This is a genomic window from Streptomyces sp. NPDC001617 (genome assembly GCF_053596855.1).
Map to the genome: position 1 here is coordinate 1 of NZ_JBSFHA010000060.1, position 56,420 is coordinate 56,420.

The window sequence follows — 56,420 nt, forward strand, 5'->3', positions numbered from 1 at the left end:
CCCGGCTCGCCGCCGGCGACTCCACCGGGCACGTGACGCTGTGGGACGGCCCGCCGGACCTGCAGGGCCGTCTGGAGATCCTCAAGGTCCACCAGAAGGGCAAGCCGGTCGCCCCGGACGTCGACCTCGCGGCCGTCGCCCGGCGTACCCCTGGCTTCACCGGTGCGGACCTGAGCAACGTCCTCAATGAGGCCGCGCTGCTCACCGCCCGCAGCGACAAGAAGCTGATCGACAACTTCATGCTGGACGAGGCGATCGACCGCGTGGTCGCGGGCCCGCAGAAGCGGACCCGGATCATGTCGGACAAGGAGAAGAAGATCACCGCGTACCACGAGGGCGGTCACGCCCTGGTCGCGGCGGCTTCCCCGAACTCCGACCCGGTCCACAAGATCACGATTCTTTCGCGCGGCCGTGCCCTCGGTTACACGATGGTGCTCCCGGACGAGGACAAGTACTCGACCACCCGCAACGAGATGCTCGACCAGCTGGCGTACATGCTGGGCGGTCGCGCGGCCGAGGAACTGGTCTTCCACGACCCGACCACGGGCGCCGCGAACGACATCGAGAAGGCCACCGCCACAGCCCGCGCGATGGTCACCCAGTACGGCATGACCGAGCGTCTGGGCGCCATCAAGTTCGGCGGCGACAACACCGAGCCGTTCCTCGGGCGTGAGATGTCTCACCAGCGCGACTACTCGGAAGAGGTCGCCGCGCTGGTGGACGAGGAAGTCAAGAAGCTCATCGAGAACGCGCACAACGAGGCCTGGGAGATCCTGGTCGAGAACCGCGACGTCCTCGACAACCTCGTCCTGCAGCTGCTGGAGCGGGAGACGCTGGGCAAGGAGGAGATCGCCGAGATCTTCGCCCCGATCGTCAAGCGTCCGCCTCGGCCCGCCTGGACCGGCTCCTCCCGCCGTACGCCGTCCACCCGTCCGCCGGTGCTCTCCCCGAAGGAGCTCGCACTGACGAACGGCGCCAACGGCGCGACCCCGGCGATCTCCACCGTCAAGTCGACGGCGACGGAGCACGCCCCGGTGGCCGAGCCCGCTCCGGAGGACCGTTCCGAGAGCTGACGTCACTTCCAGCCATCGAGACTGGAATGGATGCACGCGCCCCCCAGGTTCTAGCCTGGGGGGCGCGGCATTTATGCATGCCTGTATGTGACACCAGAGGAACGAGGTACGAGATGACCGACCCTGTGACGCTGGACGGCGAGGGCAAGATCGGCGAGTTCGACGAGAAGCGTGCCGAGAACGCCATCCGCGAACTGCTGATCGCGGTCGGCGAGGACCCCGACCGGGAGGGCCTCAGGGAGACGCCGACGCGGGTGGCGCGGGCGTACAAGGAGATCTTCGCGGGCCTGTGGCAGAAGCCCGAGGACGTGCTGACGACGACGTTCGACCTGGGTCACGACGAGATGGTGCTCGTGAAGGACATCGAGGTGCTCAGCTCCTGCGAGCATCACCTCGTGCCGTTTGTCGGAGTTGCCCATGTCGGTTACATTCCGTCCACCGATGGCAAGATCACGGGCCTCTCGAAGCTGGCCCGGCTCGTGGATGTCTACGCCCGCCGGCCGCAGGTACAGGAACGACTCACCACACAGATCGCCGACTCGCTGATGGCGATACTGGAGCCGCGTGGCGTGATCGTCGTCGTCGAGTGCGAGCACATGTGCATGTCGATGCGAGGTGTCCGCAAGCCGGGGGCCAAGACCATAACCTCGGCCGTCCGTGGCCAGCTGCGTGACCCCGCCACCCGTAACGAGGCGATGAGCCTGATCATGGCGCGCTGACGGCCCTACGCCGCCGAGGCCGCCCCGTTGTTGTGCTCGTCGTCCTCCGGGAGCTTGCAGACGCGCTCCAGGAAGATGGCCGCCGCTATCACCGCGATGCCCGCGACGACCGAGAAGCCGGCGTAGATGGCCTGGTCACGGCGGGCCGGGATGTCCAGGAGCTCCAGCAGGAAGGCGCCCGCGCCGCCGTACATGCCGGCGACCAGGGCGGCCACCAGGGCGCTGGCCTGGCCGAAGACGACCGCGCGGGCCGCCATCAGGGGGTCGACGCCCTTGGCCTCGGGGCGGCGCTCGCGCTGGGCCTTGAGGCGGGCGCGGATCGAGAGCGCCGTGGCCGTGAGGACCACCGCGATCAGGGCGAGCACGATGGGGGCGGCCAGGGGGACGCTGGGGAGGGTCCCGATCGAGTTCCAGAGGCGGGCGCCCGCCCAGGACAGGACTCCGGCCACGACGAAGACTCCGGCCAGCACCCTGATGCGCAGCTCTCTCACGGTGTCCCTTCAACTCCCCCGGGTCCCGGGCTCGTCCCGCGGACCGCGATCGGCCACCGTCCGCGGACGGTGATCGACCCGACCTCTGTCGTCCTGACCTTAACGACTACTCGGGCAGGTGGAGTTCCAGGTCCTTGCGCGGTTCCACGCCGTGGCGGGTGACGGAGCCGAGCAGGTCGGCGACCGGGCCGCGGCCGGGCAGCTGTGCGTCGGGGTCGACGTCGTGCCAGGGGACGAGGACGAACGCGCGTTCATGGGCGCGCGGATGTGGGAGGGTGAGCTGCGGGTCGTCGGAGAGGACGCCGTCGTACGCCACGATGTCGACGTCGAGGGTGCGGGCGCCCCAGCGCTCGTCCCGTACACGGTGGAAGGCCTCCTCGACCGCGTGGGCCCGCTCCAGGAGCGAGGACGGCGGGAGGGTGGTCTTCAGCAGCACGACCGCGTTGAAGTACGAGGGCTGGCTGCCGGGCTCGACGCCCCACGGCTCCGTCTCGTACACCGGCGACACGGCCTTGATGCGGACGCCCGGGGTGTCCTCGAGGGCGTCGATGGCGCCCTGGAGGGTCTCCAGGCGGTTGCCGAGGTTCGCGCCGAGGGAGATCACGGCCCGTTTCGGGTTGTGGAGGGTGGTGTCGGCGGCGTCCACCTGCCGCACCACGGAGGCGGGTACCGGCTGTACGGTCGGGTCGCTGTGACCCTCGGTGAAGGACGCGGTCATACTCGGCTCCGGGTGATGGTGACGGTCACGTCGTCGAAGGGGACCGTGATCGGTGCGTCCGGCTTGTGGACGCAGACCTCGACCTCCTGAACCATGTCGTGCTTCAGACAGGCCTGGGCGATGCGCTCGGCGAGCGTCTCGATGAGGTTGACGGGCTCGCCCTCGACGACGGCCACGACCTCCTCCGCCACGATGCCGTAGTGCACGGTCTTCGCCAGGTCGTCGTCGGCCGCGGCCGGCCGGGTGTCCAGGCCGAGGACGAGGTCCACGATGAAGGTCTGACCCTCCTCGCGCTCCTTGGGGAACACCCCGTGGTGCCCGCGGGCCTTGAGGCCGCGCAGCGCGACACGATCCACGCGAATCACTCCTGCAATCGTCGGTAACAGCCGGTCCTGCCGTGTGCGGGCGGCACACCGGCCTCGAACGAATCTACCTGCGGGCACTGACAGGGCCCGGCCACGGGGGCGCGGGCCCGTGCCGGGGCCAGGAGGTTTCATCGTGTGTTTCCCCTGGGGAACCCGGCGGCTCACGGGTTGGTAGCCGCCCCTACCCGGGCCGCCGTGATTCCAACCACTTCTTGGTCCCAGTGGGGGCCGATAAGTGCCTGAAGGTGTCCTCGGAGGGGCGCCTACCCCGTCAGGAGGGGGTGTCCTCGTCCTCGGCCTCGTCGTTTTCGGCCAGAACGGGGGAGGCGTGGTGGGACCACATCTTCCAGCCGTCGGGTGTGCGCCGGAACACGTTCGTGGCGACCACCAGTTGGCCTACGAGCGGACCGAGCTCCTCCCCGCCCTCGGGGGCGGGGCCGCCGCTGAGGATGTTCTCGGTGCAGGTGACAAGCGCGGTGTCGCCGGTCACGGAGACGTGCACGTCGGTGAGGAAGAACTGGATGTAGTCGGTGTTCGCCATGATCAGCGCGTACGACCGCAGGACCTCGCCGCGCCCGGTGAGCACCGGCCAGCCGGGGTGCACGCAGGAGACCACGCCGACGTCGGCCGGGTCGTGGTACTCCTCGTCGACGCCCAGGTCGGAGGGCGTGAGCCAGAGCGAGGACAGCACGTCGAAGTCGCCCCGCTCCAAGGCTTCGTAGAAGGCGGTGTTGGCGGCTTCCACCTGCTCGACGTCGGTGTGGGGGGCGCTCACCGGGCTCCTTCTGCGCCGGGCGTGGGCTCTGATGCGCCCGCCGGGTGGGTGGTGTCCGCGCCGGGAGCGCGCTGTGTGGAGTGCGCCGGGCTCGGAGTGTCTGCGCCCGGCGTGTGACCTGCGGCTTGCGCTCCGCGTGCGGTGTGGGCGCCCGGCGCGTTTCCTGCGGTGCGCGCCCCTTCCACGGCGCGTGCGACCCGTACCGCGTCGCGTGTCGCGCGCACCTCGTGCACGCGCACCGCCCATGCGCCGGCGTGCGCGGCGAGTGCGGAGACGGCGGCCGTGGCGGCGTCGCGCTCGCGCGCGGGCGGCGGCGCGCCCTCCGGGCCGGCGAGGACGCTGCCCAGGAACCGCTTGCGGGAGGCGGCGACGAGCAGGGGGTGGCCGAGGGTGAGCAGGCGGTCGAGGTGGGCGAGCAGGACCAGGTCGTGCTCGGCGTCCTTGGAGAAGCCGAGACCCGGGTCGACGACGATGCGGTCGGGGGCGATGCCGCCGGCGAGGACGGCCTCCACGCGCGCGTGCAATTCGTCGACGACCTCGGCGACGACGTCGTCGTACACGCCCTTGACGTTGCCGCCCTCCAGGAAGCCGCGCCAGTGCATGACGACGAAGGGGGCGCCCGTCTCGGCCACCGCCGGGATCATCGCCGGGTCGGCGAGGCCGCCGCTGACGTCGTTGACGAGGGCGGCGCCGGCGGCGAGGGACTGGGCGGCGACGGAGGCGCGCATGGTGTCGACGGAGACGGTGACGCCCTCGGAGGCGAGACCGCGGACGACGGGGATGACGCGCTTGAGCTCCTCGGCCTCGTCCACGCGCGTGGCGCCCGGGCGGGTGGACTCGCCGCCGACGTCGACCAGGTCCGCGCCCTCGGCGACCAGCTCCAGACCGTGTTTGACGGCGGCCGTGGTGTCGAAGAAGCGGCCGCCGTCGGAGAAGGAATCGGGAGTGACGTTCACGACTCCCATGACCGCGCACCGGTCCCATTCCGGAAGACCCGTGACGCGCCCGCGTCCGCTCTGCTTGCTCATACGTTCAGCGTAGGCCCCGGGCCATGCCGGGAAACGCCACGGCCCGGACGGAAGCCCCCCGGGCTGGAGGGGCGGGGCTTCCGTCCGGACCTGTGTTCGGCGATGTGGGTCACGCCGCGCGTACGTCGCGCTCCGCGATGGCGTGCGTGCACACGCGCTGGGCGGACCGGCGGCGGCGCAGGAAGCGCGGGAGCGGCAGGGCGAGGTTGACGAAGCCCTCCGCCTGCATGGCGGCGAAACCGATGCGCGGCAGGTCCGCGGAGGCGCGGTAGACGACGAAGCGGGGCTCCCAGCGCGGGCAGAACTTCGCGTTGAACTTGTACAGGGACTCGATCTGGAACCAGCGGGAGAGGAAGACCAGCAGCCCGCGCCAGGCGCGCAGCACCGGGCCCGCGCCGATCTTCTCGCCACGCGCGAGTGCCGAGCGGAACATCGCGAAGTTGAGCGAGACACGGGTGATGCCGAGCTTCGGGGCCGCCTGGAGGGCGGCGACGATGAGGAGTTCGTTCATGCCGGGGTCGGCCGAGCGGTCGCGGCGCATCAGGTCCAGGGAGGCGCCGTCGGTGCCCCAGGGGACGAAATGCAGGATCGCCTTCAGGTCGCCGAACTCGCCGGGCTGGTCGTCCGCCTTGTGGGCGGTGGCGATCAGGCAGTCGCCGTCGGAGGGGTCGCCGATCCGGCCCAGAGCCATGGAGAAGCCGCGCTCGGTGTCGGTGCCGCGCCAGTCCTCGGCGGCCTGCCGGATCCGCTCCAGCTCGGTCTCCCCGAGGTCACGTACACGTCGTACCCGGGTTTCGTAACCGGCGCGTTCGATGCGCTTGACCATCTGGCGCACGTTGCGCATCGCGCGCCCGGCCAGGGAGAAATCCGCTACGTCGACCACCGCCTCGTCGCCCAGTTCCAGGGCGTCGAGGCCGGTCTCGCGGGTCCACACCTCGCCGCCCGTCTCCGAGCAGCCCATCACGGCGGGCGTCCAGGAGTGCGCCTTCGCCTCGTCCATGAAGCGTTCGATCGCGCCCGGCCAGGCCTCCACGTCGCCGATGGGGTCGCCGCTGGCGAGCATCACGCCGGACACCACGCGGTACGTCACCGCGGCCTTGCCGCTGGGCGAGAAGACGACGGCCTTGTCGCGGCGCAGCGCGAAGTGGCCGAGGGAGTCCCGTCCGCCGTGCTTCTCGAGCAGGGCACGCAGGTGTTCCTCGTCGTCCGGCGTGAGGCGTGCGGCGGGGTGCTCGGGCCGGAAGGCGAGGTAGATCGACGTGACGGCCGTGAGCAGGCCCAGGGCGCCCAGCGAGAAGCCGACGGTCCAGGAGGTGTCGCCCTGGTAGTCGACCGGGCCCTCGAAGCCGAACAGGCCGTACAGCACGTGCGTAATGCGATCGGCCAGGCTCGGGTCGCCGATCATGCGGTTCGGGTGGACGCTGACGATGATCAACCCGAGGACGAGGGAACCGGCGCCCATGAGGACGAAGTTCGCGAGCGCACGCCACCGGCTGCGCGGGTCGGGCAGTGACTTGAACTGGTCGCGGTGGCGCAGGAGCGGTGCCAGCAGTGCCAGCGAGATCACCATTCCGATGACGGAGTGGCGGTACACGAACTGCGCCACGGCGCCCGCCGGCAGCAGCGCGACCGCGGCTCGCCACGCGCGCCGCTTGCCCCGCTTCAGGCCGTGCGCGAGCAGCAGCAACAGCACGCCGGCGCTGAGCGAGAGCGCGGCCGCGAACGGGCCGAACGCTCCGGGCAGCACCTCGGCCAGCGTGTGCATACGGCTGTGCCTGAAGCGCGGGAAGACGCCCGCGGCGACGTCCAGAACGCCCACCAGGTAGCAGGCCCTGGCGACGAGGACGGGGACGACCTCGGGGCGCGGACCTCGCAGTACGCGCCGAGCGTTGCGTGCTCGGGACGGAACCCCGCCCGACATTTCCTCATCTGTCCTGACAGACATCGCATCCCGTTGTTCTGCGAGAGACCTTGAACCCGGGCCCGATTCGGGCATCCGGCGACATTGCGCCCTCTAGGACGGTGTCTCGAGGAGGAAGGTTCCAGACCCTCCTCAAAGCCGGTTCAAAGGCCGAGGAAAGTCCCGGACAAGCCCTTGCGAAGGTGTGGGGAAGCCGGGTGGAAACCGCAGGCAGGAAGCAGGATATGGGTCTTACGAGCAACAAAGTGCTGATGTTGGCAGTCGCGTTCGCGGTGCTGCTGTTCGTCGGCACGGTGTGGCTGTGGCCGCGTCTGGCGCGGCGGAACTGGCGCGCCGTCGGCGGGCGCGTGGGACTGCTGCTCGGCACCCAGCTGGCCCTGTTCGCGTCCGTGGGCCTCGCCGCCAACCAGGCCTTCGGGTTCTACGCCAGCTGGGCGGACCTCTTCGGCCAGGAGAAGGACCAGGGTGTGGTCGTCAACCACACGGCGCTCGGCGGTTCGGGGGGACCGCTCCAGGTCATCGACACGGCACGCGTGCGTGGCGCGGGCGGTGCCCCGCCGCAGACCGGCGGAGAGGTCCAGAAGGTCGACATCGTCGGCCGTACGACCCACATCGCCACGCCCGCGTACGTGTATCTGCCGCCGGAGTACTTCCAGCCGCAGTACCGCACGCGCACGTTCCCCGCCGCCGTCGTCCTGACCGGATATCCGGGCACCGCCCAGGCGCTCGTCGACAAGTTGCACTATCCGAGCACCGCGCAGGCCCTCGCCAAGGACGGCCGTATGCAGCCGATGATCCTGGTGATGCTGCGGCCGACGGTGGCGCCGCCGCGGGACACGGAGTGCGTGGACATCCCGGGCGGCCCGCAGACGGAGACGTTTTTCGCGAAGGATCTGCCGAACGCCGTACTCGCGCACTACAGGGTGGGCAAAAAGCCGGGCAGCTGGGGCATCGTCGGCGACTCCACGGGCGGCTACTGCGCGCTGAAACTCGCGATGCACCATCCCGCTTCGTACGCGGCCGGCGCGGGCCTGTCGCCGTACTACAAGGCGCCGACCGACCCCACGACGGGTGATCTCTTCCAGGGTGAGCAGGCGCTGCGCAATCGGACGAACCTCTGGTGGTGCCTCAAGCACCTGCCGGCGCCGAACACTTCACTGCTCGTCACCAGCAGCCGTATCGGGGAAACCAACTACAAGGACACGCTGAAGTTCATAGAGCGTGTGCAGGCCACCCGGCTGACAAGGATCTCGTCGATCATCCTCGACAGCGGCGGCCACAACTTCAACACCTGGCGACGCGAGATTCCGGCGACGCTGCAGTGGCTCAGCGGGCGGTTGAGCGATCGTTAATGATCTTGTATGGACTCGGTGAATTCGGCGGGCCGCATTTCCTGGTGCGCTGTGAACGTTTCGTTATGGCTGTGTTTTTGCGGGGCGGGGCGCCAACGGTCGCCTACGCGCGGTAAGTTTCTGGCCATGCCACGTGGACGTCACCGCCATTCCCCACCTCTGCACAGGCTGCTGCCGCCGTCGGCGATAGCCGGCGTCTCCCTTGTCTGCGCCTTCGGCCCCTGGGTGTTCTCCTCCCCGGCCGTGCTCCGTGTCGTCGCCGCGTTCGCCGCCGCGACGGCGGTCGTCGGCGCCGCCGTGATGCGCCGTTGGGACGCGCAGGCCGGCAAGCAGGTGGCCGACCTCACGCGCGCGCGTGCGAGCGACGAGTGGCGGCACGAGGAGCGGGTCGCCGAGTTGGAGACCGACCTCGAGGAGTCCCGCGAGCTGCGCACCAAGCTGGAGCAGCGGCTGCGGGCCAAGCGCACGGAACTGGCGGGGCTGCGCAACGAGCACGCGGCACTGCTGCGGCGGTACGCGACAGCGGAGACCGAGCGCGCGAGCGCCCTGGAGGGCCGCCGTCTGCTCGAGATAGAGGCCGGGTCGCCGACGCGCGCGTTGCCGCCGGTTCCGGCGGAGTCCGAGGAGACGGACGCCGGGGCGGAGACCGAGGCTGTGGCTGCCTCGGTGGAGGCCGCGGAGGCGGCCGCCGAGGGCGCCGACGAGAAGGCGGAGCTGCCCGCGATCTTCTCCCCGGAGGGCTCCAAGCTGTTCCTGCGGGCCAAGGCGGCGCTGAAGAAGTTCGACGAGGACGGTGACGGTTCTTCGACCGACGACGGCGACGTGATGAGCGACGCCGACGTCACCGATGACACCGAGGTGACGGACGCGGGTGCCGCCGAGAACGAGCGAGACGCGGACGGCACCGACCCCGAGGACGACGGTCCCTCGAAGGGCGACTCCCCGAAGGGTGACGGTCCCTCCAAAGGCGAGCCGGTACGGGTGAAGGCCGGTTCCGACGCCGTGACGGCCGAGCCGGTCGCGACCGGCGCCGTCGCCGCGGAGCCCGCCGCCGGGGCGGCAGAGGTCGGCACCCTTGCCGAGGCCGGCTCCGGTGACACGGAGGCCGCGACGCAGGAGGACGAGGCGGAGGGGCAGCCCGAGGCGGTCGACGAGCATGAGCGCGCGGCCGCCACGACTTCGGCCCACCTGCCCGTCCTGTCCGGGCCGTCCGCCCAGCCGGTCCAGCAGCCCTCCGGGCACTTCGTCGAGCCGACCGCGGTGGCCGTCGTACCGGCCGCGCCCGTGCGGCGTCCGGCCGTCGAGGGCGGATTCGACTTCTTCGGCACCAAGAAGGACCCCTCGCCGGCCGACCTGGAGGCCGTGCAGAACGAGGACCTCGCCGATGTCGTCGGCCAGGAGGCCCTCGCCCTTCACAAGGCCGAGACCGAGGCGGAGTTCAAGCCGGCCGACGAGGAGTCCCGCGGTGTCGGCCAGGTGATCGACCTGACGGCCCACGACGAGACGGAACAGATCGACCTGCAGGGGCTGCGGAGCGCGGTTTCCTGACGGCGGGCCGATCGACGGCCGGGCCTAGGCCATCCACCGGTCCGGCAGCGCGTCCCGCCGCCCCGTCCGCGAGCGCTCCGCCTGCGCCCGCAGCAGCTCCGCCGCCTCCTGAGCGTCCCTCAGGCGGGCCGTGACGGTCTTGTTGGCCCCCGTGTCCACATGCACGTCGGCAACCCGCCACAGCCGCTCCCACGGCCCCTGAGCCAGCCGCACGCTCTGCACCTTGGCATGCGGCACGAGCGACAGACGGCGCCGCAGCAGCCCGTGCCGGGCGGCGAACACCGTGTCGGTGACGGCGAGTCCGTACCCGCGCCACCACACCGGCACGCACCGCCCGGCCCGCCGGGGCGGCCGCGACAGCGAGGCGGCCGACGGCACCGTCACCCCGGGCAGCACGCGCGCGATGACGGACTCCGCGACCTCGCGCGGAGCGACCGGTACGAGCACCGAGTTGGACGATCCGGCCACGTCCAGCTCCACCCGCACCCAACCGCGCCGCCGCCACAGCAACGGCTCCACGATCCGCACGGTCTGCACGCGGCCGGGCGGCACCGTCTCGTGCGTACGGTCCAGCAGCCCGTGGTCGATGCGCAGCCCGTCCGGCGACTCGCCCACCGTCCAGTCGTACTCGCCGACGAACCGTCCCACACTGCTCGCACCCGCCGCGCCCAGCAGGGGCACGCCGGTCGCGAGGACCGTCCACACGCTGTGGGTGGCGAACCACAGGACGGGCGGTACGACGAGGGCGGCGGCGAGGGCGCCCCAGGTGGCGCCGGTCAGCACGAGGGAGATCGCAAGGTGGAGCGGGGGCGTGCGAAGGAGCTCGCGCGCCGGAGCCTCACCGACTTCGTGCGCCGTCTCGGGCGCGAACCCGGCGGCGCGCGCCAGTAGTTCCGCGCGCAGCGCACGCGCCTCGCGCTCCCCCAGGAAGGCGAGCTCGTCCTTCTTGTCGGTGCCTATGACGTCGAGTTTGAGCTTGGCGACGCCCGCCACGCGCGCGAGGAGCGGCTGGGTGACGTCGACGGCCTGGAGGCGCTCCAGCCGGATGTGCGCGGTGCGGCGGAACAACAGGCCGGTACGGATGCGCAATTCGGTGTCCGTCACCGCGAAGTGCGTGTACCACCAGCTGAGAAAGCCGTACAGGGCGGCGACCGGGACGAGCACGGCGAGCGCGATCAGGAGGGTGGTGGCCGTCAGCCGCGCCAGCTGGTGCTGCGCCTGGTCCGGGTCGTGCACGGCCCACCCGATGAGCACGGCGACCGGCGCCCACGCCCGCCGGAGGGGTGTGACGGGGTGCAGCCGCCGCTCGGTGACGGGTTCCTTCTCGCGCACGGCGTCGTCGACGCCCGGCGTCGTCACAGGCCCGCCGATCGGGCCTCGCCGAGCTCGGTGAGCCGGTCGCGCAGACGTTCCGCCTCGGCCGGTTCCAGGCCAGGGATGGTCGCGTCGGTCGCGGCGGCGGCCGTGTGCAGCTGCACGCTGGCCAGCCCGAAGTGCCGCTCGACGGGCCCCGAGGTCACCTCGACCAGCTGCATGCGCCCGTACGGCACGACGGTCTCCTCGCGCCACAGCACACCCCGGCTGATCAGCAGGTCGTCGGCGCGCTCGGCGTACCGCCAGGACCGCCAGTTGCGGCCCAGCAGCACCCAGCCCCAGGCCATGAGCGCCAGCGGCAGCAGCGCGAACGCCGCCCACACCGGGCCGGCGAGCAGGCCGAGCAGCAGCCCCAGGGCGAGGGCGATCAGGCCCAGCCACACCACCAGCAACAGGCGTCGCATGCGCAACAGTCCGGGCGGCAGTCCGCGCCACACGGGCTCCGCCGTCTCGTCCCCCCGCGTGCCCGCGTCCCGCGGGCTCCCCGTTTCCATACGGCCAGCGTACGTAGGAGAGACTGTGTCCATGACTCCTACGACGGAGACCATGGTCGGTATCGGCGGCGCCGCGGAGAGCACCGACATGGTGCTCAACATCGGGCCGCAGCACCCGTCCACGCACGGCGTACTCAGGCTGCGCCTGGTGCTGGACGGCGAGCGCATCACGCGCGCGGAGCCGGTGATCGGGTACATGCACCGCGGCGCGGAGAAGCTCTTCGAGGCGCGCGACTATCGCCAGATCATCATGCTCGCCAACCGCCACGACTGGCTGTCGGCCTTCTCGAACGAGCTGGGCGTGGTCCTCGCCGTGGAGCGCATGCTCGGCATGGAGGTGCCCACGCGCGCGGTGTGGACCCGCACGCTGCTCGCGGAGCTCAACCGGGTGCTCAACCACCTGATGTTCCTGGGCTCCTATCCGCTGGAGCTCGGCGGGATCACGCCGGTCTTCTACGCGTTCCGGGAGCGCGAGGTCCTCCAGAACGTCATGGAGGAGGTCTCCGGCGGCCGTATGCACTACATGTTCAACCGCGTCGGCGGCCTCAAGGAGGACCTGCCGGCCGGCTGGGCCGCCCGCGCGCGTGCCGCCGTCGCCGCCGTGCGCTCGCGCATGGACCGGTTCGACGACCTGGTCCTCGGCAACGAGATCTTCCGGGGCCGCACGCGGGGCGTGGGCGCGCTCGCGCCGGAGGCCGTGCACGCCTATGGCGTCAGCGGGCCGATCGCGCGGGCCTCGGGCGTCGACTTCGACCTGCGCCGCGACGAGCCGTACCTGGCCTACGGCGAGCTGCAGGACACCCTGAAGGTCGTCACCCGGCAGGAGGGCGACTGCCTGGCCCGCTTCGAGGTCCTCCTGGAGCAGACCCATGTCGCCCTCGACCTCGCCGACGCCTGCCTCGACCGGCTCGCCGAGCTGCCGCCCGGGCCGATCAACCAGCGGCTCCCGAAGGTCCTGAAGGCACCCGAGGGCCACACCTACGCCTGGACCGAGAACCCCCTCGGGATCAACGGCTACTACCTCGTCAGCAAGGGCGAGAAGACCCCGTACCGGCTGAAGCTGCGCTCTGCCTCGTACAACAACATCCAGGCCCTCGCCGAGCTGCTGCCGGGGACGCTGGTCGCGGACATGGTGGCGATCCTGGGGTCGCTGTTCTTCGTGGTGGGGGACATCGACAAGTAGGGCGGAGGGTCAGTCGATGAGTCCGTCCGGAATTCCCACCGGTTGCAGCAGCCAGCCGAAGTCGCCGAGGCCGCCGGGGGCGGTGAGTTCGGCGGCTTCGCCGGCGCTCGCGAGGGCGCGTACGTAGGCAGCGGGGTGTGTGGAGGCCAGTGCGAGCGGGGGGCGCGCGCCGGTGATGCCCAGGGCCTGCAAGGCGTCGCGCTGGCGCAACAGGCGCGCACTCGTGCCGGTGAGCGCCGTGGAACGCGCCGCGCACGCGTCCAGCGCGACGTGCGCCGTGATATCGCACGACCCGTCCGGCACGGGCGCCGTCTCACGCCCCGCGCGGAAGCCGGTGAGCGTCCCGAACGGGGGGCGCGCGTCCAGGGTGTGCGCGTAGTCGACGGCGACGGCAAGCCCTCGGTCGAGCACCGAGACCGAGCCGGCCCACGCCTCGTCCCTGGGCAGCCCGATCTCGGCCCGCACCCCCTCGGTACGGCTCTCACCACCCGGCCCCTCCAGCCCACCCACCGGCCACCACCGCGCGACCCACTCCGCCTCCGCGCCCCCGATCGCCTCCCCGAGCCGCTCGACACCGTCCCGTCGTACGAGCACCCGGCGGGCCACGCCCTCGGCGTCCACTTCGGCGATGTCCAGGGGCACGTTGTCCAGCCATTCGTTGGCGAACAGCAGCCCGGTGATGCCGCTCGGCGGCTCCGGCAGCCACTCGATCCGGTCGTCCAGGTCGGCAGGCCGGTCGGCGAGTTCGACGGCGTACGCACGCACGCGTGCGGTCACCTCGGCGGGCAGCGCGGCCAGTACACCGGTGATCAGCTCCCCCCGCCCCGCCGCCATGTCCACGAAGTCGAGTCGGGCGGGGTGGTCCAGGGCCTCGTCGACGCGGCACAGGAGGCGGGCCACGGCCCCGGCGAACAGCGGGGACGCGTGTACGGACGTACGGAAGTGGGCGGCCGGGCCGTCGGGGCGGCGGTAGAAGCCGTGCGGTCCGTACAGGGCCGTCTCTGTCGCCGCCCGCCAGCCCTGCCAGTCGCCGCCCGTCGTCTCTCCCGTCACCGGCCCAGGCTAAGCGCACGGGAGAACACACTCTCCACCTTGCGGAGTATGCGCACCCCGCCCGGATCGATCCTCCGGTTGACCCCTGCACGCATCGCGCTTCCCTACGCTGGGTTACGTGCAGCGCCTCTATGACTTCCTCCGCAGAAACCCGACAGGGGTCGACACCTTCTGGGCCGTCTTCCTGTTCGGGATCTCGCTGGTGAGTGGAACGGCCAGTTCGGCGGTCCGGGGCACCGACTCACCGGCGCTGATCGTTCCGATCACGTTTCTGCTGTGCCTGGTGATCGCGCTGCGCCGGCGCATGCCGGAGAAGATGCTGCTGCTGGCGGCCGGGCTCGGTCTGACGCAGCTGGTGCTGAACGTCCAGACGATGGCCGCCGACTTCGCCATGCTGGTGATCGTCTACACGGTGGCCGCGACGGGCGCCCGATGGGCCTCCCGGCTCGCGCTGGCCATGGGGCTGTGCGCGGCGCCGCTGGCTCAGATGCGCTGGCCGCAGGACGGGAGCGCGCTGGGCAACGCCGCGAAGGCGATCTTCCTGACCGTGCCGTTCGCGCTCGCCTGGGTGCTCGGCGACTCCATCCGCACCCGGCGCGCGTACTTCGCGCAGCTGGAGGAGCGCGCCGCCCGTCTGGAGAAGGAGCGCGAGGCACAGGCCAAGGTCGCGGTCGCCGCCGAACGCGCCCGGATCGCACGCGAGTTGCACGACGTCGTCGCACACAACGTGTCGGTGATGGTGGTGCAGGCCGACGGCGCTGCCTACGTCCTCGACACCGCTCCCGACCAGGCGAAGAAGGCCCTGGAGACCATCTCCTCCACCGGCCGCCAGGCCCTCGCCGAGATGCGCCGCCTGCTGGGCGTGCTCCGTACCGGCGAGCACAAGGAAGCCGGCGAATACGTCCCGCAGCCCGACGTCGAGCAGATCGACGAGCTGATCGAGCAGTGCCGCACCTCCGGCCTGCCCGTCGACTTCAAGGTCGAGGGCACCCCGCGCCCGCTGCCCAGCGGCGTCGAGCTGACGGCGTACCGCATCGTGCAGGAGGCGCTGACGAACACCCGCAAGCACGGCGGGCCCAACACGGGCGCGAGCGTGCGGCTGGTGTACTTCGACGACGGGCTCGGGCTGCTCGTCGAGGACGACGGCAAGGGCGCCCCGCACGAGCTGTACGAGGAGGGCGGCGCCGACGGCCAGGGGCACGGCCTGATCGGGATGCGCGAGCGGGTCGGTATGGTCGGCGGCACCCTGGACGCGGGCCCGCGCCCGGGCGGCGGATTCCGCATCAGCGCCCTGCTGCCGCTGAAACCCGCACACTGAACCGACGCACGTCCCTCGTTGACACCTGTAACGACCCTTGTAACGACCCTGCCGACGCAAACGGAAGAGACGGAAGAGGCTCCGATGACGATCCGCGTGATGCTCGTCGACGACCAGGTGCTGCTGCGCACCGGATTCCGGATGGTGCTCGCCGCACAGCCGGACATGGAGGTCGTCGCGGAGGCCGGGGACGGCGTGGAGGCCCTTCAGGTGCTGCGTGCCACCGAGGTCGACGTCGTCCTGATGGACGTCCGTATGCCGAAGCTGGACGGGGTGGAGACGACCCGCCGCATCTGCCAGGAGCCCAATCCGCCGAAGGTGCTGATCCTGACCACCTTCGACCTCGACGAGTACGCCTTCTCGGGGCTGAAGGCGGGCGCCTCCGGCTTCATGCTCAAGGACGTGCCGCCGGGCGAGCTCCTGCACGCCATCCGTGCCGTGCACAGCGGCGACGCGGTGGTCGCGCCGTCGACCACGCGCCGGCTCCTGGACCGGTTCGCGCCGATGCTGCCGAGCGCCGGCAAGGAGCCCCAGCACAAGGAGCTGGAGCGGCTCACCGACCGGGAGCGCGAGGTCATGGTGCTGGTGGCGCAGGGACTGTCGAACGGCGAGATCGCGGCCCGGCTCGTGCTGTCCGAGGCGACGGTGAAGACCCATGTCGGCCGCATCCTGACCAAGTTGGGGCTGCGTGACCGGGTGCAGGTGGTGGTCCTGGCGTACGAGACCGGGCTGGTCCGCGCGGGTGGGCACGGCTGATCCACACGCGCGTGACTCCCGCGTAATCGCCGCCCACTAGGGTCTGCGCATGCTCCTGTGGATCAACGGCCCTTTCGGGGGCGGCAAGACACAGACCGCGCACGAGATCCAGCGGCGGCTGCGCGGCAGCGTCGTCTGCGATCCCGAACACGCCGGCTTCGGTCTGCGCCGGATGCTGCCGCCCGAACTGCGCGGGAACTTCCAGGACCTGGCCTCCTGGCGGCAGGGCGTGGTGGAGGTCCTCGACCTCGCCCTCACCAAGCACGACGGGGTCGTGATCGCGCCCATGACCGTCACGGACTCCGGTTACTTCGAGGAGACCGTGGGCCGACTGCGCGAACTCGGCCACGACGTACGCCACTTCACCCTCCTCGCCCAGCGCGAGACCGTCCTGAAGCGGCTGCGTGAGCGCGGCTTCGGACACCTCCTTCAGTACGTCGCCGGAAAGAACGCCGGTCTGGGGCGCGAGACCTGGGCCGTGCAGCAGCTCGACCACTGTCTGGAGCGGCTGCAGGAGCCCGAGTTCGCCGAGCACCTGTGGACCGACCACTCGACCGTCCCGAAGACGGCCGACCGCATCGCCGTGCTCGCTGGGCTGACGCTGCGGCCGAACAACGAGGGCGCGCTGCGGACCCGGCTGCGGCAGGCACGGGTCGGCATCCGGCACATCCGGTTCGACTGAGCCGGTGTGATCATGGTGCACCCCGCCACTGACCACACCGCAGTGGATCGACGCCGCCCGTCAATCGACGTGAGGGGCGCGACCGCCGGCAGTTCCCTGCGGCCGCGCTCTAGCTGCTGAGCTCTTCGTTCAGCCGTACGACGAACTCCGCGACCGCCGCCCTCACGTCGTCGGCGGTCCACTCCAGGCCCGCGGCGCGTACGTACACCTCGGTGACGGCGAGGCCCGGGCCCTTGGCGTCCCAGGGGTCCGCGAACAGGGAGGTGCCCGTCTCCTCGGACGCCCGGATCGCCGCCTCGGCGACCACGTCGGGGTCGTACGGCAGCCAGACCTGGAACTCGTTGGTGTGCGGCACCTCGGGGTGGACGCGCATCCACGGCACCCCGGCCGCGGCGAACCCCTCACGCAGCGCGGCGGCGACCACGCGCGCGTGGTGTACGTACTCGGGCAGCCGGGGCAGTTCGCGCTCCAGGCCGGCGAGGGCCGACAGGACGGTCGGGAACTGCTGGAAGATCTGACCGCCGTAGCGGTGCCGCCAGGTCCTCGCCTCGTCGATCAGCGTCTTCGGGCCGGCGAGCGCGGCGCCGCCGTAGCCGTCGAGGGACTTGTAGAACGACACGTAGACGCTGTCCGCCAGGCCGGCGATCTCGTCCAGGGGGCGGTCGAAGTGGACGGTGGACTCCCACAGGCGCGCTCCGTCGAAGTGCACCACCGCGTCGCGCTCGTGCGCCGCCTCCACCACCTCGGTGAGTTCCTCCCAGGAGGGCAGCACGAAACCGGCGTCCCTGAGGGGCAGTTCGAGCATCAGCGCCCCGAAGGGCTCGTCGAAGTGGCGTATTTCGTCGGCGGTCGGCAGCCGGGGCTCGCTCGTCACACGGACCGGGCGCAGGCCGCTGACCTGGCTGAAGGCGTGCCGTTCGTGCACCTCGGGATGGGCGAGCGCGTGCAGGGCGACGGTCGGGTTGCCGGTGCGGCCCGCCCAGCAGCGCAGCGCCACCTGCTGGGCCATCGTGCCCGAGGGGAAGAACGCGGCGGCCTCCTTGCCGAGCAGCCCGGCGACCTTCTCCTCCAGGGCCTCGACGATGCCGTTGCCGTAGATGTCGGCGGGCTCGTCCAGGTCGTACAGGTCCTGTGCGCCCTCCAGCAGCGCCAGGCGCTCGCGGAGCGTGCCCAGGAAGCCGGGGCGTGCGAGGGCACGCTTCGCGCCCCGGTACGCGCTGATGCGCCGCACACGGCGGCGCTTGATCCGTTCCTCCTCGGACATCTCCTCGTCCGTCTGCCCGGCCTGGTCCGTCGCGTCGTCCGTCGCATCGCTCATGGTCCGGATCATGCCTGGCCCCCCGACGTACGGGCACCCGGATTTCCACGGGGCAGTCCCGTGTGCGGACGGTGTGCGAAACCCCACAGCCTGTGGACGACCGAACGCCCCTCGAACCGATAGCGTTAACATGACGAGAAATCGTCCGGTACCCGGAGCGGACTGGAACGGGAAGGCCGCCGTCGCGTGAGTACAAGCCAACTGCCAGACCCCAAGGACCGCCCCGCGCGTCTCACCGTCGGCGTCGTCGGCGCCGGTCGCGTGGGCCCCGCACTCGCCGCGTCCCTCCAGCTCGCCGGGCACCGCCCGGTGGCCGTCTCCGGGGTCTCCGACGCCTCCAAGAGGCGCGCCGCCCAGTTGCTCCCGGACGTGCCGCTCGTCCCGCCCGCCGAGGTGCTGGAGCGTGCCGACCTGGTCCTGCTGACCGTCCCGGACGACACACTGCCCGGGCTGGTGGAAGGGCTCGCGGAGACCGGGGCCGTCCGGCCGGGTCAGCTGCTCGTGCACACGTCCGGGCGGTACGGCGCGAAGGTCCTGGACCCCGCCCTGCGCGCGGGCGCGCTGCCGCTGGCCCTGCACCCCGCGATGACCTTCACGGGCACGCCCGTGGACGTCCAGCGCCTGGCCGGCTGCTCCTTCGGGGTCACCGCCCCCGACGAGCTGCGGCTGGCCGCCGAGGCCCTCGTCATCGAGATGGGCGGCGAGCCGGAGTGGGTCGCCGAGGAGATGCGCCCGCTGTACCACGCGGCGCTCGCGCTGGGCGCGAACCATCTGGTCACGCTGGTCGCGCAGTCCATGGAGCTGCTGCGCGCGGCCGGTGTCGAGGCGCCCGACCGGATGCTCGGCCCGCTGCTCGGCGCCGCCCTGGACAACGCCCTGCGCTCCGGAGACGCGGCCCTGACCGGCCCGGTAGCGCGCGGGGACGCCGGTACGGTCGCCGCACACGTCGCCGAGCTGCGCAGGCACGCACCGCAGACCGTCGCCGGGTATCTGGCGATGGCCCGCGCGACCGCCGACCGGGCGCTCGCCCACGGGCTGCTCAAGCCGGAGCTGGCCGAGGACCTCCTCGGGGTGCTCGCCGACGGGAGCGACGGCGCCGAGGGAGACGCCCGATGACCACCGTCCTGCTGCGCACCGCCGACGAACTGCACGCACGCACGCGTACCGGCCGCCGTGCCGTGGTGATGACCATGGGTGCCCTGCACGAGGGCCACGCCACCCTGATCCGCAGCGCGCGCGAGATCGCGGGCCCGGAGGGCGAGGTCGTCGTCACGGTCTTCGTGAACCCCCTGCAGTTCGGCGAGGGCGAGGATCTCGACCGCTATCCGCGCACCCTGGACGCCGACACCAAGCTCGCCGAGCTGTCCGGCGCGGACGCCGTGTTCGCACCCTCCGTGGACGAGGTCTACCCCGGCGGCGAGCCTCAGGTCCGCATCAGCGCGGGCCCCATGGGGGAGCGTCTGGAGGGCGCCTCGCGCCCCGGCCACTTCGACGGCATGCTCACCGTCGTCGCCAAGCTGCTGCACCTCACCCGCCCCGACGTCGCCCTCTACGGCCAGAAGGACGCCCAGCAGCTCGCCCTGATCCGGCGCATGGTGCGGGACCTGAACTTCGGCATGGACATCGTCGGCGTGCCCACCGTGCGCGAGGAGGACGGGCTCGCGCTCTCCAGCCGCAACCGCTACCTCTCGCCGACGGAGCGGCGCACGGCGCTCTCGCTCTCCGCCGCGCTGTTCGCGGGCCGTGACCGGCACGCGGCCCAGGAGGCGCTGCGCGCACGGGCGCGCGAAGTGCCCGCCACACAGGCGCGCGCCGAAGCCCTCAGTGCCATAGGGGAGTCCCGCGCGGCCGCCGACGCGCACGCCGTCGCGAAGGCGATCCCGGGCGCCCCCTCGGCCGTCCGCGCCGCCGCCCGCCTGGTCCTCGACGACGCCACCCGCCTGTCGCCGCCGCTGGTGCTCGACTACCTGGCCCTCGTCGACCCGTCCGACTTCACGGAGATCGAGGACGACTTCACCGGCGAGGCCGTCCTCGCCGTGGCCGCCCGGGTCGGGACGACCCGGCTGATCGACAACCTTCCTCTCACCTTCGGAGCCGCCTCGTGACCAGCACAGGCATACGACTGCACGCGCCCACGCCGGGCTGGGCCATCTCCGCGGACGTGGTGGTCGTCGGCTCCGGAGTGGCCGGCCTGACCGCGGCCCTGCGCTGCGAGGCCGCCGGCCTGAAGACGGTCGTCGTCACCAAGGCCCGCCTCGACGACGGCTCCACCCGCTGGGCGCAGGGCGGCATCGCCGCGGCCCTCGGCGAGGGCGACACCCCCGAACAGCACCTGGACGACACCCTGGTGGCCGGCGCGGGCCTGTGCGACGAGGAGGCCGTACGGATCCTCGTCACCGAGGGCCCCGGCGCCGTGCGCCGGCTCATCGCGACCGGCGCGCACTTCGACGAGTCCGAAGAGGGCGCCCTGGAGCTCGCCCGCGAGGGCGGCCACCACCGCCGCCGGATCGCGCACGCGGGCGGCGACGCGACCGGTGCGGAGATCTCCCGCGCGCTCGTCGAGGCGGTCCGCGCGCGGGGGCTGCGCACGATCGAGAACGCGCTCGTACTGGACCTGCTGACGGACGCGGACGGCCGTACGGCGGGCGTGAGCCTGCATGTGATGGGCGAGGGCCAGCACGACGGCGTGGGCGCGGTGCACGCCCCCGCGGTCGTCCTCGCGACCGGCGGCATGGGCCAGGTGTTCTCCGCGACCACCAACCCGTCCGTGTCGACGGGCGACGGCGTCGCGCTCGCCCTGCGCGCGGGCGCCGAGGTGAGCGACCTGGAGTTCGTGCAGTTCCACCCGACCGTGCTGTTCCTCGGCCCGGACGCCGAGGGCCAGCAGCCGCTCGTCTCCGAGGCGGTACGCGGCGAGGGCGCCCACCTGGTCGACGCCGACGGCGTGCGCTTCATGGTCGGGCAGCACGAGCTCGCCGAGCTCGCGCCCCGGGACATCGTCGCCAAGGGCATCATGCGGCGGATGCAGGAGCACGACGCCGAGCACATGTTCCTCGACGCCCGGCACTTCGGCGCCGACATGTGGGAGCACCGCTTCCCGACGATCCTCGCCGCCTGCCGCGCGAACGGCATCGACCCGGTCACCGAGCCCATCCCGATAGCGCCGGCCGCCCACTACGCCTCCGGAGGCGTGCGCACCGACTCCCAGGGCCGCACGACCGTCCCGGGCCTGTACGCGTGCGGCGAGGTCGCCTGCACCGGTGTGCACGGCGCCAACCGGCTCGCCTCCAACTCGCTCCTCGAAGGCCTGGTCTACGCCGAGCGCATCGCCGCCGACATCACGGCGACCCACGCCGGGAACGGCCTCCACGCGCGTGTGCCCGAACCGTTCGAGCACCCCGAGACACCGGCCCACCCGCTCCTCGCTCCGGAGGCCCGCTTCGCGATCCAGCGGATCATGACCGACGGCGCGGGCGTCCTGCGCTCGGCGGACTCCCTGGAGAAGGCCGCCGACCAGCTCCAGCGGCTGCACACGGAGGCCCGCGACGCCCTCGCCGAGAACGGCAAGACGGCCGAGCCCGGCGTCGACACCTGGGAGGCCACCAACCTCCTGTGCGTGGCCCGCGTCCTGGTCTCCGCCGCCCGTCTGCGCGAGGAGACCCGCGGCTGCCACTGGCGCGAGGACCACGCCGAGCGCGACGACGCGGCATGGCGCCGCCACATCGTCGTACGGCTGAATCCGGACCGCACACTCGCCGTACACACCACCGATACCCCAGACTTCCCCCCGACCCGGCAGACTCGGCAGCCCCAGCAGCGCCCTCAGGAGCAGTGACAGAAGTGAGCACCCCCGAACTCCCCCTCGCGTCGAACGGCGGCTGCGGCGACGGCTGCGCCTGTGGCGCCGACGGCGACGCCGCACACATGGAGTGCGGGCTCGACCCCGCGCTCGCCGAGCTCCTGGCCGACGCCGGACTCGACCCCGTCGAGGTCGAGGACATCGCCAACGTCGCCATCCAGGAGGACCTGGACGGCGGCGTGGACGTCACGACCGTCTCGACCATCCCCGAGGACGCCGTCGCCACCGCCGACTTCACCGCGCGCGAGGGGGGCGTCGTGGCGGGGCTCAGGGTCGCCGAAGCGGTGCTGTCCGTGGTCTGCGAGGACGAGTTCGAGGTCGAGCGGCACGTCGAGGACGGCGACCGGGTGGAGGCCGGGCAGAAGCTGCTGTCGGTCACCACGCGCACGCGTGACCTGCTCACCGCCGAGCGCAGCGCGCTCAACCTGCTGTGCCGGCTGTCCGGCATCGCGACCGCCACGCGCGAGTGGGCGGACGTGCTGGACGGCACGAAGGCACGTGTGCGGGACACCCGCAAGACGACCCCGGGGCTGCGCTCCCTGGAGAAGTACGCGGTTCGCTGCGGCGGTGGTGTCAACCACCGGATGTCGCTGTCGGACGCGGCGCTCGTCAAGGACAACCACGTCGTCGCCGCGGGCGGGGTCGGGCAGGCCTTCAGGGCCGTGCGGGAGGCCTTCCCGGAGGTGCCGATCGAGGTCGAGGTGGACACCCTGCACCAGCTGCGCGAGGTCGTGGACGCCGGTGCCGACCTGATCCTGCTGGACAACTTCACGCCCGGCGAGTGCGAGGAGGCGGTGGCCCTCGTGCACGGGCGGGCCGCGCTGGAGGCGTCGGGGCGGCTCACCCTGGAGAACGCGAAGGCGTACGCGGACACCGGGGTGGACTACCTCGCCGTGGGCGCGCTGACCCACTCCTCGCCGATCCTGGACATCGGGCTCGACCTGCGAGCGGCGGAGTAGGTACCGGCCATGCTGTTGACGATCGACGTGGGGAACACCCACACCGTCCTGGGGCTCTTCGACGGCGAGGACATCGTCGAGCACTGGCGCATCTCCACGGACGCGCGCCGCACGGCGGACGAGCTGGCGGTCCTGCTGCAGGGCCTGATGGGCATGCACCCGCTGCTCGGTGACGAGCTGGGCGACGGCATCGACGGCATCGCCATCTGCGCGACCGTGCCGTCCGTGCTGCACGAGCTGCGTGAGGTGACGCGGCGGTACTACGGGGACGTGCCCGCCGTGCTCGTCGAGCCGGGTGTGAAGACCGGTGTGCCGATCCTGACCGACAACCCCAAGGAGGTCGGCGCGGACCGGATCATCAACGCGGTCGCCGCGGTCGAGCTCTACGGCGGTCCCGCGATCGTCGTGGACTTCGGTACGGCGACGACGTTCGACGCGGTCTCCGCGCGCGGGGAGTACGTCGGCGGGGTCATCGCCCCGGGTATCGAGATCTCCGTCGAGGCGCTCGGCGTCCGGGGCGCGCAGCTGCGGAAGATCGAGGTGGTGCGGCCGCGGAGCGTGATCGGCAAGAACACGGTCGAGGCGATGCAGGCCGGCATCATCTACGGGTTCGCCGGGCAGGTCGACGGGGTCGTGAGCCGGATGGCGCGCGAGCTCGCGGAGGACCCGGAGGACGTGACGGTGATAGCGACCGGCGGGTTGGCGCCGATGGTGCTGGGGGAGTCCTCGGTGATCGACGAGCACGAGCCGTGGCTGACACTGATCGGGCTGCGGTTGGTGTACGAGCGGAACGTGTCGCGGATGTGAGGGCGGACGGGGTGCACGCCTGTGGGGGCTCCGCCTCCGGACCCCGTCGTGAGGGCAACCGGGTGGCTCCGTTGCGCCACACCCGCCCTCCTATGTCGAGTTTGTCTGATTAGCGCGTATCGTCGCCACATGCCCACGCCTTACGGATCCCGCGGCGGCATGGCGTTCGGCGTGGAGGAGCTGCGTGTGCTCCGCCGTGCTCTCGCCCTCGCCCTCCACCCCAGCCCCGCCTCGGCCGAGGACGTCCAGGAGTGTCTCCGCCTCGCCGAGTCCCTAGACGAGGCGATGCGCGAGGGTGCCCGGCTGCGTGCCTTCCTGGTGGCCGACCTCGCCCGCTATCGCGCCGCCCTGCCCGGAACCGCCGTCGGCTATCTCGCACTGCTCGAGGAGGCGCTGGGGGCCGCCTACCGGCCGGACCCCGACGATCTCGCCGCGCTCCGGGCCCTGCGTGGCAACCCGGTCGCCGCCGCGCTCCTCGACCGCTGCCAGGTGCTCGCGGAGCAGGACGTACGCGCCCGTCTCGCGCGCGGCACGGCCCGTACGGCCTCTTCGTCCGTCCCCGCCTCCCGCAACCGCCTCACGGCCCTACCGGGGGGCCTCTCGGGCGCCCTGGGGCGCACCGGCAGTGGTGTGAGCACGGACCTGTCCGGCGACGCGGACCAGGACCCCGCCCGCAAGCCCGAGAAGAGCCCCGCGGAAAAGCCGGCACCGCCCAAGCCGGCCCCTGCCCCTGCCGCCCCGAAGCCGACCCGCCCCATCCCCACCCCGGGCGAGGTCTTCCCCCGCCGCAAGCCGACCCCGCCACCCGCGCAGAACCCGCCCCACCAACTCGCGGCGGGCTGAGACCGGTCCCGCCGCCGACCGGGACTGTGCCCGTGGCTACCCTGGACGTATGGACTATGTCTCCGCGCTCGTGCCCCCGGTCGTCATGGCCGTGTTCTTCATCGGTCTGATCAGGGTGATCGTGAAGACCCAGGGTGGGGCCAACAAGGCCAAGGAGGACGCCGCCGTCGACGCCGCCATCGCGCGCGCGGAGGCGGCTCGGCAGGGCGCGGCGAAGACCGACTGAGCGGCGCGCCCCCGGCGGCGTCCGCACCGGCGTACGGCTGATCCTTTCCGGGCCGTACGCCCTTTTTGTCCCTGTTTGCCGGTGTAAGTGCACGTCCGGCACGCGAATGCCGAGATCTCCCACTATTGTGCTGAGCTGTGCCTCGCCCATTGGGAGAACTCGAAGACGCGGTCATGACGCGGGTGTGGAAGTGGAACCGCCCGGTGACCGTTCGAGAAGTCCTGGAAGACCTTCAGCAGGAACGGTCCATCGCCTACACCACGGTGATGACCGTTTTGGACAATCTCCATCAGAAGGGCTGGGTGCGCCGCGAGGCGGAAGGCCGGGCCTATCGATATGAGGCCGTGTCCACACGGGCCGCGTACGCTGCCGCGCTGATGAACGACGCCTGGTCCCAGAGCGACAACCCCGCCGCCGCTCTCGTCGCGTTCTTCGGGATGATGAGCGAGGAACAGCGACTGGCACTGCGGGACGCCGTACGCATCGTCCAAGGACCGGAAACACCCGAACCCCCGGATGGCGGCGAGGAGAACCCCGGTTCCACGCCCGGTGGCGGTGGGCGATAGCGTCCGCTCATGTCAGCAGAGAGCCCTGAAGGCCTCGAAGGTCCTGAAGTCAGCGCTAAAGCCATCACCGTCCGCCGGGCCCGTACCGGCGATGTCCCGGCCGTGCGCCGTCTCCTTGACACGTACGTCCGTGGACGCATCCTGCTCGACAAAGCGACGGTCACCCTTTACGAGGACATCCAGGAGTTCTGGGTCGCCGAACGGGACGACAACGCCGAGGTCGTCGGCTGCGGTGCCCTGCACGTGATGTGGGAAGACCTTGCGGAAGTGCGCACTCTCGCGGTGAAGCCCGGCCTGAAGGGTGCCGGTGTCGGCCACCAGTTGCTGGAGAAGTTGCTGCACACCGCGCGCTGGCTGGGTGTTCGTCGCGTTTTCTGCCTCACCTTCGAAGTGGACTTCTTCGGCAAGCACGGCTTCGTCGAGATCGGTGAGACACCTGTCGACACCGATGTCTACGCGGAGCTACTGCGTTCCTATGACGAAGGCGTGGCGGAGTTCCTCGGTCTCGAACGGGTGAAACCGAACACCTTGGGCAACAGCCGGATGCTTCTGCATCTGTGATCACCGAACAGCACGGCGTATTCCGCGCTCACCCGTGCCCAGGTTCCCTATGTCCGAAACGCGCATGTTTCCGGGCCGTGGGCCGGGCGCAGGTCTCACTCCGAGTCTCTCCGAAGGTTTGTGTTTTTCCCGCAAAAGCGGTTTGCTTTCCGACGTACTGCAGTACTGCATATAACAGGGGACGGCGAAACGGCGGACGCCGCAGACCCCCGGCCCTCAAGTTTTGGATGAAAGGAAATCCGGTGGCACAGAAGGTTCAGGTCCTTCTTGTCGACGACATCGACGGCGGCGAGGCGGACGAGACCGTCACGTTCGCGTTGGACGGCAAGACGTACGAGATCGATCTCACGACCGCCAATGCGGACAAGCTCCGTGGCCTTCTCGAGCCTTACGTGAAGGGCGGTCGTCGTACCGGAGGCCGCGCTTCGGGCGGGCGCGGAAAGGTCCGTGCCGCTGCCGGCGGCAGCCAGGACACCGCACAGATCCGCGCGTGGGCCAAGGAGAACGGTTACGAGGTCAATGACCGCGGCCGTGTTCCGGCGTCGATCCGCGAGGCCTACGAGAAGGCCAACGCCTGATCGCCGGCCCTTGGGAAGTCGGCCCTTGGAAAGGCTGTTGGCTCGGCGCACGCGCGCCGCAGCCGCAACCGGTGGCACTGCGTTGCCACCGTGTGAACGAGTCGTACGAGATCGGGGGCGCCTCCATCGCCCCCCACGGCCGACAGTGTCGGCAGCGAGGCCTCGACCTCGCGCCCCGGCTCGGGGGGCCGCAGCCATACGGCGGCCCCCTGCAGGGTGCCCCCGAGGTCCGGGAGCGGCAGCGGTCGAGCGTCGGCCGGGCCCGGCGGTCGTAGGCCCCGAGCCGTCTCCTCAGGGGGCAGCGGCGCGTCCATGACGCCGCCCTCGCCGATCGCGCCCAGATCGAGCGCCAGTACCCCCCACTCCAGCCAGTCCAGCAGCCCCGGCAGCTCCTCCGCGCTGCCCGCCGCCACCAGCAGCCGCATCCGCTCGCCCTGGAGGGCCACCGGAGAGTGCGGGGCGAGACGGCGCAGGCCCGCACGGCCCGCCTCGGCCGGAACGTCCAGGACGTCGAAACGTTCGCCCACCCGCAGCCGTACTCCCGTGTGGGGCCCCTGTGGTTCCTCGGGCACCGTCGGCCAGCACAGTTCGTTCTCGTACCACCGGCGGAGCCGATCGCCGGGCCGGTCGTCCGGATCGAGCGGGCGGCGCGGGAGAGGAACCGTGGTGAGGTCCGTGGGCAGAGGAGGGAGGGTTACCGGGTGGTGGCTGCCAACCATGCCAAGTGCAACCGCCGGAAGAAGCCCCGAGTTACGCTGGGTGTTCCGGCAAGCGCGCAGAGTGCTGGAAATGGGGGCGTGCGGGGGTGCGGGGAGGCGCAAGGTTGTTCGCCCATAGCGGAGCGAACCGGTGCGCGCGGCATGGAGTGTCAGTCCCAGCGGGTAAGACATCCCTAGTGGGAGGGGGCGACACGCAGGACAGGGCGTCTCACGTTCGCCATCGGCGTACTGATGGTGGGGGTAACTGTCTGGCCTGCGGGAACATCGTCTCGCACCATCGGGTTGGAGCATATGTCGGCGTTCGGGGTCAGGAGGCCAAGGACGGTGTCGGCAGTTGGAATGAGCGGTCCCCGCTTGCGGGACTAAGCTGCGGAAGGACAGGGAGGGGAAGTTCCCCCCACTGCCTGACCGCTCTGAGGAGCGATTAACGATGTTCGAGAGGTTCACCGACCGCGCGCGGCGGGTTGTCGTCCTGGCTCAGGAAGAAGCCCGGATGCTCAACCACAACTACATCGGCACCGAGCACATCCTCCTGGGCCTGATCCACGAGGGTGAGGGTGTCGCCGCCAAGGCCCTTGAGAGCCTCGGGATTTCGCTCGAGGCGGTCCGCCAGCAGGTGGAGGAGATCATCGGCCAGGGCCAGCAGGCCCCGTCCGGGCACATCCCCTTCACCCCCCGTGCCAAGAAGGTCCTGGAGCTGTCGCTCCGCGAGGCCCTTCAGCTGGGCCACAACTACATCGGCACGGAGCACATCCTGCTCGGCCTGATCCGTGAGGGCGAGGGCGTCGCCGCCCAGGTCCTGGTCAAGCTGGGCGCTGATCTCAACCGGGTGCGGCAGCAGGTCATCCAGCTGCTCTCCGGTTACCAGGGCAAGGAGACCGCCGCCGCCGGCGGGCCTGCCGAGGGCACCCCCTCGACGTCCCTGGTCCTCGACCAGTTCGGCCGGAACCTCACCCAGGCCGCTCGTGAGTCCAAGCTCGACCCGGTCATCGGGCGCGAGAAGGAGATCGAGCGGGTCATGCAGGTGCTGTCCCGCCGTACCAAGAACAACCCGGTCCTGATCGGTGAGCCCGGCGTCGGCAAGACCGCCGTCGTCGAGGGCCTCGCCCAGGCCATCGTCAAGGGCGAGGTGCCCGAGACCCTCAAGGACAAGCACCTCTACACCCTCGACCTCGGCGCGCTGGTCGCCGGCTCCCGCTACCGCGGTGACTTCGAGGAGCGCCTGAAGAAGGTCCTCAAGGAGATCCGCACCCGCGGCGACATCATCCTGTTCATCGACGAGCTGCACACGCTGGTCGGTGCGGGTGCCGCCGAGGGCGCCATCGACGCGGCTTCGATCCTGAAGCCGATGCTGGCGCGTGGTGAGCTGCAGACCATCGGTGCGACCACGCTGGACGAGTACCGCAAGCACCTCGAGAAGGACGCGGCCCTCGAGCGCCGTTTCCAGCCGATCCAGGTGGCGGAGCCTTCCCTCCCCCACACGATCGAGATCCTCAAGGGCCTGCGCGACCGCTACGAGGCGCATCACCGCGTCTCCATCACGGACGAGGCGCTGGTCCAGGCCGCCACCCTGGCCGACCGGTACATCTCGGACCGCTTCCTCCCGGACAAGGCGATCGACCTGATCGACGAGGCCGGCTCCCGGATGCGCATCCGCCGCATGACCGCGCCGCCGGACCTCCGCGAGTTCGACGAGAAGATCGCGGGCGTGCGTCGCGACAAGGAGTCGGCCATCGACTCCCAGGACTTCGAGAAGGCGGCTTCTCTCCGCGACAAGGAGAAGCAGCTGCTGGCGGCGAAGGCCAAGCGCGAGAAGGAGTGGAAGGCCGGCGACATGGACGTCGTCGCCGAGGTCGACGGCGAGCTGATCGCCGAGGTCCTCGCGACCGCCACCGGCATCCCGGTCTTCAAGCTGACCGAGGAGGAGTCCTCGCGGCTGCTGCGCATGGAGGACGAGCTCCACAAGCGGGTCATCGGCCAGAAGGACGCCGTCAAGGCGCTGTCGAAGGCGATCCGTCGTACGCGCGCGGGCCTCAAGGACCCGAAGCGTCCCGGTGGTTCGTTCATCTTCGCCGGCCCGTCCGGTGTCGGTAAGACCGAGCTGTCCAAGGCGCTCGCCGAGTTCCTCTTCGGTGACGAGGACGCGCTGATCTCCCTCGACATGTCGGAGTTCAGCGAGAAGCACACGGTCTCGCGTCTCTTCGGTTCGCCCCCCGGATACGTGGGGTACGAAGAGGGCGGCCAGCTGACCGAGAAGGTGCGGCGCAAGCCGTTCTCGGTGGTTCTTTTCGACGAGGTCGAAAAGGCTCACCCGGACATCTTCAACAGCCTTCTGCAGATCCTGGAGGACGGTCGTCTGACCGACTCCCAGGGCCGGGTCGTGGACTTCAAGAACACGGTCATCATCATGACGACCAACCTCGGCACCCGGGACATCTCCAAGGGCTTCAACCTGGGCTTCGCGGCCTCGGGTGACACGAAGTCCAACTACGAGCGCATGAAGAACAAGGTCTCGGACGAGCTCAAGCAGCACTTCCGCCCCGAGTTCCTCAACCGCGTCGACGACGTGGTCGTCTTCCCGCAGCTGACCCAGCAGGACATCCTGGCGATCGTCGACCTCATGGTCGGCAAGGTGGACGAGCGCCTCAAGGACCGGGACATGGGCATCGAGCTCTCCCAGTCCGCCAAGGAGCTGCTGTCGAAGAAGGGTTACGACCCCGTGCTGGGCGCGCGTCCGCTGCGCCGCACCATCCAGCGCGAGATCGAGGACACCCTCTCGGAGAAGATCCTCTTCGGCGAGCTGCGTCCGGGTCACATCGTGGTCGTCGACACGGAGGGCGAGGGCGAGACGAAGACCTTCACCTTCCGTGGCGAGGAGAAGTCGGCACTGCCGGACGTTCCGCCGATCGAGCAGGCGGCCGGTGGGGCTGGGCCGAATCTGAGCAAGGAGGCGTAGCCCTTCTGGGGTGAGCCGAGGAAGGGGCCGGTGCCTTTGGGCGCCGGCCTCTTCGCGTGTTCGGAAGAACGTGCGTGTTCAGAAGAAGTAGGGCCGGGCGGGCGGGACCGTGACCTCGGCGTCGGGGAACAGAGCCGCATAGGGGGCCGCGCTCACGGGCGCGGGCGGGAGGTCCGAGGACAGCGTGACCCTGCGGACGCGGGGGCACGAGCGGGCGAGGGGCGTCAGATCCATGCCATCCCGGACGTTCGTCACGTACAGGACCTCAACTGTGGGCAACCGAAGGTCTTCGGGGAGGCCCGGGATGAGGTCCACCCCGATTCCGAGGTGGGTGAGGTGAGGGAGATGGGCGACCTCGGACCAGTCCTGCGGGCTGATGTCTCCGACGCCCTCCCTGAGATCGAGGTAGTCGAGCATGGGCCAATGGCTCAGGCCGAGTAGTCCCCTGGCGGGGAGGGCTCCGCTAAGGGCGATGGTCGTCAGCGGCGCGTTCTGGGGCAGGGCGGCCAGTCCGTTGCTCGGCAGGGGCGTGACGACGGAGAGGATCTCCAGTGTGTGGAGACGGTCCAGCCCGGAAGTTCCCCCGAGTTCGTTCAGATAAAGCTCGCGCAAGCCCAATTCGGCCAGTGGTGTGAGATCGCTCACCTCGGGACAGCGAACCAGGAGAAGGCGGCGGAGAGAACGCAGCGTGGCTAGATGGCCCAGATCGCTCAGAAGTGAATTGTCATAGAAACCGAGCTGTTTGACGCTGCCGGGCAGTGCCTTCAGAACGTCTGCGGGGGCATGGTCGCCCGTCACGCCCAGCCGCGCGCGATGACCGAGCCGAGGCAGGGCCCGCACCTGCTCGGGCGAGGTGGGGAAGATGAAGTAGTCGTGAGTGTCGACATGGGCCAGGACTTCATCGGCGTACACCTTGGTGTCGAACCGTTCCCATGCGCGTGCCAGATTGTGCCGAACCCGATCCGCTGTGTGCTCCCGGAACCGCGCCAGCACCGGCACTGCCGCGTCTGTCCCGACCAGTGCCGCCGTCGCCGTCACCGCCTCGGCCTCCTCGTCCGACAGCCCCTCCGGGCCCGGCAGCAGCTCCAGGACCAAGGGCCCGACTTCCGCCAGCTGCTTCGCCTGTTCCGCCGTGCGGGGCGGCAGCAAGGCTTTCGCCAGTTCCTCGACCTGGAGGCGTACCGCTGGATCCAGTTCCGTGGCGTGCTCCAGGCAGGCCATCGCCAGCAGATGGGCACGCTTGTCCGAGGACGCCGTCAACAGCCCCAACAGCTCTGCCCGTTCCCGCGGCCGCCCCTGCGCCACCGCCATCCGGATCACATCCGCCCACTGGTCGTCGGCGGCGTGCTCGGCCAGCAGGCCGAAGTCGCCGGTCTCCACGGCGGACCGTGCGCCCAGGTAGTCCTGGAAGGTGCGGTGCACGAAGTGGATCGTGTCCGTGGTGGGCGTCAGCAACAGCCCCGTGCGGATGAGGAAGTGCCGCAGCACCGCCCCCGCATCCCCCAGCACCTGCGCCGCCGGAATCGCCGGAATGACCTCGTCGATGATGCTCTCCGCGCGGCTCCGGTCCATTTCCGTACGGCCGTTGCGGATCAGCCAGTAGGCGAGCCGCTGCAGCAGCTGCAGTTGGGGCTCCTCGCTCAGCTCCGGGCCGGTCATGTCGCGCTCGCGGTCTCGGCGGACCAGGAGCATCGACAGAGCGGAGTCGTACAACTCCTTGCGGCCGTAGGGGAGATAGCCCCGCCGGTCGCGGTGCAGGGCGCAGATCAAGCCGCACATCAGGGGGTTGGTGGCGAGGCGGCCCAGGTCGGGCTTGGTGCGTACGGCGTCGAGAAGTTGGGCCTCGTAGGAGGCCAAGAGCGTGTCCTCGTCCGCGGAGCCCGTCGCGGCCGCCCGGTGCCAGCGTCTGATGAAGGAGGCCACGTCCGCCGTACTCATCGAGGAAAGGCCCAGCTCGGCGAAGCCGTCCGCGGCGAGCCAGTCCTCGCGGACCGCCGAGGGGCGGGAGGTGATCAGCCAGCGGTTGTCGGGGAAGGTCTCCAGGAGGTCGCGCAGCCAGGTGCGGGCGCGTTCGCGTTCGGGTTCCGGGACCTCGTCGAGGCCGTCGACCAGGACGACTCCTCGGCCGGTGGACAGGACGCGGTTCTCCCAGCCCTCCGGCTGTGCGCCGGCCAGCGGGCAGCCGACGGCGGAGAGGAAGTCGGCGGGGGCCGGGAGGCGTTCGCCGTGGCGGGTGAGGGTGCGCAGGGGGAGGACGAAGGGGATGCGGCCGGTGAGGTAGGCCATGCGGTCGGTGGGGGAGGTCGCCGCCGAGACCGCGAGCCACTGGATGAGGGTGGTCTTGCCGGAGCCCGCGACCCCGCGCAGGAGCACCCGGTCGTGGCCGGCCAGGACATGGTCCGCGGGGGCGGAGACCGGGGCGGCGGACGGTGGGCCGAAGGACGGTTCCTCGCCTCGGCCGATCACGTCCAGGCTGAGGTACGCGGCGTCCAGGGGCCAGCGGTCCGGGGAGTTGGTGAGGTTGATGCCGTAGATCGTGAGCTTGCCGTGTTTTCTGGCGACGTAGTCGAGGTAGCCGCGCTCGAAGGCGGTGTCCCGGGTGTCCGGGCGAGGTGTACGAGCGATCAACTCGTCGACCTTGGCGATCAGTTCGGCATGCGCTCGGGCCTGCTCGACGAGGCTGCGGGCTACAAAGGTGGAGCGGCGGGTGAAGAACTCCAGGATCTGGAGGCAGGCCCACTCCGTCGCCGAGTCGAGGAAGAAGCGGGCGTCCGAGGAGAGGCCGTCGGTGGACGGGGCCCGGCGGCGCAGCTCCCGGGCCAGTTCGGCGCTGCCCAGTCGCACGGCCTGTACGTCGTCCATGTCCAGGTCGCCGAGCGCGAGCAGCCTGCGGGCCAGGGCGTCGGCCACGGCGGCCTGTTCCCGGGCCGGGAAGGGCCGTTCGCCGGGCGATTCGACCGCCTGCCAGACCAGATGCTCCGCAAGCTTCCGTACGTCCTTCTCGCCCAGCGTCCGCTTCTCGCCCCGGAAGGACACCAGGTCCTTCAGCCGTAGGGGCTTCTCGACCAGCCCCGCACCGGGCTGGTCCGCCACGAACAGCTTCTTGACCAGCGGGCCGACCAGGCTCGACGCCAGCTTGCTGCCCAGTACCGCGGGCTCCATCCGCCACCCCCGTGACTCGCACCGACGGATGGAGCCTAACCGGTGGCTACGACAACTGGCCGTCGTAGTCCGGCAGTTTGAACGTCTGGTCGGCGTGGCCGCCCGAGAGGTCGGTGGCGCTGTTGCCGATGTTGGCGATGATGTCGTAGCCCTTGTTCTCGATGTCGACGCGCTGGGCCGTCTTGTAGTCGGCGACGTCCTTGAAGAGGTCGAAGAGGCCGCGGACGTAGAGGCCGGAGACCTTGTAGCCGTCGTACTCGAGGTTGTACTCGGTGGGCAGGTAGATGATGCCGGGGCGGGCCGTGACGAAGAAGAGGGAGACGCCGTGCTCCTGGGCGTACCGGGCGACGTTCAGGACGGGCTTGTTGGCCGGCTGCGGGTAGCTGAAGCCGAAGTCGGTCTCCAGGGTGGTGTTGTCGATGTCGAAGACGATCGCCTGCTTCTCGCCCGGTCCGGCGGCGGCGATGCGCTGCTTGAGATAGGGCAGGGCCTGGTCCATCACCGTCTGGCAGTCCTTCTGCCAGGTCGCGTAGTCGACGTCCCCGGTGCTCGTCGCCGCGTCGGCGGGTGTGGCCAGCGCCACCAGGGCGGAGGCGGCGAGTGCGGTGACGGTTGTGCGGCGCGCCCAGGGGCGTCGGTCTGTCATGGGTGGGGGGTCCTCTCACGTCCGTATGCCGTTGTCGGGTGCATGGTGCTGGGCGCGGGTGGCGCGAGGGGAACCGTAGGGTTACTGGGCGGTAAGTCGCCAGAGATGTGCATCACATGGCGCCGTGGATTCCGTGGAGCTCTTCTGGGGAAGGGCGGTGACATGCCACACAGGCGATGTGGCGGTTACTAGGGCGGATAGTCGATCGCCGCGGATCGCCCGGTGGGCACAAAAAGGGACTTTTGGCGCGGAATCACCTGTCAAGACGGTTGGGTGTTTTGGGTTGAATTACTAGTTTCCGTCGTAGATCTTGGGTTTTGGGGTGGGCCGGGAGGCGGGTTACCAAGGGATGCCCCATCCGGCGGCCGTCTGTGCGCCGGGTGGTCTTTCTGTCCCCGACATCCCGAGGTTTCGCATGTTCGTGCGTGTCCCGTCCCGCTCTTCCCGTACGTCCTCGCTGCGCACCCGCGCGGCTGTTCTGGCCGTCGGTCTCGGTGCCTCTGTCGTGCTGGGGGCCGGGGTCGCGGCCGCCGCCGACACCTCCGCCACCGGGGCCGTCAGTGTCGCCGTCGCCAAGAAGGCCTCCTCCTGGGTGCACCCGGTGAAGAAGTACACGCTCTCCGCGAAGTTCGCCCAGGCCGGAAGCATGTGGGCGTCCACCCACAGCGGTCAGGACTTCGCCGTGCCCAGCGGCACCGAGGTGGTCGCCGCTCACGGCGGGACCGTGGTCAAGGCCGGCGGCAACGGCGCCGGTGACGGGCCCGCGTACGGGAACGCGATCGTGATCAAGCACGGCAACAGGACCTACTCGCAGTACGCCCATCTCTCGCGGATCGACGTCAAGGTCGGCCAGGTGGTCAGGACCGGCCAGCACATCGCCCTGTCCGGGAACACCGGCAACACCACCGGCCCGCACCTGCACTTCGAGATCCGTACGACCGCCAACTACGGCTCCGCGATAGACCCCGTCGCCTTCCTGCGCGCCCAGGGCCTGAGCCTCTAGGCGGACACCCCCTGGCCGTCCATGGACGCTACGGCGCCTCCACATGCGCGTGTGTGCCCTCGTGTGCCTGGGTGACCAGCGCCGTCGCGACCTCCAGGACCGCCTCGCGCTTCTGCTCGTCGGTGCCCGGGAGGTCGTGGAGCGCGAACATGCCCGCGTGCATCGTGAACACCGCGCTGACGCAGCGGACCTGGTCGACCAGGTCCGCGTCCGGGTCGATGAGGATGTCGCGCATGCCCATCATGCGATTGCGGAACAGCTCGCCGATGCGGAGCTCCTTCACCGTGGCCTGGTTCTCCTGCATGAAGCGGAAGAGGGGGGCCGCCTCGGCGAGGAGCTCGTGGTAGCGGCGGATGATCTGCTGCTTCGTCTCCAGGGTGTGCGGCTGGTCCCTGCCCCAGGCGATCAGCTCCTCGACCGGCTGGGAGAGATCCTCGAAGATGCTGACGAGGATCTCTTCCTTCGTCTTGAAGTGGTAGTACAGCGCGGCCTTGGTGACGTCCAGGTGCTCCGCGATCTCGCGCAGCGAGGTCTTCTCGTAGCCCTGCTCGGCGAAGAGTTCGAGCGCCACGTCCTGGATGCGCTGGCGAGTGTTTCCGCGGCGCTGCCGCTTGGTGCCGTCCATCGTGCCGCCCATTCTCGCGCTCCTCACGCCCCCTGCGAACTTACTTGCCGGCCGACTAGAAAACTTACTTGACGCCCGGCTAGTTACGGGTCTACCTTCCCAGTGTAGTCAGCTAGCCGGGCGGCAAGTAAGTGGCCGGCCGGGGGGAACTACGCAGGAACCGCGGTACCTAGGGGAGTGGGAACAATGGCGGACACAGAGACAGTCGAGACCAAGCCGGACAAACAGCCGAAGAGCGTGCGGGTCGTGCTGCTCGCGCTCATGATCACCATGATGCTCGCGATGCTCGACAACATGATCGTGGGCACCGCGATGCCGACGATCGTGGGCGAGCTCGGCGGACTGGAGCATCTGTCCTGGGTGGTGACGGCGTACACGCTGGCCACCGCGGCGTCGACCCCGGTGTGGGGCAAGCTCGGTGACATGTACGGCCGCAAGGCCACCTTCATGACCTCGATCGTGATCTTCCTGATCGGCTCCGCGCTCAGCGGCATGGCCCAGAACATGGGCGAGCTGATCGGGTTCCGGGCCGTGCAGGGTCTCGGTGCCGGTGGTCTGATGGTCGGCGTCATGGCGATCATCGGTGACCTGATTCCCCCGCGGGAGCGGGGCAAGTACCAGGGCATGATGGCCGGTGTCATGGCGCTCGCGATGATCGGCGGACCGCTGGTCGGCGGCACCATCACGGACAACTGGGGCTGGCGCTGGTCCTTCTACATCAACCTGCCGCTCGGTGTGGTCGCGCTGGGTCTGATCAGTGCGGTGCTGCATCTGCCGAAGAAGCGGTCCAAGGCCGGGATCGACTACCTGGGTGTCGTGCTGCTGACGGTCGGCATCACCTCGATCGTGCTGGTCACCACCTGGGGCGGTACGGAGTACGCCTGGTCGTCCGCGCGGATCATGGAGCTCATCGGCATCGGTGTCGCCTCTCTGGTGGGGTTCGTCTTCTGGCAGACCAGGGCCGCCGAGCCGGTCGTGCCGCTGCACATCTTCCGCAGCCGCAACTTCACGCTGATGTCGGTCATCGGCTTCATCACCGGGTTCGTGATGTTCGGGGCGACGCTGTTCCTGCCGCTGTACCAGCAGTCGGTGCAGGGGGCGTCCGCGACCAACTCCGGGCTGCTGCTTCTGCCGATGCTCGGCGCGATGCTGGTGACCTCGATGGTGGCCGGGCGGGTGACCACGAACACCGGCAAGTACAAGGTGTTCCCGGTCGTCGGCAGCGTCCTGATGATCGTCGGGCTGTACCTGCTGTCCACGATGGACACCGGGACCTCGCGGTTCACGTCCGGTGTGTTCATGGCGGTCGTCGGTCTCGGCATGGGCTGCCTGATGCAGATCACCATGCTGGTCGCGCAGAACAGCGTCGAGATGAAGGACATGGGCGTCGCGTCCTCGTCGACGACCCTGTTCCGGACGCTGGGTTCCTCCTTCGGTGTCGCCATCATGGGTGCGCTGTTCAACAACCGGGTGCAGCACGTCATGGCCGAGCGGGCCGGGTCGCTGGGATCGAAGATCACCGAGCAGTCGGCACAACTGGACGCCAAGAGCCTGGAGAAGCTGCCGGCCGTGGCGCGGGAGGCCTACCAGCACGCGGTGTCGGCGGGGACGCACTCCGCGTTCCTGCTGGGGTCCGTCGTGGCCGTGGTCGCGCTGGTGGCGGCGGTGTTCGTGAAGGAGGTCGCGCTGCGGGGTGCGGGGCCGAAGCCGGAAGGGTCGGCGGAGGAGACTGCGGTGCAGGCGCCGGTCGTCGAGGCGGTCTGACGTGCTGAGCCGCTGAGCTGCCGAGCCTCTGAGTCGACAGTGAGCTGAAGGCCCCCGGTTGGTGTCCGCCCCGGGGGCCTTCGTCATGTGCGTCCCGGCCGTTCGTGCCCTCTGTCACGTCGCCCCTGACCTCGTAGTCCCCGAGGAAGGTGATGTTCGCGATGACCGCCCCGAACAGCGCGATACGGATGAGGATCCCGAGGCCGGTCGCCTCCCGGGCGCCCTCGCGGGACACCCACGGCCGAGACGACCGCCCACGGCCGAGACGACCGCCCACGGCCGAGACGACCGCCCACGGCCGAGACGACCGCCCACGGCCGAGACGGCCACTCACCGCCGAGACGACCACCAACTGCCGCGACGACCACCAACTGCCGGACCAGCCTCATCCCGAAGCCTCTTTCACTTCAAAGCGCCGGTCAGACCCCGAGTCAGGCCCCGGGCGGTGCCACGCACATCCTCACTGTCAGACCCCCGTGCCACCATCGGGGACATGGACAAGATGCGGCAGTTGCGGCTCGCCAAGGACGCCATGGATCGGGACTGGGCCGATCCCGGGCTGGACCTGGACGCCGTGGCCGCGCATGCCGGCTACTCGCGGTACCACTTCCTGCGCGCCTTCAAGGAGGCGTACGGCGAGACACCCGGGCAGTACCTGACGCACCGCCGGATCGAGCGGGCCGAGGAGATGCTCCGCGGCGCCGACCTGAGCGTCACGGAGATCTGCAACCTGGTCGGCTTCAGCAGCCTCGGGACGTTCTCGGCGCGGTTCAGGACACGGACCGGACTGACGCCCAGCGACTACCGGACCAAGCACGTCGGACAGGGCGCCGCCCTCATACCCGGGTGCTACGCGATGCTGTGGGCCGGCGGCTTCCCGCGCCGGGCACTGCCGTAGGAGCGCAACTCTGAAGAAGCGCCCTGAGTGCCGCCCTGCTTACGGTGACGAACAGGACACACCGCAGCCGAACCAGGCACAGCAGGGAGCGCAGAGTCATGATCTTGGGGCTTGGCATCACCACCGTATGGACCTTCGACCAGCAGCGCACCAAGGCCTTCTTCACCGAGAAGCTGGACTTCGAGGTGCGCGACGAGGTGTCGATGGGCGACATGAAGTGGATCACTGTCGGCGCCAAGGAGCAGGCGGGGGTCGAGCTGGCGCTGATGGGCCTCGACGGCCCGGGCCTCGACCCCGAGTCCGCCGAGGCGCTGAAGAAGCTGGTCAGCAAGGGGGTCTTGGGCGCGGGAGCGTTCCGTACCGATGACTGCCGGGGGGACTACGAGACCTTCAGGGCGAGGGGCGTGGAGTTCCTGCAGTCGCCGCAGGAGCGGCCGTACGGCATCGAGGCGATCTTCCGCGACGACAACGGCAACTGGTACTCACTGACCGAGCGCAGCGAGGAGCTGGACTTCTCCAAGGACTTCGGATGACCGGCGACGAGAGGGACGTGGTCACGGCGGATCACACGGCCGTGAGGGTCGCCCTCTGGCGGGCCCTGCACCTCCATGCCGATGCGCCGCCCCATGTCGTCGAGGACGAGGTCGGACTGCGGATCGCCGCCCCGGGGGACGCGTGGCGCGAGCGGCCCGACATGGACGTCGACGCCACCCGGCGGACCCGGGCGTCGATCGTGGCCCGGGCGCGGTTCGTCGAGGACCAGGTGGAGGAGCGGGCCGGGGACGGGGTGGACCAGTACGTCGTCCTCGGTGCCGGGCTCGACACGTTCGCCCAGCGCAGGCCCGAGGTCGGTGCCCGGATCAGGGTGTTCGAGGTCGACCAGCCGGGGCCACAGGCCTGGAAGCGGCAGCGGCTCATGGACCTCGGATACGGCGTCCCCGACTGGCTGCGGCTCGTGCCCGTCGACTTCGAGGGCGACTGGTGGGGCCGGTTGCTCGCGGCCGGACTGGATGTCGGGCGGCCCGCCGTCGTGGCCTCGGCCGGTGTCACGATGTACCTCACCCAGGAGGCGATCACGGCCACCTTCCGGCTGGTGGCCGGCCTCGCCCCGGGATCGACGTTCGTCACGACCTTCATGCGGCCGATCGAGGACGTCGAACCCGAGCAGCGGCCGCAGTTGGAGATCGCGATGAGGGGCGCACGGGCCGCCGGGACGCCCTTCCTCAGCTTCCAACGACCGCCCCAGATCCTCGCCCTGGCCCGCGAGGCCGGTTTCCGGGACGCACGGCACGTGTCGGCGGCCGACCTCGAGAAGCGGTACTTCGCGGGCCGGACGGACGGGGTGCTGCCGTCGAGGGGAGAGGAGCTGCTGGTCGCCGACACCTGAGACGCCCTACGGCATCATCGGATAGCTCCCCGTGTTCGTCGGCGCGTGCTCCGGCAGCCAGAGCACCGCCACCGCGCCCTCCGCCGGGACGTGGTCGGGGGAGCCGGCCGGGCGGACGTTGCGGAAGGTCAGGCGGGCGCCCAGGACCCGCGCCTGACCGGCCGCGATCGTCAGGCCCAGGCCGTGGCCGCGGCCGGAGCGGTCGGAGCTGCCGGTGCGGAAGCGGCTCGGGCCGTCCGCCAGGAGGTCGGCCGGGAAGCCGGGCCCGTGGTCGCGGACGCGGATGACGCGGCCCTCGACGGTGACCTGGATGGGAGGCTTGCCGTGCCGGGCCGCATTGGCGAGCAGGTTGAACAGGACGCGCTCCAGGCGGCGCGGGTCGGTCGTGACCATCGACTCGTGGACCACCCGTACCTCGACGCCGGGGTCCTTCGCCGCCACCCGCCGGGCGACGAACTCGCCGAGCATGAGGTCCTGCAGCTCGGCCCGCTCGGACGCCCCGTCCAGCCGGGCCACTTCCAGGACGTCCTCGACCAGGGTGCGCATGGCCTTCGCCCGGTCAAGGACCAGCTCGGTGGGACGGCCGGGAGGCAGCAGCTCGGCCGCCGTGAGCAGCCCCGTCACGGGCGTACGCAGCTCGTGCGCGATGTCCGCGGTGACCCGGCGCTCGGCCTCCAAGCGCTGCTGCAAGGCGTCCGCCATGGCGTCCACCGCACTCGCCAGGTCGTCGGTCTCGTCCCGCACGACACCGCCGATGGCGTCCCGCACCCGGACGTCCGGCTCGCCCTTGGCGACCTGGTTGGCCGCGGCCGCGGCCTTGCGCAGCCGGCGCGACAGCTGCCCGCCGATCAGCACGCCCAGCGCGCTGCCGCCGAGGACGACCGCGATGGAGCCGATGACCAGCGCCTGGTCGAGGTCCTTGAGGATGTCCGCGCTGCGGTCGGTGAACCCGGAGTGCAGCGACAGCACATGCCCGTCCTTGACGGGTACGGCGGCCCAGATGTCCGGCACGCCGTTCGCCCGGTCGGTGATGTACGTCGCGCGCCGGCCCTCCTCCATCTTCACCCGCAGTGCCGAGGGCAGATCGGGGTCGTCCTTCTGGACGTTGGGGAAGTTCGGGCGGCCGGACAGCTCGTAGTTGCGCTGGGCGACCTTGATGCGTTCGTCCGCGAGGTCGCGCGCGTTGTCCAGCATCGAGACCCGGGCCGCGTTGTGCACGACCAGGCTCAGCGCGATCGCCACCAGCGCGCCGACCAGCGCGATCGCCGCGCTGAGCTTCCAGCGCAGGCCGGTACGCATCCCCGCACTCTCGCTCGGGTTCCGGAAGATCCCCCGCATGTCCCCGACGTCCCCGCTCAGGCCTTCAACTTGTAGCCGAAGCCGCGGACCGTCTCGATCCGGTCCTGGCCGATCTTCGTACGCAACCGCTGCACATGGACGTCCACCACCCGCGTGTCCCCGCCCCAGCCGTAGTCCCACACGCGCTCCAGCAGCTTGTCCCGCGACAGGACCGTGCCCGGCGCGGAGGAGAACTCCAGCAGCAGCCGCATCTCGGTCGGCGTCAGCGCCACCGGCTGCCCGGCCCGGCGCACCTCCATGCCCTCGGTGTCGATCTCCAGCTCACCGAAGGTCAGCACCCCGCCGGACATCTCGGCGGCGCCGTCGTCCGGTTTCTCGCCGCCGCTCGCGTGGCCGAAGCGCCGTAGCACCGCACGGATGCGTGCGACGAGGACGGCGCCGTCGAACGGCTTGGTCACGTAGTCGTCGGCGCCCGCTTCGAGGCCCAGCACCACGTCGATCGAGTCGGCGCGCGCGGACAGCATGATCACCGGGACGGTCGACTCGTCGCGGATACGGCGGCACAGGCTGACCCCGTCGAGGCCGGGCACCATGACGTCGAGCAGCGCGATGTCGGGGCGGTCGGCCCGGAACGCCTCCAGGCCCGACAGTCCGTCGGGCATGGCGGTGACCGCGAAGCCGTCCCGCTCCAGGGCGAGCTGGGTGGCCTCGCGGATGACGTCGTCGTCCTCGACGAACAGGACGTGGGTCTGGTCTGCCATCCCGCTGCTCTCAGTTCTCGTGGTGGTGCCGTCGCCCGTACATCGGTCCGAGCGGCCCGATCGGTTCACCTGTTTCTCTTCAGGACGAGGGCGACGGGGTGGCTCCGACGGCGTTGGAGTAGTCGTTGCGCGTGTGGTACCTCGCGGTGAAGTGGTCGGTGCTCCAGCTGTACGTCGTCACGATCTCGCCGGACGGACTCGACACCGGATCACCCTTCTCGTACACCTGCTTGGTCACCACCAGGTCGCCGCGGTCTATCTCCGCGTAGATCGGAGGCTCCTCGGCCTGGAACACATTCTCGTACCGACCGCCCTCCTCGCGATACACGTACGAGCCGATTCCCACCGCGTCCCCGCAGGTCAGCACGTTCACCACGATGTCGTCGTCGGAGCCGCCGGTCAGCTCCCCGTACGACACGTCGACCGGGTACTCGTCGGCCACACACGGCTTCAGGTCGCGCTTGACCTCCGCCGAGACGGCGGGATCGTCCTTGACGAGCTTGACCGCGTCCACGTGGTCGGTGGTCTGCGAGGGACCGGGCGTGGGCGTGGCCGCGGCGCCCGCCACCGCGTCGGCGTGGGCCGGGCCCTCGTCCCGTGCTCCGGTGCCGCCGGTGGCGCACCCGGAGACCAAAAGGCCGAGGGCGGCGAGCACGGCCACCGCCGTGAACGCCGCCTGCAGGTTCCCCCGGGCCGCCTCGGGCCCCGCGGGGATCAGACCGCGCAACGCTCCCGCTCCTCGTGCTCCAGAGCCCGTGCGTCCAGGTCGCGGCTCTCCAGCTCCTCGCGGAGCCGGGCGAGCGCCCGGTGCAGCGTGCTCTTGACCGTGCCGGCCGACATGCCGAGGGCCGCGGCCGTCTCCTCCGTGGACATCTGCTCCCAGTGTCGCAGCACGACCACGCTGCGCTGCTTCGGTGCCAGAACTTTCATGATGTCCATAAGAAGCGCGCGGTCCGCGTGCTGCTCGGTGGAGTCGTCGACGCTGGCGTCCGGGAGCTGCTCGGTGGGGACTTCCTCCAGCTTGCGGGCCCGCCACCACTCGGTACGGGTGTTTATCATCACCCGGCGCAGATAGGCGTCCGCGAGCCGCTTGTCCGCGATGCCCTCCCAACGGCCGTACGTCCGCACGAGCGCCGTCTGGAGGAGGTCCTGGGCATCCGTCGGGTCCGGGACCAGCCGGCGGGCACTGCGCAACAGTGCGTCCTGCCGGGTGCGGACGTACTCCTCGAACTCGAGCACCTCGCCCTGCGCCATGTGAACCGCCTCCTGATCCCCGTTCCCGGCCGGCCCTTTCGCCGTCGGTGTCTTCTTCCGTCGACCCGGGTCTGCCGGGTACGTCAATGAAGTTAGGGATCTGTTGTCACGGCGCTGTCCGAACCAGCACTCGGCTGGCACTCGGCTGTCCGTCAGTTGTGTAACGGACGTAGGAACGGGGTAAAGGCGTGCGGCTGCTTATGCCTCTATGAGGCGATTTGGTGGTCGGTCAGCTCAACGGCAGTCGATACATTCCGTCGGGCAACGGCTCTACGAGACCGTCCGCGACGAGCCCGTCGAGCGCCCGTGCCCGCTGCACCGGTTCGTGCCACACCCGGTCGAGGGCCGACTGCGGGACGGGGGCGTGCGCCTCGCGGAGTACGGCGAGCAGCTTGCCGCGGACCTGGCGGTCCGTACCGGCGTAGGTCTGGCCGCGGCGCGGCGGGCCGTCGTGCTCGGGCTTGCCCGCGAGGCGCCAGGCGCACTGGGCGGCGATGGGGCAGCGGTGGCAGGACTCGTTCTTGGCGGTGCAGATCAGCGCGCCGAGCTCCATGGAGGCCGCCGCCCAGCGGGACGCCGTGCGCTCGTCCTCGGGCAACAGGGCGCGGGCCAGCTTGCGTTCGGCGGCGGTGGTGGCGTTCGGCGGGTACTGGACGCCGGTGACGGCCCGGGCGAAGACCCGGCGGACGTTGGTGTCCAGGACCGCGTGCCGCTGGCCGTAGGCGAAGGAGGCGACCGCCGCGGCCGTGTACTCGCCGATGCCGGGCAGGGCGAGGAGCTGGGCGTGGTCGGTGGGTACGTCTCCGCCGTGCCGTTCCGTTATGGCGACCGCGGCGCCGTGCAGCCGGAGCGCGCGGCGCGGGTAGCCGAGCCGGCCCCAGGCGCGGACCGCCTCGCCGGGGGCCTCCTTCGCCAGGTCGGCGGGGCGGGGCCAGCGGGCGAGCCACTGCTCGTAGACGGGCAGGACGCGGCTGACGGGCGTCTGCTGGAGCATGAACTCGCTGACCATCACGCCCCAGGGGCCGGCCTCGGGGCGCCGCCAGGGTAGGTCGCGGGCGTGGTCGGCGAACCAGTCGATGACGGGGGAGTGGAGCGCCGTGTGGGGGGCACCGGTCTGGGGGGTGTTCGTGAGCGCAGTCATGGCGTTCCGATCCTGCCATGTGCCTGCGGCGGTTTGGCCGAGGTTGCGCCTCGCGCCTCCGGTGGTTCCGGGATGATGATCCGGAAAAGTTGACGTCCTGGCGGCGGGTGGGGCAAGCGAAGGCGCCGATCTCTCGTACAGTTTGCGCCGTGGGATCTCTGCGCAATCCTGTCGGGCCGCTTCCCTCCTCCATCTACTGGCGCCGGAGGGCCGTACTGCTGTCTGTCCTAGCCCTGCTGGCGCTGCTGATCGCGTGGATCGTGGCATCGGGCGGGGGCGGCGGCAAGAAGGACGACGGGGCCAACGGCAAGACTCCCGCGCCCATCATCACTGCGGGGCCGTCGAGTTCGGGTCCGGCGATCAGTCAAGCGCCGGGCGGGCGGGACGAGTCGAGCAGTGGGGGCAGTGGCGGCAGTAGTGGAAGTGCCGGTGGGGCGGATTCCGGGGGGAGTTCGGGAACCGGAGACGGTGGCAGTGGGTCCGGCTCCGGGTCTGGGGGCTCCGGTGGCTCCGGTGGTGGGGTCGGGCAGGGGGATGCCGTTCCGGCCGGGTCCACGTTGCCCAACTGTGCTGCCAGTGCTGTGAAGTTGAGCGTGCGGAGCCTGCACAACTCCTACGGGCCCACTGACACCGTCGCCCTCCTGGTGACGGCCACCAACTCCTCCGGCAGCGACTGCAAGGTCGATCTCGGGCCGAAGAGCGCCGTGTTGACGGTCTCCGAGTCGACGGACAGTGGGAACGACTACTGGTCCTCGGCCGACTGCCCGAAGACCGCGGGCAGTCTGCTGTTCCGGGCGCCGGCGGGGAGCAGCATCACCTACACCGTGAAGTGGGACCGGAAGCCGAGTGCTCCGGAGTGCGCGACGCCTCCGGCCGGGTCGGCCGGGGCCGGGACCTATCTGGTGGAGCTGGCGGCTTCGGGATTCGGCAAGACGCAGACGTCGTTCGTGTTGGAGAACGACTAGGGGAGCGGGGTGCGCGACAGGCCCTAGACGTAGCGCTCCAGGATCGAGCTCTCCGCCAGGCGGGACAGGCCCTCTCGGACGCTTCGGGCCCGGGCCTCGCCCACGCCGTCCACGGTCTGCAGGTCGTCCACGCTCGCGGCGAGCAGCTTCTGCAGGCCGCCGAAGTGTTCCACCAGGCGGTCGATGATCGCGCCGGGGAGGCGCGGCACCTTGGCCAGGAGGCGGAAGCCGCGCGGGGAGACCGCCGAGTCGAGGGCCTCCGGGGAGCCGGTATAGCCCAGGGCGCGGGCCACCGTGGTGAGTTCGAGGAGCTCGGCGTGGGTGAGGGCGTCGAGTTCGTAGAGGGCCTCGTCGACCGTGCGGGAGCGCTTGGCCGTGGGCTCGGGGACGTAGTCGCGGACCACGAGCTCGCGTTCGGGTTCCACGCCTGCGATCAACTCGTCCAGCTGGAGGGCGAGAAGACGGCCGTCGGTGCCCAGTTCGACCACGTATTCGGCGATTTCGGTGGCGATGCGGCGGACCATCTCCAGGCGCTGCGCGACCGCGGAGACATCGCGGACCGTCACCAGGTCCTCGATCTCCAGGGCCGAGAGGGTGCCCGCGACCTCGTCCAGGCGGAGCTTGTAGCGCTCCAGGGTCGCGAGGGCCTGGTTGGCGCGGGAGAGGATGGCGGCCGAGTCTTCGAGGACGCGGCGCTGGCCGTCCACGTACAGGGCGATCAGGCGCATCGACTGGGAGACCGAGACCACCGGGAAGCCGACCTGCTTGGAGACACGGTCCGCCGTGCGGTGGCGGGTGCCGGTCTCCTCCGTGGGGATCGTCGCGTCCGGGACGAACTGGACGCCCGCGCGGAGGATCTTCGAGAGGTCGGACGAGATGACGATGCCGCCGTCCAGCTTGCACAGCTCGCGCAGGCGCGTCGCCGTGAACTCGACGTCCAGGATGAAACCGCCGGTACACATGGACTCGACGGTCTTGTCGAAGCCGAGCACGATGAGTCCGCCGGTGTTGCCGCGGAGTACGCGTTCGAGGCCGTCGCGCAGGCCGGTACCGGGAGCCACGGCGCTCAGAGAGGCGCGCATCAGGCCATCGGTGCCGGAACTCCCGCCGGACTTTCCGGGAGCTGCTGCCCGGTCGTTGGCTGCCACTGCACTCCTCCGGTCGCAGGTTCTGGGGCGCCCCCGCGTCACACATTCTGTTCGCACGGATGGGCGAGACCAGGGCAAAGTCTACCGGCGGTCCTCCTCGTCCCGTGGGGCCTCTCGGCGACGCGAGCGCGGAAGGACCCTGAGAGCGTCTCCTATGTCGGCGACTTCCAGGACCTTCATACCGGGAGGGATCTTGCCGGGATCGCCCGGCACGAGCGCGTGAGTGAAGCCCAGACGGTGTGCTTCGGCGAGCCTGCGCTGGACGCCCGTGACCCGTCTGACCTCGCCCGCGAGGCCCACCTCGCCGATCGCGACGAGGTTCTTGGGCAGGGGGGTGTCGCTGGCGGCCGAGGCGAGCGCGAGGGCGATGGCGAGGTCGGCGGCGGGCTCCGACAGCTTCACCCCGCCGACCGTCGCGGAGTAGATGTCCCGCTTGCCGAGAGCGCTGATCCGGCCCCGCTGCTCCAGAACGGCCAGCATCATCGAGACGCGGGACGTCTCCAGGCCGGAGGTCGTACGACGGGGGGACGGGATCTGTGAGTCGACCGTGAGCGCCTGGACCTCGGCGACCAGGGGGCGGCGGCCCTCCAGGGTGACCGTCAGACAGGTACCGGGGACCGGTTCGTCACGTCGTGTCAGGAAAAGTCCGCTTGGGTCGGCGAGGCCCGTGATGCCCTCGTCGTGCAGCTCGAAGCAGCCGACCTCGTCGGTGGCGCCATAGCGGTTCTTGACGCCCCGGACGAGACGGAGGCGCGCGTGCCGGTCGCCCTCGAAGCTGAGGACCACGTCCACGAGGTGTTCGAGCAGACGGGGGCCGGCGATCGCGCCGTCCTTGGTGACATGGCCCACCAGGAGGGTGGACATGCCGCGCTCCTTGGAGGCCCGGATCAGGGCGCCGGCGACCTCACGGACCTGCGCCATGCCGCCGGGGGCGCCGTCGATCTCGGGGGAGGCGACGGTCTGGACGGAGTCGAGGATGAGGAGGGAGGGCTTGACGGCGTCCAAGTGGCCCAGAACGGCGGCGAGATCGGTCTCGGCGGCGAGATACAGATGGTCGTGGATGGCCTTGATGCGGTCGGCCCGCATCCGGACCTGGCCGGCCGACTCCTCCCCGGTCACATAGAGCGTGCGGTGCTCGTCACTCGCCGACTTGGCCGCCACGTCCAGGAGAAGCGTGGACTTGCCGACCCCGGGCTCGCCCGCGAGCAGCACCACCGCGCCGGGGACCAGACCGCCGCCGAGCACGCGGTCCAGCTCGGGGACACCGGACGAGCGGGCGGTGGCCTGGCGGCCGTCGACCTGGCCGATCGGCACCGCGGAGGTGGTGACGCGGCCCGGCGTCGTCGTACGGACCGCGGGCGCGCCGTACTCCTCGATCGTCCCCCACGCCTGGCACTCGGGGCAGCGACCGAGCCACTTGGCCGTCTGCCAGCCGCACTCCGTGCAGCGGTAGGACGGGCGGTCCTTGGTGGTCTTGGTGCGGGTGGCCATGGAACGAACCGTAACCGGCGGCACTGACAATGCGGGCGCCGGTCGGACCTGCCGGTGGGATGGCCGGGCCGGCGCCAAGCGAAACCGCCGAGGACCAACCCCCGCGAACCAGCCACCCCATCCCGAACCAGCCACGGAACGAACCGTTTCTGTCCCCTATTGAGGGATCGTTTCACCCGTACGGAGTAAATGTGCTCAAGGGGGAGGAAGCCCCTGCTCTCCGCCGCCTACCGTCCACGGATGATGAGCAGCACTCCGGAGACCTCGACCCGTACCATCGGCGCGCACCGAGCGCGCCGGGACGCGCGTGACCGTGCCGCGGCGCGCACCTCGGCGCAGCGGTCGCCCGTGCGCTACGAGCCGTATCTGGACGGGCTGTTCACCTACTGCCTGTCCGTGCTGTGCGACCACGACACCGCGACCGAGGCCCTCGGCGACGTGCTCGCGCTCGCCGAGAAGCGCGGTGGTCCGGAAGCGGCCGGGGACCGCCGTGCCTGGCTGTACGCCCTGGCCCGCTGGGTCTGCCTCCGCAAGCTCGCCGAGGCCAAGCAGAAACGTCAGGGCACCCACGCGGCGGACCGACACGGCACCGAGAAACAGCATCCCGCCGCGCCCGTCTCCGACGAGGTCCAGGGGCAGCGCCGCGGCGAACTCGCCCTGCTCGCCTGGCCGGAGGCCGCAGGCACCACCCCTGAGCAGCGCGAGGCGCTCGAGCTGGCCGTACGGCACCACCTCGCCGCCCACGAGGTCGCCGCCGTGCTCGGCATGGAGCTCGCAGGCGCCCGCGAACTGCTCGCCTCCGCCGCCTGCGAGGTCGAGCGCACGCGTGCGGCCCTCGCCGTCGTGGAGACCGGCAGTTGTCCGAGCGTCGCCCGGCTCGCCGGTGATCACCAGCTGGTGCTCAGCCCGGCCGTGCGCAAGGAACTCGTCCGGCACGTCGACGACTGTCCGGTCTGCCGTCGTGCCGCCGAGCGCGCGATCCCGGGGAGGTGGCCCGGCGCGATGGTCACCCCGGCCGAGCTGCCCGTCCTGGAGGCGCCTCGCGCGGCCCTGCACGTGGCGCTGGCGCAACACCCACGCGCGCGTGGCGCCGCCGTGCCCCGGTTCGACCGGCGCGGCTTCCCGATGGACCCCAAGGACCGCGCCGCCCGCCGCCACCGCCTCCGCGCGCGGGCCCTGACGACGACGGTCGTCGCCACCGTCGTAGCGGCTCCGGTGCTGGCCCTGTGGGCCGCCTACCGCGGCGCACCGGACGCCGAGGGCGCGGACGGCCGTTCCGCCAGCGCCAGCGAGGCGCACGGCCCCGACAGCCTCGACGGCGAGGCGGTCGGCAGCGGCTACGAGAACGCCGGGAACGCCGGCACCCGGCCCGACGGCCGCTTCCGCAAGGGCGCGAAACCCGACGTCTCCGTGGAGGTCACCAGCCTCGCGGGCGTCGGCCGGCAACGTGCCGGCGACCTCGGCGTCTCCGCCGGCAACAGCGGCGACACCACGCTCGTCACCCTCACCGCGACCGGCTCGGCCCCGGTTCACTGGTCCGCGACCACCGGCCAGTCCTGGCTCTACCTCAGCAAGTCGTCGGGAACTCTCGCCCCGGGCGACACGTTCACGATCAAGGTGTACGTCGACCATCTGCGCGAGCCGTCCGGCCGCTGGAGCGCACAGGTGGCGATCGCACCGGCCGGCGCCGTCGTCTCCATCGAGGGCTACGGCACCGCACCGAGCCCGACGGGCCCCGGCCCCACCAGCCCCGTCGACCCGCCGCCCCCGTCCGACCCGGACCCGACCGGTTCGCCACCCGCGGACCCGCCCCCGACCGACCCGCCCTCGTCCTCCGACCCGGACCCCACGCCCACCGACTCGGCGTCGTCCGACCCGGGCGGCCCGACGCCACCGCCCGGCGACAGCTCCCCCCCGAGCCCTACCGCCTCGTAGGCCCCGATGGCCTCAGTCGACCGGGTCGGCGGGATGCGGTGCCAGCAGCGGCAGCTGCGAGGCCAGCCGCTCCTCGCACAGCTCGACGAGACGGTCGTAGCCGGCCTTGCCCATCAGCTCCGTCAGCTCAGGCCGGTAGGACACGTACACGGGATCGCCCGCGCCGTGCGCCGAGGTCGCCGACGTGCACCACCAGTGCAGGTCATGGCCGCCCGGACCCCAGCCCCGGCGGTCGTACTCGCCGATCGACACCTGGAGCACGCGCGTGTCGTCGGGCCGGTCGATCCAGTCGTACGTGCGCCGGACCGGAAGCTGCCAGCAGACGTCCGGCTTGGTCTCCAGCGGCTCGCGGCCCTCCTTCAGAGCGAGGATGTGCAGCGAGCAGCCCGCGCCGCCCGCGAACCCGGGGCGGTTCTGGAAGATGCAGGAGCCCTTGTACGGGCGGGTCTGACGGTCCCCGTCCTCGTCCTCCGACACCCAGCCGTGCGCCATGCCCTCGTCACGGTGCTGCCAGATGTCCGGCGTGAGCCTCGCCACATGTTCGGCGACGCGCTTCTCGTCGTCCTCGTCGGAGAAGTGGGCACCGAGCGTGCAGCACCCGTCGTCCGCGCGGCCCGCCTGGATGCCCTGGCAGCCGCTGCCGAAGATGCAGTTCCAGCGAGAGGTCAGCCATGTCAGATCGCAGCGGAAGACCTGCTCGTCGTCCGCGGGATCAGGAAACTCCACCCACGCGCGCGCGAAGTCGAGCCCCTTCTCGTCGGCTGTCCGGTCCTTCTTCGACATCTTCCCCGACTTCGGTGGCTTCACCTGCGAAGAATCTGTGGCGGACTTGTCGTTCTTCGCCCTTTTCGTCTTTGGCACGGGACCAGCGTACGGCTCCGGCAGCCCCTTGGAATACGGAGGACCGCGCAGCTGGCAGTAGCGTTCCGTACATGAGACTCGGTGTCCTCGACGTGGGATCGAACACGGTGCATCTGCTGGTGGTGGATGCGCACCCTGGCGCGCGCCCGCTGCCCGCGCACTCGCACAAGGCGGAGTTGCGCCTTGCCCAACTTCTCGACGAGAGCGGGGCGATCGGCCCCGAGGGCGTCGACAAACTGATCGCCGTCGTGCACGAGTGCCTGCAGGCCGCCGAGGACAAGGGCGTCGAGGACCTCCTCCCGTTCGCCACCTCCGCCGTGCGCGAGGCCAGCAACGCCGATGACGTCCTCGCGCGCGTGCACACCGAGACCGGTGTCGAGCTCCAGGTGCTCACCGGCGCGGAGGAGGCCCGGCTCACCTTCCTCGCCGTCCGCCGCTGGTTCGGCTGGTCCGCGGGCAAGCTCCTCGTCCTGGACATCGGCGGCGGCTCCCTGGAGATCGCCTACGGCATGGACGAGGAGCCGGACGCGGCCGTCTCCCTCCCCCTCGGCGCCGGCCGCCTCACCGCGGGCTGGCTCCCCGGCGACCCCCCGGCCCCCGAGTCCATAAGGACCCTGCGCCGCCACGTCCGCGCCCAGATCGCCCGCACGGTGGGCGAGTTCACCCGCTTCGGGGCACCCGATCACGTCGTGGCGACGTCCAAGACCTTCAAGCAGCTCGCGCGTATCGCGGGTGCGGCCCGGTCGATGGAGGGTCTCTACGTCCAGCGTGAACTGAAGCGGGAGTCCCTGGAGGCGTGGGTCCCGCGACTGGCCGGCATGTCGGCTGCCCAGCGCGCGGAACTGCCCGGGGTGTCCGAGGGCCGCGCGGGCCAGCTCCTCGCCGGGGCCCTGGTGGCAGAGGGCGCGATGGACCTGTTCGGCGTGGAGAGCCTGGAGGTCTGCCCGTGGGCGCTCAGGGAAGGCGTGATCCTCCGTCGACTTGACCACATGGGGTCGGCGTAGCGCCTCGAAAGGGGCGCGTGGCTGTGACATGAGCGACTCCGTCGCGGGGCGATCGAGCACAAACCACCCGCACCCGCCCGTGGCGAACCCCACAACGGCGAACGGGCGCACGGCACCCGCCCCACCGCACCCCGTAACCTGTCGGCATGGCGGAGCCAGTCGTACGCATCCCGGATGCGAAGGTCGCGCTGTCCACGGCCTCCGTGTACCCGGAGTCCACGGCGACGGCCTTCGAGATCGCCGCGCGCCTCGGGTACGACGGAGTCGAGGTGATGGTGTGGACCGACCCGGTCAGCCAGGACATAGAGGCGCTGCGCAGACTCAGTGACTACCACCAGATCCCGATCCTGGCGGTGCACGCGCCCTGTCTCCTCATCACGCAGCGGGTCTGGTCCACGGACCCCTGGGTCAAGCTCCAGCGCGCCCGGGCGGCGGCGGAGAAGCTCGGGGCGACCACCGTGGTCGTACACCCGCCGTTCCGCTGGCAGCGCCAGTACGCGCGTGACTTCGTGACCGGGATCTGGCGCATGGCGAACGAGACGGACGTCCGGTTCGCCGTCGAAAACATGTACCCCTGGCGCTACCGCGACCGCGAGATGCTCGCGTACGCCCCCGACTGGGACGTGACGAAGGAGGACTACCGCCACTTCACGATCGACCTCAGTCACAGCGCGACGGCCCGCTCGGACGCGTTGCAGATGGTCGACCGTATGGGTGACCGCCTCGGCCACGTCCACCTCGCCGACGGCAAGGGCTCGGCCAAGGACGAGCACCTCGTGCCCGGCCGCGGCGGCCAGCCCTGCGCCGAGCTGCTGGAACGGCTCGCCCTGACCGGCTTCGACGGCCATGTCGTCATCGAGGTCAACACCCGGCGCGCGATGTCCGGCGCCGAACGCGAGGCCGACCTGGCGGAGGCGCTGGCCTTCACGCGCCTGCACCTCGCGTCCGCGGTGAAGGTGCCGAGACGGTGACCGAGGCGCCCGGCTCCATGGCCCGTCGACGGGGCCGCCGTACCCGTACGGAATCGGCCGACACCCGGGACCGCATCCTGAGCGTGGCCCGCGAGGAGTTCTCCGAACGCGGGTACGAGAAGACGTCCGTACGGGGTATCGCGAAGGCGGCCGGGGTGGACTCGGCGCTGGTGCACCACTACTTCGGCACCAAGGAGCAGGTCTTCGAGGCGGCGATCGCGGTGGCCTTCGCGCCCGCGCTGAACGCGCCCGAGGCGGTCGCCGAGGGCCCACTGGACGGCGTGGGAGAGCGCCTGACCCGTTTCATCTTCGGCGTCTGGGAGAACCCCACCACCCGCGCCCCCCTGCTGGCGATCCTCCGCTCGGCGGTCAACAACGAGACCGCCGCCGCGGTCTTCCGCCGCCTGGTCGTCTCCCAGCTGATGCGCCGCGTCGCCTCCCAGCTGGACGCGCCGGACGCGGAACTGCGGGTCGAGCTGGCGGCGGCGCAGCTGGTGGGGTGCGCGATGCTGCGGTACGTGATCAAGGTGGACCCGCTGGCGTCGGCGGACGTGGAGCAGCTGATCGCGCGGGTGGCGCCGGTGGTGCAGGGGCATCTGACCGGGGCCTGAAACACGCTCCCCGCTGATCCGGAAACGCGCTCCCGGCCCTGCGTGGAACATGGGCCGAACATGGTCTTGGCTGAGATATCCGTCCCGCATTCCGGACACCGCGTCCCGACCCCTGGATGACGGGCGTAGTCTCGTTAGCAGCCCTATCTGTCTGAAGGAGCGAGCGACGATGCCCGAGCTGAGGTCCCGCACAGTCACCCACGGCCGCAACATGGCGGGCGCCCGCGCCCTTATGCGCGCCTCCGGTGTACCCGGTGCGGACATCGGTCGCAAGCCGATCATCGCCGTCGCGAACTCCTTCACCGAGTTCGTGCCCGGCCACACCCACCTCCAGCCGGTCGGCCGGATCGTCAGCGAGGCGATCCGCGAGGCGGGCGGTATCCCGCGCGAGTTCAACACGATCGCCGTGGACGACGGCATCGCGATGGGTCACGGCGGCATGCTGTACTCCCTCCCCTCCCGCGACCTGATCGCGGACAGCGTGGAGTACATGGTCGAGGCGCACTGCGCCGACGCCCTGGTCTGCATCTCCAACTGCGACAAGATCACGCCGGGCATGCTGAACGCGGCCCTGCGCCTGAACATCCCGACGGTGTTCGTCTCCGGCGGCCCCATGGAGGCCGGCCGCGCGACCCTCGTCGACGGTACGGTCCGCACCCTCGACCTGATCGACGCGATGGTCGACGCCGCGAACGAGAACGTCTCCGACGAGGACGTCCTCAAGATCGAGGAGAACGCCTGTCCGACCTGCGGCTCCTGTTCCGGCATGTTCACGGCCAACTCGATGAACTGCCTGACGGAGGCGATCGGCCTCTCGCTCCCCGGCAACGGCTCGGTCCTCGCCACCCACACGGCCCGCAAGCAGCTCTACGTCGCTGCCGCGCGGACGGTCATGGACATCACCCGCCGCTACTACGAGCAGGACGACGACACGGTCCTGCCCCGCTCGATCGCGACCTTCTCCGCCTTCGAGAACGCGATGGCCCTGGACATCGCGATGGGCGGCTCGACCAACACGATCCTGCACCTGCTGGCCGCGGCCCAGGAGGCGGGCGTCCCGTTCGGCCTGGAGGAGATCAACGAGGTCTCGCGCCGCGTCCCGTGCCTGGCGAAGGTCGCACCGAACGTCGCGAAGACCCGCACGTACTACATGGAGGACGTGCACCGCGCGGGCGGCATCCCGGCGCTGCTGGGCGAACTCCACCGCGGGGGCCTGCTGAACGAGGACGTCCACTCGGTCCACAGCCCGTCCCTGTCGGACTGGCTGAAGACGTGGGACGTGCGCGGCGGTTCCCCGTCCCCCGAGGCGGTCGAGCTGTGGCACGCGGCCCCGGGCTGTGTGCGCTCCGCCGAGGCCTTCTCCCAGTCCGAGCGCTGGGAGGCGCTGGACGAGGACGCGGCCGAGGGCTGCATCCGGTCCGTCGAGCACGCGTACTCCAAGGACGGCGGCCTGGCGGTCCTCAAGGGGAACCTGGCGGTGGACGGCTGCGTCGTGAAGACGGCCGGCGTCGACGAGTCCATCTGGACCTTCGAGGGTCCTGCGGTCGTCTGCGAGTCGCAGGAGGAGGCCGTCGAGAAGATCCTCAACAAGCAGGTGACCGACGGCGATGTCGTCGTCATCCGCTACGAGGGTCCCAAGGGCGGCCCCGGCATGCAGGAGATGCTCTACCCGACGTCCTTCCTGAAGGGCCGCGGGCTGGGCAAGACCTGCGCGCTGATCACTGACGGCCGCTTCTCGGGCGGCACGTCCGGCCTGTCCATCGGCCACGCGTCCCCGGAGGCCGCGTCCGGCGGCACGATCGCACTCGTCGAGAACGGCGACCGCATCCGCATCGACATCCCCAACCGCTCGATCGAACTGCTGGTGGACGAGGCGGAGCTGGCCCGGCGCGAGGCCGCGCTGGGTGGGGTGTACGCCCCGAAGAACCGCGAGCGGAAGGTGTCGGCGGCGCTGCGGGCGTATGCGGCGATGGCCACCAGCGCGGACAGGGGCGCGGTGCGGGACGTTTCGAAGCTGGGCTGAGCGGTTGGCTTGGCGGGGGAGCGGCGGGGACTGCGCGTTCGTTGCCGGGCGCACGCCCGTTGCGGCTGCGCGCGCCCGCGCGGCGACAGCCGCACATCGATACAGCCCCGCGCCCCTTTCGGGGCGTTCCCCCGCCCTGCGTCACCAGGCCGACGGCTTGCCGGAGTCGACCGCGAAGACCGTGCCGTCGGGGGCGGAAGCGTAGAGGTGGGGGCCGGTCAGTTGGGGGGTGGGGAGCGTGGCCTCGAACTCGTTTCCGTCCGTGCTGAGTCGTGGTGAGGTCTGGCCGAGGAGTCGTCCCTTGCTCGCGTCGACGGCGAGCAGACGGCCGTCGGCGGCGGTGAAGTAGACGTATCGGCCGTCGGTGACCGGTGCCGAACCCCGGCTCACGGATGTCTCGAGCGACCACAACTGCTTGCCGACGGCGGTGTCGAGGAGGGTCAGGGTCCCGCCGGTGCCCAGGACACAGACGAGGTCTCCGTGCACGGTGGCCTGCGCCGTCTGGAGCGGAACGGTCAGCGCGACACGGCGGGAGACCTTGGTCTCCGGGTTGTATCGGGTGACCGCGCTCGCCGTACTGCCCGAAGGGTCGCCGGAAAGAAACACGACGCTGCCGCCCGTGACACCGACAGGGGTCAGGCTGCCGTCGAGCCGCGCGTCCCATCGCACATCTCCCGTGGTGCCGTCGACCGCGGTGACCCGCGTCCGCGTCCCGTCCTGCGACACGTTCACCGCGAAGGCCAAGGGGCTCCCGGGGAGCGACACGAAGTACGGTCGGCCCGGCCCGGGTATACGTCGACTCCACTTCGTCGCTCCCGACGCGCTGTCGACGCCGGTCACCTTGCCGTCGGCGCCGGTCAGCAGCAGCATGCCGCCCGCGTAGCGAAAACCGGGGTACGTCGATACGTCCAACGACCACTGGGTCTTGCCGGACGCCGGGTCGAGTGCTTCCGCACGCTTCCCCGCACGGGCCAGCACATGCACCAACCCGCCCGAGAAGACCGGCGGCTTGACGGAGTCGCCCAGGTCGAGGCTGCGCCGCCACAGCACGCTCCCGTCGGCCGGATCGAGCGCGGACACGAGCCCGGGCTGAGCGCACACCAGTTGCTGCACCCCGTAGACGCACTTGGGCAGTCCGCCAGCCTTGAGTGCGGGTTTCGTCGCCCAGGGGCCGAATCCGGACGACGGGGAGGAGGCCTCGGCCGCCGCCTTGTGTGCCGTGCCCTTCC

General features: G+C 70.7%; 51 protein-coding genes and 2 pseudogenes (1 of these 53 running past the window's edge). 30 read left to right on the plus strand and 23 right to left on the minus strand.

Annotation, left to right across the window (positions count from 1 at the left end):
• A pseudogene (locus ACWC09_RS35090) lies at window positions 1-1,073 on the plus strand (ATP-dependent zinc metalloprotease FtsH); the annotation flags it as partial.
• Window positions 1,074-1,186: 113 nt separating this feature from the next.
• The gene (gene folE, locus ACWC09_RS35095) at window positions 1,187-1,792 is read left to right on the plus strand and encodes a GTP cyclohydrolase I FolE (RefSeq protein ID WP_450854980.1); all 606 of its coding nucleotides are present in this window, start codon (window positions 1,187-1,189) and stop codon (window positions 1,790-1,792) included.
• Between the two features lie 5 nt (window positions 1,793-1,797).
• On the opposite strand, the gene ACWC09_RS35100 is transcribed toward folE, so the two are convergent.
• The 6 genes from ACWC09_RS35100 to ACWC09_RS35125 all read right to left on the minus strand — a co-directional run bounded on the left by ACWC09_RS35100 (window position 1,798) and on the right by ACWC09_RS35125 (window position 7,090).
• Window positions 1,798-2,283, minus strand: coding sequence for a DUF3180 domain-containing protein (locus ACWC09_RS35100; protein WP_450854981.1), 486 nt, complete (start codon window positions 2,281-2,283; stop codon window positions 1,798-1,800).
• A 106-nt stretch (window positions 2,284-2,389) separates the two neighbouring features.
• Window positions 2,390-3,001: a 2-amino-4-hydroxy-6-hydroxymethyldihydropteridine diphosphokinase gene (gene folK, locus ACWC09_RS35105; RefSeq protein ID WP_450854982.1), complete on the minus strand. Its 612-nt coding sequence runs from the start codon at window positions 2,999-3,001 to the stop codon at window positions 2,390-2,392.
• Window positions 2,998-3,357, minus strand: coding sequence for a dihydroneopterin aldolase (gene folB / locus ACWC09_RS35110; protein ID WP_450854983.1), 360 nt, complete (start codon window positions 3,355-3,357; stop codon window positions 2,998-3,000). Before folB ends, folK begins: the two co-directional genes overlap by 4 nt.
• Before the next feature lie 280 nt (window positions 3,358-3,637).
• Entirely contained in the window at window positions 3,638-4,141 is a 504-nt protein-coding gene (locus ACWC09_RS35115) for a nuclear transport factor 2 family protein (protein WP_450854984.1), read from the minus strand.
• Window positions 4,138-5,169 carry a dihydropteroate synthase gene (gene folP, locus ACWC09_RS35120; protein ID WP_450854985.1) on the minus strand — a complete coding sequence of 344 codons (1,032 nt, stop codon included), beginning with the start codon at window positions 5,167-5,169 and terminating at the stop codon, window positions 4,138-4,140. Before folP ends, ACWC09_RS35115 begins: the two co-directional genes overlap by 4 nt.
• A 109-nt stretch (window positions 5,170-5,278) precedes the next feature.
• Entirely contained in the window at window positions 5,279-7,090 is a 1,812-nt protein-coding gene (locus ACWC09_RS35125; protein ID WP_450854986.1) for a phosphatidylglycerol lysyltransferase domain-containing protein, read from the minus strand.
• Between the two features lie 224 nt (window positions 7,091-7,314).
• Between ACWC09_RS35125 and ACWC09_RS35130 the strand changes: the two genes are divergently transcribed.
• Window positions 7,315-8,442: an alpha/beta hydrolase gene (locus ACWC09_RS35130; RefSeq protein ID WP_450854987.1), complete on the plus strand. Its 1,128-nt coding sequence runs from the start codon at window positions 7,315-7,317 to the stop codon at window positions 8,440-8,442.
• Between the two features lie 126 nt (window positions 8,443-8,568).
• Window positions 8,569-9,990, plus strand: a complete 1,422-nt coding sequence (locus tag ACWC09_RS35135) for a hypothetical protein (RefSeq protein WP_450854989.1) — start codon at window positions 8,569-8,571, stop codon at window positions 9,988-9,990.
• Window positions 9,991-10,014: 24 nt separating this feature from the next.
• On the opposite strand, the gene ACWC09_RS35140 is transcribed toward ACWC09_RS35135, so the two are convergent.
• Both ACWC09_RS35140 and ACWC09_RS35145 read right to left on the minus strand, forming a co-directional pair.
• Window positions 10,015-11,349, minus strand: a complete 1,335-nt coding sequence (locus tag ACWC09_RS35140) for a PH domain-containing protein (protein ID WP_450854990.1) — start codon at window positions 11,347-11,349, stop codon at window positions 10,015-10,017.
• Window positions 11,346-11,858 carry a PH domain-containing protein gene (locus tag ACWC09_RS35145; protein WP_450854991.1) on the minus strand — a complete coding sequence of 171 codons (513 nt, stop codon included), beginning with the start codon at window positions 11,856-11,858 and terminating at the stop codon, window positions 11,346-11,348. The genes ACWC09_RS35140 and ACWC09_RS35145 overlap by 4 nt, the downstream gene beginning before the upstream one ends.
• A 31-nt stretch (window positions 11,859-11,889) precedes the next feature.
• Here ACWC09_RS35145 and ACWC09_RS35150 point away from each other — a divergent pair, with 31 nt between their 5' ends.
• Window positions 11,890-13,041 (plus strand): NADH-quinone oxidoreductase subunit D, encoded by a 1,152-nt coding sequence (locus ACWC09_RS35150; protein WP_450854992.1) that lies wholly within the window; start codon window positions 11,890-11,892, stop codon window positions 13,039-13,041.
• A 9-nt stretch (window positions 13,042-13,050) separates the two neighbouring features.
• On the opposite strand, the gene ACWC09_RS35155 is transcribed toward ACWC09_RS35150, so the two are convergent.
• Window positions 13,051-14,094: an SAM-dependent methyltransferase gene (locus ACWC09_RS35155; RefSeq protein ID WP_450854993.1), complete on the minus strand. Its 1,044-nt coding sequence runs from the start codon at window positions 14,092-14,094 to the stop codon at window positions 13,051-13,053.
• A gap of 118 nt (window positions 14,095-14,212) precedes the next feature.
• Between ACWC09_RS35155 and ACWC09_RS35160 the strand changes: the two genes are divergently transcribed.
• The 3 genes from ACWC09_RS35160 (at window position 14,213) to ACWC09_RS35170 (ending at window position 16,850) form a co-directional block, all read left to right on the plus strand.
• Window positions 14,213-15,412, plus strand: coding sequence for a sensor histidine kinase (locus tag ACWC09_RS35160; RefSeq protein WP_450854994.1), 1,200 nt, complete (start codon window positions 14,213-14,215; stop codon window positions 15,410-15,412).
• An 84-nt stretch (window positions 15,413-15,496) separates the two neighbouring features.
• A complete protein-coding gene (locus tag ACWC09_RS35165; RefSeq protein WP_450854995.1) occupies window positions 15,497-16,168 on the plus strand; it encodes a response regulator transcription factor in 672 nt (223 codons plus the stop codon).
• 49 nt (window positions 16,169-16,217) lie between these two features.
• Complete coding sequence (locus ACWC09_RS35170; RefSeq protein WP_450854996.1) at window positions 16,218-16,850, plus strand: AAA family ATPase; 633 nt, start codon at window positions 16,218-16,220, stop codon at window positions 16,848-16,850.
• Between the two features lie 109 nt (window positions 16,851-16,959).
• On the opposite strand, the gene ACWC09_RS35175 is transcribed toward ACWC09_RS35170, so the two are convergent.
• Window positions 16,960-18,168 (minus strand): threonine aldolase family protein, encoded by a 1,209-nt coding sequence (locus tag ACWC09_RS35175; protein ID WP_450854997.1) that lies wholly within the window; start codon window positions 18,166-18,168, stop codon window positions 16,960-16,962.
• 186 nt (window positions 18,169-18,354) lie between these two features.
• Here ACWC09_RS35175 and ACWC09_RS35180 point away from each other — a divergent pair, with 186 nt between their 5' ends.
• The 10 genes from ACWC09_RS35180 (at window position 18,355) to ACWC09_RS35225 (ending at window position 26,567) form a co-directional block, all read left to right on the plus strand.
• Window positions 18,355-19,284, plus strand: a complete 930-nt coding sequence (locus tag ACWC09_RS35180; RefSeq protein ID WP_450854998.1) for a Rossmann-like and DUF2520 domain-containing protein — start codon at window positions 18,355-18,357, stop codon at window positions 19,282-19,284.
• Entirely contained in the window at window positions 19,281-20,273 is a 993-nt protein-coding gene (gene panC / locus ACWC09_RS35185; protein WP_450854999.1) for a pantoate--beta-alanine ligase, read from the plus strand. Before ACWC09_RS35180 ends, panC begins: the two co-directional genes overlap by 4 nt.
• Window positions 20,270-22,003 carry an L-aspartate oxidase gene (locus ACWC09_RS35190; protein WP_450855000.1) on the plus strand — a complete coding sequence of 578 codons (1,734 nt, stop codon included), beginning with the start codon at window positions 20,270-20,272 and terminating at the stop codon, window positions 22,001-22,003. The genes panC and ACWC09_RS35190 overlap by 4 nt, the downstream gene beginning before the upstream one ends.
• A gap of 5 nt (window positions 22,004-22,008) precedes the next feature.
• Window positions 22,009-22,986, plus strand: a complete 978-nt coding sequence (gene nadC / locus ACWC09_RS35195; protein ID WP_450855002.1) for a carboxylating nicotinate-nucleotide diphosphorylase — start codon at window positions 22,009-22,011, stop codon at window positions 22,984-22,986.
• Window positions 22,987-22,995: 9 nt separating this feature from the next.
• Entirely contained in the window at window positions 22,996-23,793 is a 798-nt protein-coding gene (locus ACWC09_RS35200) for a type III pantothenate kinase (RefSeq protein WP_450855004.1), read from the plus strand.
• A gap of 159 nt (window positions 23,794-23,952) precedes the next feature.
• A complete protein-coding gene (locus ACWC09_RS35205; protein WP_450855051.1) occupies window positions 23,953-24,636 on the plus strand; it encodes a hypothetical protein in 684 nt (227 codons plus the stop codon).
• Between the two features lie 49 nt (window positions 24,637-24,685).
• Entirely contained in the window at window positions 24,686-24,862 is a 177-nt protein-coding gene (locus ACWC09_RS35210) for a hypothetical protein (RefSeq protein WP_450855005.1), read from the plus strand.
• A gap of 137 nt (window positions 24,863-24,999) precedes the next feature.
• The gene (locus ACWC09_RS35215; protein WP_450855006.1) at window positions 25,000-25,428 is read left to right on the plus strand and encodes a BlaI/MecI/CopY family transcriptional regulator; all 429 of its coding nucleotides are present in this window, start codon (window positions 25,000-25,002) and stop codon (window positions 25,426-25,428) included.
• 9 nt (window positions 25,429-25,437) lie between these two features.
• Complete coding sequence (locus ACWC09_RS35220) at window positions 25,438-25,989, plus strand: amino-acid N-acetyltransferase (protein ID WP_450855007.1); 552 nt, start codon at window positions 25,438-25,440, stop codon at window positions 25,987-25,989.
• 242 nt (window positions 25,990-26,231) lie between these two features.
• Window positions 26,232-26,567 (plus strand): histone-like nucleoid-structuring protein Lsr2, encoded by a 336-nt coding sequence (locus ACWC09_RS35225; protein ID WP_450855008.1) that lies wholly within the window; start codon window positions 26,232-26,234, stop codon window positions 26,565-26,567.
• On the opposite strand, the gene ACWC09_RS35230 is transcribed toward ACWC09_RS35225, so the two are convergent.
• Window positions 26,546-27,286 (minus strand): SCO3374 family protein, encoded by a 741-nt coding sequence (locus ACWC09_RS35230; protein ID WP_450855009.1) that lies wholly within the window; start codon window positions 27,284-27,286, stop codon window positions 26,546-26,548. The genes ACWC09_RS35225 and ACWC09_RS35230 overlap by 22 nt on opposite strands.
• Window positions 27,287-27,716: 430 nt before the next feature.
• Here ACWC09_RS35230 and ACWC09_RS35235 point away from each other — a divergent pair, with 430 nt between their 5' ends.
• The gene (locus ACWC09_RS35235; RefSeq protein WP_450855010.1) at window positions 27,717-30,242 is read left to right on the plus strand and encodes an ATP-dependent Clp protease ATP-binding subunit; all 2,526 of its coding nucleotides are present in this window, start codon (window positions 27,717-27,719) and stop codon (window positions 30,240-30,242) included.
• Between the two features lie 78 nt (window positions 30,243-30,320).
• On the opposite strand, the gene ACWC09_RS35240 is transcribed toward ACWC09_RS35235, so the two are convergent.
• A complete protein-coding gene (locus ACWC09_RS35240) occupies window positions 30,321-33,404 on the minus strand; it encodes an NACHT domain-containing protein (RefSeq protein ID WP_450855011.1) in 3,084 nt (1,027 codons plus the stop codon).
• Window positions 33,405-33,450: 46 nt separating this feature from the next.
• A complete protein-coding gene (locus tag ACWC09_RS35245) occupies window positions 33,451-34,050 on the minus strand; it encodes an HAD family acid phosphatase (RefSeq protein WP_450855013.1) in 600 nt (199 codons plus the stop codon).
• 415 nt (window positions 34,051-34,465) lie between these two features.
• On the opposite strand from ACWC09_RS35245, the gene ACWC09_RS35250 reads away from it, so the two are divergent.
• Window positions 34,466-35,053 carry a M23 family metallopeptidase gene (locus tag ACWC09_RS35250; RefSeq protein ID WP_450855014.1) on the plus strand — a complete coding sequence of 196 codons (588 nt, stop codon included), beginning with the start codon at window positions 34,466-34,468 and terminating at the stop codon, window positions 35,051-35,053.
• 28 nt (window positions 35,054-35,081) lie between these two features.
• On the opposite strand, the gene ACWC09_RS35255 is transcribed toward ACWC09_RS35250, so the two are convergent.
• Complete coding sequence (locus ACWC09_RS35255; protein WP_450855015.1) at window positions 35,082-35,690, minus strand: TetR/AcrR family transcriptional regulator; 609 nt, start codon at window positions 35,688-35,690, stop codon at window positions 35,082-35,084.
• Window positions 35,691-35,864: 174 nt separating this feature from the next.
• Between ACWC09_RS35255 and ACWC09_RS35260 the strand changes: the two genes are divergently transcribed.
• From ACWC09_RS35260 to ACWC09_RS35275, 4 genes and pseudogenes are all read left to right on the plus strand, one after another.
• The gene (locus ACWC09_RS35260; RefSeq protein WP_450855017.1) at window positions 35,865-37,442 is read left to right on the plus strand and encodes an MDR family MFS transporter; all 1,578 of its coding nucleotides are present in this window, start codon (window positions 35,865-35,867) and stop codon (window positions 37,440-37,442) included.
• Between the two features lie 502 nt (window positions 37,443-37,944).
• A pseudogene (locus ACWC09_RS35265) lies at window positions 37,945-38,422 on the plus strand (helix-turn-helix transcriptional regulator); the annotation flags it as partial.
• Between the two features lie 16 nt (window positions 38,423-38,438).
• Window positions 38,439-38,873 (plus strand): VOC family protein, encoded by a 435-nt coding sequence (locus tag ACWC09_RS35270; protein ID WP_450855018.1) that lies wholly within the window; start codon window positions 38,439-38,441, stop codon window positions 38,871-38,873.
• On the plus strand, window positions 38,870-39,727 hold the full coding sequence (locus ACWC09_RS35275) for a class I SAM-dependent methyltransferase (RefSeq protein WP_450855019.1): 858 nt from the start codon (window positions 38,870-38,872) through the stop codon (window positions 39,725-39,727). The genes ACWC09_RS35270 and ACWC09_RS35275 overlap by 4 nt, the downstream gene beginning before the upstream one ends.
• A 6-nt stretch (window positions 39,728-39,733) precedes the next feature.
• Here ACWC09_RS35275 and cseC read toward each other — a convergent pair whose 3' ends face one another.
• From cseC to ACWC09_RS35300, 5 genes are all read right to left on the minus strand, one after another.
• Window positions 39,734-41,065, minus strand: a complete 1,332-nt coding sequence (cseC, locus tag ACWC09_RS35280; RefSeq protein WP_450855021.1) for a two-component system sensor histidine kinase CseC — start codon at window positions 41,063-41,065, stop codon at window positions 39,734-39,736.
• Window positions 41,066-41,082: 17 nt separating this feature from the next.
• Window positions 41,083-41,787 (minus strand): two-component system response regulator CseB, encoded by a 705-nt coding sequence (gene cseB, locus ACWC09_RS35285; RefSeq protein WP_450855022.1) that lies wholly within the window; start codon window positions 41,785-41,787, stop codon window positions 41,083-41,085.
• 79 nt (window positions 41,788-41,866) lie between these two features.
• Window positions 41,867-42,514, minus strand: coding sequence for a hypothetical protein (locus ACWC09_RS35290; RefSeq protein ID WP_450855023.1), 648 nt, complete (start codon window positions 42,512-42,514; stop codon window positions 41,867-41,869).
• Window positions 42,502-43,041 carry a SigE family RNA polymerase sigma factor gene (locus ACWC09_RS35295; RefSeq protein WP_450855025.1) on the minus strand — a complete coding sequence of 180 codons (540 nt, stop codon included), beginning with the start codon at window positions 43,039-43,041 and terminating at the stop codon, window positions 42,502-42,504. Before ACWC09_RS35295 ends, ACWC09_RS35290 begins: the two co-directional genes overlap by 13 nt.
• Before the next feature lie 229 nt (window positions 43,042-43,270).
• On the minus strand, window positions 43,271-44,182 hold the full coding sequence (locus ACWC09_RS35300) for an A/G-specific adenine glycosylase (protein ID WP_450855026.1): 912 nt from the start codon (window positions 44,180-44,182) through the stop codon (window positions 43,271-43,273).
• 149 nt (window positions 44,183-44,331) lie between these two features.
• On the opposite strand from ACWC09_RS35300, the gene ACWC09_RS35305 reads away from it, so the two are divergent.
• Window positions 44,332-45,147: a hypothetical protein gene (locus ACWC09_RS35305; protein ID WP_450855027.1), complete on the plus strand. Its 816-nt coding sequence runs from the start codon at window positions 44,332-44,334 to the stop codon at window positions 45,145-45,147.
• Window positions 45,148-45,170: 23 nt separating this feature from the next.
• Here the strand turns inward: ACWC09_RS35305 and disA are convergent, their stop codons facing one another.
• Together disA and radA are read right to left on the minus strand one after the other, a co-directional pair.
• Window positions 45,171-46,295: a DNA integrity scanning diadenylate cyclase DisA gene (disA, locus tag ACWC09_RS35310; RefSeq protein ID WP_450855029.1), complete on the minus strand. Its 1,125-nt coding sequence runs from the start codon at window positions 46,293-46,295 to the stop codon at window positions 45,171-45,173.
• A gap of 81 nt (window positions 46,296-46,376) precedes the next feature.
• Entirely contained in the window at window positions 46,377-47,786 is a 1,410-nt protein-coding gene (gene radA, locus ACWC09_RS35315; RefSeq protein WP_450855031.1) for a DNA repair protein RadA, read from the minus strand.
• A gap of 240 nt (window positions 47,787-48,026) precedes the next feature.
• Here radA and ACWC09_RS35320 point away from each other — a divergent pair, with 240 nt between their 5' ends.
• Window positions 48,027-49,721 (plus strand): BACON domain-containing protein, encoded by a 1,695-nt coding sequence (locus ACWC09_RS35320; protein WP_450855032.1) that lies wholly within the window; start codon window positions 48,027-48,029, stop codon window positions 49,719-49,721.
• A gap of 12 nt (window positions 49,722-49,733) precedes the next feature.
• Here ACWC09_RS35320 and ACWC09_RS35325 read toward each other — a convergent pair whose 3' ends face one another.
• Entirely contained in the window at window positions 49,734-50,582 is an 849-nt protein-coding gene (locus ACWC09_RS35325) for a hypothetical protein (protein ID WP_450855033.1), read from the minus strand.
• Window positions 50,583-50,653: 71 nt separating this feature from the next.
• Here ACWC09_RS35325 and ACWC09_RS35330 point away from each other — a divergent pair, with 71 nt between their 5' ends.
• The 4 genes from ACWC09_RS35330 (at window position 50,654) to ilvD (ending at window position 55,191) form a co-directional block, all read left to right on the plus strand.
• Window positions 50,654-51,586 (plus strand): Ppx/GppA phosphatase family protein, encoded by a 933-nt coding sequence (locus tag ACWC09_RS35330; protein WP_450855035.1) that lies wholly within the window; start codon window positions 50,654-50,656, stop codon window positions 51,584-51,586.
• 146 nt (window positions 51,587-51,732) lie between these two features.
• Complete coding sequence (locus ACWC09_RS35335; RefSeq protein WP_450855036.1) at window positions 51,733-52,557, plus strand: sugar phosphate isomerase/epimerase family protein; 825 nt, start codon at window positions 51,733-51,735, stop codon at window positions 52,555-52,557.
• Window positions 52,558-52,574: 17 nt separating this feature from the next.
• Window positions 52,575-53,168, plus strand: coding sequence for a TetR/AcrR family transcriptional regulator (locus tag ACWC09_RS35340; RefSeq protein ID WP_450855053.1), 594 nt, complete (start codon window positions 52,575-52,577; stop codon window positions 53,166-53,168).
• A 169-nt stretch (window positions 53,169-53,337) separates the two neighbouring features.
• Entirely contained in the window at window positions 53,338-55,191 is a 1,854-nt protein-coding gene (gene ilvD / locus ACWC09_RS35345) for a dihydroxy-acid dehydratase (protein WP_450855038.1), read from the plus strand.
• Window positions 55,192-55,332: 141 nt separating this feature from the next.
• Here ilvD and ACWC09_RS35350 read toward each other — a convergent pair whose 3' ends face one another.
• Window positions 55,333-56,420, minus strand: the 3' portion of a protein-coding gene (locus tag ACWC09_RS35350) for a serine/threonine-protein kinase (protein ID WP_450855039.1). It continues 1,015 nt past the right edge of the window; only the last 1,088 of its 2,103 coding nucleotides appear in the window; its start codon lies off the right edge, out of view; its stop codon occupies window positions 55,333-55,335.

Bases quoted from the DNA above. Each gene is read 5' to 3' on its own strand.
- folP (WP_450854985.1), bottom strand. From the start codon at position 5,169: ATGAGCAAGCAGAGCGGACGCGGGCGCGTCACGGGTCTTCCGGAATGG.
- ACWC09_RS35200 (WP_450855004.1), top strand. From the start codon at position 22,996: ATGCTGTTGACGATCGACGTGGGGAACACCCACACCGTCCTGGGGCTC.
- folE (WP_450854980.1), top strand. From the start codon at position 1,187: ATGACCGACCCTGTGACGCTGGACGGCGAGGGCAAGATCGGCGAGTTC.
- ACWC09_RS35300 (WP_450855026.1), bottom strand. From the start codon at position 44,182: ATGACTGCGCTCACGAACACCCCCCAGACCGGTGCCCCCCACACGGCG.
- ACWC09_RS35255 (WP_450855015.1), bottom strand. From the start codon at position 35,690: ATGGGCGGCACGATGGACGGCACCAAGCGGCAGCGCCGCGGAAACACT.
- panC (WP_450854999.1), top strand. From the start codon at position 19,281: ATGACCACCGTCCTGCTGCGCACCGCCGACGAACTGCACGCACGCACG.
- ACWC09_RS35270 (WP_450855018.1), top strand. From the start codon at position 38,439: ATGATCTTGGGGCTTGGCATCACCACCGTATGGACCTTCGACCAGCAG.
- ACWC09_RS35205 (WP_450855051.1), top strand. From the start codon at position 23,953: ATGGCGTTCGGCGTGGAGGAGCTGCGTGTGCTCCGCCGTGCTCTCGCC.
- ACWC09_RS35220 (WP_450855007.1), top strand. From the start codon at position 25,438: ATGTCAGCAGAGAGCCCTGAAGGCCTCGAAGGTCCTGAAGTCAGCGCT.
- ACWC09_RS35170 (WP_450854996.1), top strand. From the start codon at position 16,218: ATGCTCCTGTGGATCAACGGCCCTTTCGGGGGCGGCAAGACACAGACC.
- cseC (WP_450855021.1), bottom strand. From the start codon at position 41,065: ATGCGGGGGATCTTCCGGAACCCGAGCGAGAGTGCGGGGATGCGTACC.
- ACWC09_RS35335 (WP_450855036.1), top strand. From the start codon at position 51,733: ATGGCGGAGCCAGTCGTACGCATCCCGGATGCGAAGGTCGCGCTGTCC.
- ACWC09_RS35295 (WP_450855025.1), bottom strand. From the start codon at position 43,041: ATGGCGCAGGGCGAGGTGCTCGAGTTCGAGGAGTACGTCCGCACCCGG.
- folK (WP_450854982.1), bottom strand. From the start codon at position 3,001: ATGACCGCGTCCTTCACCGAGGGTCACAGCGACCCGACCGTACAGCCG.
- cseB (WP_450855022.1), bottom strand. From the start codon at position 41,787: ATGGCAGACCAGACCCACGTCCTGTTCGTCGAGGACGACGACGTCATC.
- ilvD (WP_450855038.1), top strand. From the start codon at position 53,338: ATGCCCGAGCTGAGGTCCCGCACAGTCACCCACGGCCGCAACATGGCG.
- ACWC09_RS35175 (WP_450854997.1), bottom strand. From the start codon at position 18,168: ATGAGCGATGCGACGGACGACGCGACGGACCAGGCCGGGCAGACGGAC.
- ACWC09_RS35210 (WP_450855005.1), top strand. From the start codon at position 24,686: ATGGACTATGTCTCCGCGCTCGTGCCCCCGGTCGTCATGGCCGTGTTC.
- ACWC09_RS35130 (WP_450854987.1), top strand. From the start codon at position 7,315: ATGGGTCTTACGAGCAACAAAGTGCTGATGTTGGCAGTCGCGTTCGCG.
- ACWC09_RS35150 (WP_450854992.1), top strand. From the start codon at position 11,890: ATGACTCCTACGACGGAGACCATGGTCGGTATCGGCGGCGCCGCGGAG.
- ACWC09_RS35165 (WP_450854995.1), top strand. From the start codon at position 15,497: ATGACGATCCGCGTGATGCTCGTCGACGACCAGGTGCTGCTGCGCACC.
- ACWC09_RS35135 (WP_450854989.1), top strand. From the start codon at position 8,569: ATGCCACGTGGACGTCACCGCCATTCCCCACCTCTGCACAGGCTGCTG.
- ACWC09_RS35145 (WP_450854991.1), bottom strand. From the start codon at position 11,858: ATGGAAACGGGGAGCCCGCGGGACGCGGGCACGCGGGGGGACGAGACG.
- ACWC09_RS35235 (WP_450855010.1), top strand. From the start codon at position 27,717: ATGTTCGAGAGGTTCACCGACCGCGCGCGGCGGGTTGTCGTCCTGGCT.
- ACWC09_RS35230 (WP_450855009.1), bottom strand. From the start codon at position 27,286: ATGGTTGGCAGCCACCACCCGGTAACCCTCCCTCCTCTGCCCACGGAC.
- ACWC09_RS35240 (WP_450855011.1), bottom strand. From the start codon at position 33,404: ATGGAGCCCGCGGTACTGGGCAGCAAGCTGGCGTCGAGCCTGGTCGGC.
- ACWC09_RS35275 (WP_450855019.1), top strand. From the start codon at position 38,870: ATGACCGGCGACGAGAGGGACGTGGTCACGGCGGATCACACGGCCGTG.
- ACWC09_RS35340 (WP_450855053.1), top strand. From the start codon at position 52,575: ATGGCCCGTCGACGGGGCCGCCGTACCCGTACGGAATCGGCCGACACC.
- ACWC09_RS35125 (WP_450854986.1), bottom strand. From the start codon at position 7,090: ATGTCGGGCGGGGTTCCGTCCCGAGCACGCAACGCTCGGCGCGTACTG.
- ACWC09_RS35245 (WP_450855013.1), bottom strand. From the start codon at position 34,050: ATGACAGACCGACGCCCCTGGGCGCGCCGCACAACCGTCACCGCACTC.
- ACWC09_RS35320 (WP_450855032.1), top strand. From the start codon at position 48,027: ATGATGAGCAGCACTCCGGAGACCTCGACCCGTACCATCGGCGCGCAC.
- radA (WP_450855031.1), bottom strand. From the start codon at position 47,786: ATGGCCACCCGCACCAAGACCACCAAGGACCGCCCGTCCTACCGCTGC.
- ACWC09_RS35250 (WP_450855014.1), top strand. From the start codon at position 34,466: ATGTTCGTGCGTGTCCCGTCCCGCTCTTCCCGTACGTCCTCGCTGCGC.
- ACWC09_RS35330 (WP_450855035.1), top strand. From the start codon at position 50,654: ATGAGACTCGGTGTCCTCGACGTGGGATCGAACACGGTGCATCTGCTG.
- ACWC09_RS35260 (WP_450855017.1), top strand. From the start codon at position 35,865: ATGGCGGACACAGAGACAGTCGAGACCAAGCCGGACAAACAGCCGAAG.